General features: G+C 45.4%; 47 protein-coding genes, 1 other RNA gene and 3 pseudogenes (1 of these 51 running past the window's edge). 37 read left to right on the top strand and 14 right to left on the bottom strand.

The features are described from left to right. The 15 genes from NC994_RS17010 to NC994_RS16940 all read left to right on the top strand — a co-directional run. A protein-coding gene (locus tag NC994_RS17010) for a hypothetical protein (protein ID WP_199299608.1) crosses the window boundary here: on the top strand, window positions 1-549 show its end. The gene continues 921 nt to the left of window position 1, outside the view; 549 of the gene's 1,470 nt are visible here — the last part of the coding sequence; its start codon lies off the left edge, out of view; the stop codon is at window positions 547-549. A gap of 87 nt (window positions 550-636) precedes the next feature. Continuing rightward, complete coding sequence (locus NC994_RS17005; RefSeq protein WP_190435470.1) at window positions 637-1,944, top strand: O-antigen ligase family protein; 1,308 nt, start codon at window positions 637-639, stop codon at window positions 1,942-1,944. A 70-nt stretch (window positions 1,945-2,014) separates the two neighbouring features. Next, entirely contained in the window at window positions 2,015-3,016 is a 1,002-nt protein-coding gene (locus tag NC994_RS17000) for a glycosyltransferase family A protein (RefSeq protein WP_190435467.1), read from the top strand. Between the two features lie 126 nt (window positions 3,017-3,142). Continuing rightward, window positions 3,143-4,666 (top strand): MOP flippase family protein, encoded by a 1,524-nt coding sequence (locus NC994_RS16995; RefSeq protein ID WP_199299607.1) that lies wholly within the window; start codon window positions 3,143-3,145, stop codon window positions 4,664-4,666. A 56-nt stretch (window positions 4,667-4,722) separates the two neighbouring features. Then, window positions 4,723-5,967: a glycosyltransferase gene (locus NC994_RS16990; protein ID WP_190435464.1), complete on the top strand. Its 1,245-nt coding sequence runs from the start codon at window positions 4,723-4,725 to the stop codon at window positions 5,965-5,967. A gap of 48 nt (window positions 5,968-6,015) precedes the next feature. After that, window positions 6,016-7,230, top strand: a complete 1,215-nt coding sequence (locus NC994_RS16985) for a glycosyltransferase (RefSeq protein WP_190435461.1) — start codon at window positions 6,016-6,018, stop codon at window positions 7,228-7,230. A gap of 400 nt (window positions 7,231-7,630) precedes the next feature. Then, on the top strand, window positions 7,631-9,505 hold the full coding sequence (locus NC994_RS16980; protein WP_190411171.1) for an ABC transporter ATP-binding protein: 1,875 nt from the start codon (window positions 7,631-7,633) through the stop codon (window positions 9,503-9,505). 140 nt (window positions 9,506-9,645) lie between these two features. Beyond that, window positions 9,646-10,698 carry a glycosyltransferase gene (locus NC994_RS16975; protein ID WP_190435458.1) on the top strand — a complete coding sequence of 351 codons (1,053 nt, stop codon included), beginning with the start codon at window positions 9,646-9,648 and terminating at the stop codon, window positions 10,696-10,698. Window positions 10,699-11,097: 399 nt separating this feature from the next. Then, window positions 11,098-11,922, top strand: a complete 825-nt coding sequence (locus tag NC994_RS16970) for a DUF6817 domain-containing protein (protein ID WP_190430091.1) — start codon at window positions 11,098-11,100, stop codon at window positions 11,920-11,922. A 70-nt stretch (window positions 11,923-11,992) separates the two neighbouring features. Beyond that, complete coding sequence (locus NC994_RS16965; RefSeq protein ID WP_190430090.1) at window positions 11,993-13,024, top strand: glycosyltransferase family 2 protein; 1,032 nt, start codon at window positions 11,993-11,995, stop codon at window positions 13,022-13,024. A 53-nt stretch (window positions 13,025-13,077) separates the two neighbouring features. Then, a complete protein-coding gene (locus NC994_RS16960; protein ID WP_190430089.1) occupies window positions 13,078-14,016 on the top strand; it encodes a beta-1,6-N-acetylglucosaminyltransferase in 939 nt (312 codons plus the stop codon). A gap of 17 nt (window positions 14,017-14,033) precedes the next feature. Next, window positions 14,034-15,056 carry a glycosyltransferase family 2 protein gene (locus tag NC994_RS16955; RefSeq protein WP_190411176.1) on the top strand — a complete coding sequence of 341 codons (1,023 nt, stop codon included), beginning with the start codon at window positions 14,034-14,036 and terminating at the stop codon, window positions 15,054-15,056. A 120-nt stretch (window positions 15,057-15,176) separates the two neighbouring features. Beyond that, complete coding sequence (locus NC994_RS16950) at window positions 15,177-15,974, top strand: FkbM family methyltransferase (protein ID WP_190435455.1); 798 nt, start codon at window positions 15,177-15,179, stop codon at window positions 15,972-15,974. Window positions 15,975-16,804: 830 nt separating this feature from the next. After that, complete coding sequence (locus NC994_RS16945) at window positions 16,805-17,857, top strand: beta-1,6-N-acetylglucosaminyltransferase (RefSeq protein WP_199299606.1); 1,053 nt, start codon at window positions 16,805-16,807, stop codon at window positions 17,855-17,857. Window positions 17,858-17,936: 79 nt separating this feature from the next. Next, window positions 17,937-20,255: a hypothetical protein gene (locus NC994_RS16940; protein WP_190435452.1), complete on the top strand. Its 2,319-nt coding sequence runs from the start codon at window positions 17,937-17,939 to the stop codon at window positions 20,253-20,255. 363 nt (window positions 20,256-20,618) lie between these two features. Here the strand turns inward: NC994_RS16940 and NC994_RS16935 are convergent, their stop codons facing one another. Further along, window positions 20,619-21,416, bottom strand: a complete 798-nt coding sequence (locus NC994_RS16935) for a WecB/TagA/CpsF family glycosyltransferase (protein ID WP_190435450.1) — start codon at window positions 21,414-21,416, stop codon at window positions 20,619-20,621. A 251-nt stretch (window positions 21,417-21,667) separates the two neighbouring features. After that, a complete protein-coding gene (locus tag NC994_RS16930; RefSeq protein WP_190430084.1) occupies window positions 21,668-22,231 on the bottom strand; it encodes a 2'-5' RNA ligase family protein in 564 nt (187 codons plus the stop codon). Window positions 22,232-22,290: 59 nt separating this feature from the next. Between NC994_RS16930 and NC994_RS16925 the strand changes: the two genes are divergently transcribed. The 3 genes from NC994_RS16925 (at window position 22,291) to NC994_RS16915 (ending at window position 23,216) form a co-directional block, all read left to right on the top strand. Next, window positions 22,291-22,557 (top strand): YciI family protein, encoded by a 267-nt coding sequence (locus tag NC994_RS16925; protein WP_190435445.1) that lies wholly within the window; start codon window positions 22,291-22,293, stop codon window positions 22,555-22,557. A gap of 62 nt (window positions 22,558-22,619) precedes the next feature. Then, an RNA gene (ffs, locus tag NC994_RS16920) (signal recognition particle sRNA small type) lies at window positions 22,620-22,716 on the top strand. Between the two features lie 110 nt (window positions 22,717-22,826). Further along, the gene (locus NC994_RS16915) at window positions 22,827-23,216 is read left to right on the top strand and encodes a phasin family protein (protein WP_190435443.1); all 390 of its coding nucleotides are present in this window, start codon (window positions 22,827-22,829) and stop codon (window positions 23,214-23,216) included. Here NC994_RS16915 and NC994_RS16910 read toward each other — a convergent pair. Further along, window positions 23,213-23,356 (bottom strand): hypothetical protein, encoded by a 144-nt coding sequence (locus NC994_RS16910; RefSeq protein WP_190435440.1) that lies wholly within the window; start codon window positions 23,354-23,356, stop codon window positions 23,213-23,215. The genes NC994_RS16915 and NC994_RS16910 overlap by 4 nt on opposite strands. An 89-nt stretch (window positions 23,357-23,445) precedes the next feature. On the opposite strand from NC994_RS16910, the gene NC994_RS16905 reads away from it, so the two are divergent. The 3 genes from NC994_RS16905 (at window position 23,446) to NC994_RS16895 (ending at window position 26,297) form a co-directional block, all read left to right on the top strand. Then, window positions 23,446-23,859 carry a hypothetical protein gene (locus tag NC994_RS16905; protein ID WP_190430081.1) on the top strand — a complete coding sequence of 138 codons (414 nt, stop codon included), beginning with the start codon at window positions 23,446-23,448 and terminating at the stop codon, window positions 23,857-23,859. A 117-nt stretch (window positions 23,860-23,976) separates the two neighbouring features. Then, window positions 23,977-24,408 carry a preQ(1) synthase gene (queF, locus tag NC994_RS16900; protein WP_190435437.1) on the top strand — a complete coding sequence of 144 codons (432 nt, stop codon included), beginning with the start codon at window positions 23,977-23,979 and terminating at the stop codon, window positions 24,406-24,408. A gap of 227 nt (window positions 24,409-24,635) precedes the next feature. After that, entirely contained in the window at window positions 24,636-26,297 is a 1,662-nt protein-coding gene (locus NC994_RS16895) for a glycosyltransferase family 39 protein (RefSeq protein WP_190435434.1), read from the top strand. A gap of 68 nt (window positions 26,298-26,365) precedes the next feature. On the opposite strand, the gene NC994_RS16890 is transcribed toward NC994_RS16895, so the two are convergent. Both NC994_RS16890 and NC994_RS16885 read right to left on the bottom strand, forming a co-directional pair. After that, complete coding sequence (locus tag NC994_RS16890; protein ID WP_190435430.1) at window positions 26,366-27,790, bottom strand: cytochrome c biogenesis protein; 1,425 nt, start codon at window positions 27,788-27,790, stop codon at window positions 26,366-26,368. 52 nt (window positions 27,791-27,842) lie between these two features. Then, window positions 27,843-28,577, bottom strand: a complete 735-nt coding sequence (locus tag NC994_RS16885; protein ID WP_190411189.1) for a cytochrome c biogenesis protein CcdA — start codon at window positions 28,575-28,577, stop codon at window positions 27,843-27,845. 657 nt (window positions 28,578-29,234) lie between these two features. Here NC994_RS16885 and NC994_RS16880 point away from each other — a divergent pair. From NC994_RS16880 to NC994_RS16870, 3 pseudogenes are all read left to right on the top strand, one after another. Further along, window positions 29,235-29,705 (top strand): annotated as a pseudogene (locus NC994_RS16880) (PAS domain-containing protein); the annotation flags it as partial. 699 nt (window positions 29,706-30,404) lie between these two features. Further along, window positions 30,405-31,877 (top strand): annotated as a pseudogene (locus NC994_RS16875) (ATP-binding protein); the annotation flags it as partial. Next, a pseudogene (locus NC994_RS16870) lies at window positions 31,874-33,396 on the top strand (response regulator). The pseudogenes NC994_RS16875 and NC994_RS16870, both read left to right, overlap by 4 nt. Before the next feature lie 122 nt (window positions 33,397-33,518). On the opposite strand, the gene NC994_RS16865 reads toward NC994_RS16870, so the two are convergent. Beyond that, the gene (locus tag NC994_RS16865; RefSeq protein WP_190411238.1) at window positions 33,519-34,706 is read right to left on the bottom strand and encodes an FtsW/RodA/SpoVE family cell cycle protein; all 1,188 of its coding nucleotides are present in this window, start codon (window positions 34,704-34,706) and stop codon (window positions 33,519-33,521) included. A gap of 502 nt (window positions 34,707-35,208) precedes the next feature. Here NC994_RS16865 and NC994_RS16860 point away from each other — a divergent pair. Next, on the top strand, window positions 35,209-35,448 hold the full coding sequence (locus tag NC994_RS16860) for a hypothetical protein (RefSeq protein WP_190411192.1): 240 nt from the start codon (window positions 35,209-35,211) through the stop codon (window positions 35,446-35,448). 301 nt (window positions 35,449-35,749) lie between these two features. Here the strand turns inward: NC994_RS16860 and NC994_RS16855 are convergent, their stop codons facing one another. The 5 genes from NC994_RS16855 to NC994_RS16835 all read right to left on the bottom strand — a co-directional run bounded on the left by NC994_RS16855 (window position 35,750) and on the right by NC994_RS16835 (window position 41,381). After that, window positions 35,750-35,953, bottom strand: coding sequence for a phycobilisome linker polypeptide (locus NC994_RS16855; RefSeq protein WP_190411193.1), 204 nt, complete (start codon window positions 35,951-35,953; stop codon window positions 35,750-35,752). Window positions 35,954-36,187: 234 nt separating this feature from the next. Next, window positions 36,188-36,673 carry an allophycocyanin subunit beta gene (gene apcB / locus NC994_RS16850; protein ID WP_190411194.1) on the bottom strand — a complete coding sequence of 162 codons (486 nt, stop codon included), beginning with the start codon at window positions 36,671-36,673 and terminating at the stop codon, window positions 36,188-36,190. 62 nt (window positions 36,674-36,735) lie between these two features. Continuing rightward, entirely contained in the window at window positions 36,736-37,221 is a 486-nt protein-coding gene (gene apcA / locus NC994_RS16845) for an allophycocyanin subunit alpha (protein ID WP_190411195.1), read from the bottom strand. 231 nt (window positions 37,222-37,452) lie between these two features. Then, window positions 37,453-37,650 carry a hypothetical protein gene (locus tag NC994_RS16840; protein WP_190435419.1) on the bottom strand — a complete coding sequence of 66 codons (198 nt, stop codon included), beginning with the start codon at window positions 37,648-37,650 and terminating at the stop codon, window positions 37,453-37,455. Window positions 37,651-37,979: 329 nt separating this feature from the next. Continuing rightward, entirely contained in the window at window positions 37,980-41,381 is a 3,402-nt protein-coding gene (locus NC994_RS16835; protein WP_190435416.1) for a phycobilisome rod-core linker polypeptide, read from the bottom strand. A gap of 441 nt (window positions 41,382-41,822) precedes the next feature. Between NC994_RS16835 and NC994_RS16830 the strand changes: the two genes are divergently transcribed. Then, complete coding sequence (locus NC994_RS16830; RefSeq protein WP_190435413.1) at window positions 41,823-43,019, top strand: class I SAM-dependent methyltransferase; 1,197 nt, start codon at window positions 41,823-41,825, stop codon at window positions 43,017-43,019. Window positions 43,020-43,112: 93 nt separating this feature from the next. Here NC994_RS16830 and NC994_RS16825 read toward each other — a convergent pair. The 3 genes from NC994_RS16825 to NC994_RS16815 form a co-directional block, all read right to left on the bottom strand. Beyond that, window positions 43,113-43,834, bottom strand: a protein-coding gene (locus tag NC994_RS16825) for an IS1 family transposase (RefSeq protein WP_190435410.1) whose coding sequence is annotated in 2 segments (ribosomal slippage) — window positions 43,113-43,528 and window positions 43,528-43,834 — 723 coding nt in all. Because the reading frame shifts where the segments join, the coding sequence is not laid out codon by codon here. Window positions 43,835-43,912: 78 nt separating this feature from the next. Continuing rightward, window positions 43,913-44,467 carry a hypothetical protein gene (locus NC994_RS16820; protein WP_190435405.1) on the bottom strand — a complete coding sequence of 185 codons (555 nt, stop codon included), beginning with the start codon at window positions 44,465-44,467 and terminating at the stop codon, window positions 43,913-43,915. A gap of 472 nt (window positions 44,468-44,939) precedes the next feature. Beyond that, window positions 44,940-45,272: a hypothetical protein gene (locus NC994_RS16815; RefSeq protein WP_190435401.1), complete on the bottom strand. Its 333-nt coding sequence runs from the start codon at window positions 45,270-45,272 to the stop codon at window positions 44,940-44,942. 342 nt (window positions 45,273-45,614) lie between these two features. Between NC994_RS16815 and NC994_RS16810 the strand changes: the two genes are divergently transcribed. The 11 genes from NC994_RS16810 (at window position 45,615) to NC994_RS16760 (ending at window position 57,473) form a co-directional block, all read left to right on the top strand. Then, complete coding sequence (locus tag NC994_RS16810) at window positions 45,615-47,087, top strand: tetratricopeptide repeat protein (RefSeq protein WP_347276552.1); 1,473 nt, start codon at window positions 45,615-45,617, stop codon at window positions 47,085-47,087. Then, complete coding sequence (locus tag NC994_RS16805; protein WP_347276553.1) at window positions 47,084-48,109, top strand: CHAT domain-containing protein; 1,026 nt, start codon at window positions 47,084-47,086, stop codon at window positions 48,107-48,109. The genes NC994_RS16810 and NC994_RS16805 overlap by 4 nt, the downstream gene beginning before the upstream one ends. A 149-nt stretch (window positions 48,110-48,258) precedes the next feature. Then, the gene (locus NC994_RS16800) at window positions 48,259-50,829 is read left to right on the top strand and encodes a tetratricopeptide repeat protein (protein ID WP_190435398.1); all 2,571 of its coding nucleotides are present in this window, start codon (window positions 48,259-48,261) and stop codon (window positions 50,827-50,829) included. Between the two features lie 288 nt (window positions 50,830-51,117). Beyond that, window positions 51,118-51,561 carry an ATP synthase subunit I gene (locus NC994_RS16795; protein WP_190411201.1) on the top strand — a complete coding sequence of 148 codons (444 nt, stop codon included), beginning with the start codon at window positions 51,118-51,120 and terminating at the stop codon, window positions 51,559-51,561. 53 nt (window positions 51,562-51,614) lie between these two features. Beyond that, the gene (gene atpB, locus NC994_RS16790; RefSeq protein ID WP_190411202.1) at window positions 51,615-52,376 is read left to right on the top strand and encodes a F0F1 ATP synthase subunit A; all 762 of its coding nucleotides are present in this window, start codon (window positions 51,615-51,617) and stop codon (window positions 52,374-52,376) included. Window positions 52,377-52,593: 217 nt separating this feature from the next. Beyond that, window positions 52,594-52,839 carry an ATP synthase F0 subunit C gene (gene atpE, locus NC994_RS16785; RefSeq protein WP_015112744.1) on the top strand — a complete coding sequence of 82 codons (246 nt, stop codon included), beginning with the start codon at window positions 52,594-52,596 and terminating at the stop codon, window positions 52,837-52,839. Window positions 52,840-53,014: 175 nt separating this feature from the next. Further along, window positions 53,015-53,449 carry a F0F1 ATP synthase subunit B' gene (locus tag NC994_RS16780; RefSeq protein ID WP_190411203.1) on the top strand — a complete coding sequence of 145 codons (435 nt, stop codon included), beginning with the start codon at window positions 53,015-53,017 and terminating at the stop codon, window positions 53,447-53,449. A gap of 97 nt (window positions 53,450-53,546) precedes the next feature. Further along, window positions 53,547-54,116, top strand: coding sequence for a F0F1 ATP synthase subunit B (locus NC994_RS16775; protein WP_190411204.1), 570 nt, complete (start codon window positions 53,547-53,549; stop codon window positions 54,114-54,116). After that, entirely contained in the window at window positions 54,116-54,673 is a 558-nt protein-coding gene (atpH, locus tag NC994_RS16770) for an ATP synthase F1 subunit delta (protein ID WP_190411205.1), read from the top strand. The genes NC994_RS16775 and atpH overlap by 1 nt, the downstream gene beginning before the upstream one ends. 219 nt (window positions 54,674-54,892) lie before the next feature. Next, window positions 54,893-56,410, top strand: a complete 1,518-nt coding sequence (atpA, locus tag NC994_RS16765) for a F0F1 ATP synthase subunit alpha (RefSeq protein WP_190426132.1) — start codon at window positions 54,893-54,895, stop codon at window positions 56,408-56,410. A 112-nt stretch (window positions 56,411-56,522) separates the two neighbouring features. Further along, complete coding sequence (locus NC994_RS16760) at window positions 56,523-57,473, top strand: F0F1 ATP synthase subunit gamma (protein WP_190411207.1); 951 nt, start codon at window positions 56,523-56,525, stop codon at window positions 57,471-57,473. Window positions 57,474-57,671: the final 198 nt, after the last annotated feature.

The raw sequence follows: 57,671 nt of genomic DNA, 5'->3' as shown, positions 1-57,671 counted from the left end.
AAGCTAAATGCCGCTCAAACGGCTTTACTGAGGCAGGGGCGATCTCTTTTAAAGCGACCCGTTACGATAGCAAGTCTAGAAGAACTTAACCTGAGCAAAAGTGGTGGATCGGGAACCTCGCGGGATGCTCTTTTCCTAGAGTTAGTGACAGTGCAGACAGAGGCACAAGGACTCCAAGCAGAAGCGCGATCGCTCAACCAACAGCTTGCTCTACTTGAGAATCGGCTCAAGTCACTTGCACAGCAAGAGGTTTCATTAGCCGACCTGATGCGAGATGTGCAAATTGCCGAAGCAGTTTTTTCTTCTACTTTAGCGAGATTGGATTTGAGCAAGTCAAATATATCTTCCTCTTATCCTCAACTTCAAATCTTTACCGAGCCTACAATTCCGACTTCTGCGAGTGCCCCCAATAAGAAATTAGTTCTGCTAGGTGCAGCTTTAGGTTCCTTGTTTTGTACTAATGGACTACTGTTACTGTGGCTGCGCGATCGCAAAATTTCTCGGTCTTCTGGGCTAGTTAAACATACCTACTTGGATACCAGTCCGTAATTACTAGAAATCGATTCAGGTTTCAGGAGATAAACCGCAGCAACAATATTGTTTTGATTAGACCCAAGATACATGAACCAGATATCAATGAAACCTCAAAATCTTGAAGAAAAGTTGATTTGGTATTACATTACCTGGATTTATGTAATTCACATTCTTGGGCTACAAATGACCTTAGTGCCTATACTAGCTTGGTTTTTCTTGTGGCGTGTAGGAAAGAAACTGTGGAACCAAACAGAGAATACTCCAACTGAGGAGAAAATAACCATTCCCACAACAATCTGGGTGTGGATTATTTGTATCTTAGTCATGGAGGTGGCTTTAATTGCTGCTCACATGAACTTCAATTTAGGATTAGGCAAAATTCTTAACTCATCAATCAATTGGGTTGTAAGATATGCTCCCTTAGCGTTATTTCCTCTTGCAGGCTGTTTAAAAATTCGACCTCAGATAATTTATAGAGCAGCTTGCATACTTTGTCTGCAAAGCTTAATTGCTGTGATCGTTTGCTATACAGCGTCTAGATTACACCTACCTTCTCATATCTACACTTCCCCTTTGCGGCTCATAGAACGTAGCGGTCTTGCCTACTACAGTGTTAACCTCTACGGTCTCGATCCGGAAGGAGGTGGAGTTCGTCTTGAATTGTTTACGCCCTGGGCACCTGCCTTGGGAATGGTAGGAAATATCTATTTCTTTCTAGCAGCGCAAGAATCGAACAAAAAATGGCGATTCATTGGCATGATTGGCGCGGTTGCAATGATTGTGGGTTCGGTTTCGCGTTTAGGTATTGTATCTCTTCCTTTTGTCATATTTTCTACTTGGGCTTTATCAAATTTTACGAAACCTTATATACAGCTCATAGCCGGAATCGCCAGTTTTATTATGGGAGTGTTTTCTTCCTGGCTAATCAATTCATTTAGAGCTTTCTCAGATATGTTCTACCAGGCTAGAGCCGGCTCTTCTAGAGTGAGAGATATATTGGCTCGCCTAGCAGTAGAACGTTGGAAAGAAGCTCCTATTTGGGGACATGGAATTGGTGAATTTAAAGGGCCTGCTGTTGCAACATTCAAGCCAATCGGTTCTCACAATACTTGGTTTGGTCTTCTGGTAACAAAAGGAATCGTAGGGTTTACGGCACTTGTCATTCCCTTGGCTTGGAGCTTCATAGATTTAGTAATTAAGTCGCAAAGTAGTCGAGTTTCACGAGTAGGATTAAGTATAATCTTGGTGATATTTATGTTTACTTTTGGGGAAAATATAGAGGCTCTTGCCTATGTTTATTGGCCTGGGTTAGTTATGTTAGGAATTAGCATCAAAGAAAAGTTTCCTAGCTTTTTATTCACTGAGACCAATATTCCTGAAAACGGTTATAGAGTCAAAACAGAACTTTAAACTGTTTACTGATGATTGAGGGGAATTAAGATAACATTTTTTTATTAGACTTACACAAAGGTTAAACTAAATGCCAGTAATATCAGTGATAATTCCGGTCTACAATGCTGAACAAACAATCTTGGAAACGGTTAAATCTGTTCAGCAACAAACATATTCTGATTTAGAAATAATTTTAGTTGATGACGGATCGAGTGACAAAAGTGTAGAACTGATTAAAGGAATTGTCGATGAACGGGTAAAAGTATTTGTCTATGAAAATGGCGGAGCCGCAGTCGCTCGCAATCGCGGTTTAGCTCATGCTAAAGGTGAATTTATTGCCTTTATCGATGCAGATGATTTATGGACACCAGACAAGCTAGAACTACAACTTGCAGAATTACAAAAGCACCCAGAAGCAGGAGTGGCTTATAGCTGGACTTCTTTTATAGATGAAAAAGGAAAACTTTTATATGTGCAGCAACCCGTATATTTTGAAGGGAATGTTTATCCACAATTATTAGTTAGCAATTTCTTGGTTTGTGGTTCAATTCCACTGATTCGTAAGCAAGCAATTGAGTCCGTTGGGGAACTCGACCCAGAACTGAAATCTACTCATGATTGGGATTACTGGCTCAGGTTAGCAGCTAAGTGGTCTTACGTTCTAGTTCCTCAACATCAAATTTTTTATCGTCAAGTACCTGGCTCAATTTCTTCCAAGATAGAGGTTAGGGAAAAATATAATCTGATGGCGCTTGAAAAAGCTTTTCAGGAAGCACCAGCAGAGTTGCAATCTCTTAAGAACCAGAGTTTAGCAAATGTTTATCAGCACCTCGCCGATCTGTATTTAACTCGTAAAGCAGATCCTGATGCAGTTAAGCAAGCGGGTTACAAACTAAAAACGGCAGTTCGTTTGTATCCAAAAATGTTGCTAAATAGCAGCGCTCAGCGCTTACTGCTGAAATGGCTGGTGATGCGATCGCTTTCCCCTAAATTCGCTAACTATTTTAGGCAGATATCTACTAAATTTCGTGATTTTCGATATCAGCGCTGGAGTAAAAATTTAGAAAATCTCGGTAAGGAGACGCCCTAAATTTAGTTTGAAGACCTACCAAATTGAGGTGAGTTATACGAAGGGTTTAAATTCTTCTATAAATACCCAAAATGATTAGTAACTTTTCAAGTAGTCGCTTCAAAGAGTTTTATAAGAGGTATCAATTTGTCGAGATTAGAGAAAAAGATTCTATCTGAGCCTGACCAAACTCAGCACTTTCAGACTGACCATCTGAAGGCTGATTTAAAAGGTCGCTCGGTTCGTGGCGGTGCAGTCACGATGGTGAGTCAGGGGTGCAAATTTGTACTTCAAATGGGATCGACGGTTGTGCTAGCTCGTCTACTCTCACCTCAAGACTACGGTCTAATTGGGATGGTGACTAGCGTGACGGGTATTGTGTTTCTCTTCAATGACATGGGTCTGTCAACGGCGACGATCCAAAGAGCCGAAATCAACCACAAGCAAGTCAGCACCCTGTTTTGGGTGAATGTGGGGATGAGCCTCTTGCTGATGCTATTGACTGCGGTTATGGCACCGGCGATCGCTTGGTTTTATGGTGAGCCGCGCCTGACCTGGATTGCGATCGTTTCTGCCAGTGCATTTATATTTGGTGGGTTGAGCGTCCAGCACCAAGCCTTGCTTCGGCGACAGATGCGCTTTACCGCTCTCGCTGCAATTGAGATCGTCTCCATCGTGCTGGGGGTAGCGATCGCGATTATTTCGGCTTTGTATGGGGCTGGATACTGGTCGCTGGTATTTATGTCACTGACTACGGCAATCGTCACGGCTGCTGGGGTTTGGGTAATGTGTGGTTGGCGTCCTGGCTTACCTGCTCAACGCTCAGGCGTCCGTTCTATGCTGGCTTTTGGTGGCAACCTCACTGGTTTCAGCGTCCTTAACTACTGCGCCCGAAACCTGGACAACATTCTAATCGGACGGGTGTGGGGTGCTGAGGCTCTAGGTGTGTACGCGAAAGCATACAGCCTAATGATGCTTCCTTTGCAACAAATCAACTCCCCAATTACCGCTGTTGCCGTTCCCGGTCTGAGCCGATTGCATTCTGAGCCACAGCAATTTCGCAATCACTATTTAAAAGGACTATCGCTGATCGGATTTTTGACGACGCCTATCGTCCTATTTATGATGATTGTCTCCGAAGAATTGGTCGAGCTGATACTTGGCTCCCAATGGGGAGAGGCTGGTACAATCTTCAAGCTTCTTGGTATATCTGCACTCGTTCAACCACTTACGAATACCTCTGGCTGGCTCTATATTTCTTCAGGAAGGACAGCTCAGATGTTCAAGTGGGGAGTATTTTCTTCCAGCTTCTTAGTGATTTCTTTTTTCTTTGGATTACCTTATGGCGCACGCGGTGTTGCTTTAAGTTATTCAATTGCCAAGCTATTGCAGACATTGCCTTGTATGTACTATGCAACGCGCGGCACGTCTATCACCATGCTCAATTTATTAGAAGCCATGAAGCATCCTTTGCTGGCATCTCTAATCGCAGGAGCGATCGCGTTTGGGGTTAAGTTAGCGATCGCGCCAACTTTAACCGTTTGGGCTACAGTGATTGTCAGTTTGGCGGTAATGGCTTTGACCTATTTAATCTTGATGTTCTATGTATTCAATACCAAGGAGCTTTACCTGTCTGTACTAAAACAATTTAAACGACCTAAAGGCTCTTGATGCTTAACCGTCCAGGATGATGACAGCAAAGTATCGGATATTAGGTGAAATTTACGATGAGAATCGCCTTTATTGTTGGTAAATTTCCTACTGTATCAGAGACGTTCATCTTAAATCAGATTGTGGGACTGATTGAGCGAGGACACGAGATTGACATTTACGCCCAGAAACCGGGCGATACTGCCAAAATCCACCCAGATGTGGAAAGATATCAACTTCTTGATCGCACCTACTATGTTCCGGAGCAAAGACCAGCCAATCCTTTAATTTATGTAATTAAGGCGATTTGGCTGCTGTTAGCAAATTTCCCCAAAAATCCTGTTGCATTTCTGCGATCGCTTAATGTTTTTAAGTATGGCAAAGAAGCTGCTTCATTGAGGATGCTGTATACAACATTCTCGTTACTCCCATTTCTATCAAATAAGCCATACGATATAATCCATTGCCAGTTTGGACCCTTAGGATTCTTAGGGATGTACTTTAGGACAATTGCTGCCTCTAGAGCTAAAGTAATTATCTCATTTCGAGGTTCTGACCTCACTATGTATCTCAGTCAATATGGTGACGATATCTATAAAAAGCTTTTTGAAAAAGGAGACTGTTTTCTGCCCATTTGTAAACATTTTAAAAATAAATTGATTAGTCTGGGCTGCAATGAAAAAAAAATTATTGTACTCCGCTCAGGAATCGATTGTAATCGGTTTTCCTTTAAGACACGCTATCCGCATCCCGATGGTAAAGTGCGGATTGTTTCAACAGGCCGCCTAATTGAAAAAAAAGGGATTGAATATGGTATTCGCGCTATTGCTAACTTGACAAAAATGAACCTCAATGTTGAGTACAATATTATTGGTGATGGCTCTTTAAAGCCAGACTTGCAGCAACTGATTCAAGAGTTAGATGTTGGAAATATAGTAAATCTCTTGGGCTGGAAACAACAGCAGGAAGTCGTGCAAATTCTCAACAATTCCCATATTTTTGTAGCCCCCTGCGTAACCAGTAAGGATAATAATCAAGAAGGGATTCCTAATGTTTTAAAAGAAGCAATGGCAATGGGTTTACCAGTTGCCAGTACTTACCATAGTGGCATCCCTGAGCTAGTCGAAGATGGGGTTTCAGGGTTCCTAGTTGCAGAACGGGATGTCAATGCTTTGACTGAAAAATTAGGCTACCTAATCGCCCACCCAGAGGTCTGGCCCGAAATGGGTGCAGCTGGTCGTGCATACGTGGAAAAACACTATGAAATTGGGCAGCTAAACGACCATTTAGTTGAAATATACGAGAAACTGCTAATTACCTGATAGGGTATTTATTAAATAGAAAAGTCAAGTTGTAGGGGTAAAATTGTTGTGAAAGTCGCGATGATTGTTGGTCGATTTCCGGTTTTGTCAGAAACCTTTATCTTAAATCAAATCGCTGGTTTAATCGATCGGGGTCACGAAGTTGATATCTATTCTGACCAACTCGGAGATACTTCCAAGGTGCATCCAGCAGTAGAAAAGTACCAACTCCTGAATCGCACCTACTATATCAAAATGCCATCTAATATTGCGATTCGCGGGCTAAAAGGCTTGGGGTTGCTATTCGCGAACAGCTACAAAGATCCAGCCCTATTACTGCGATCGCTTAATGTTTTTAAGTATGGCAAAGAAGCTGCTTCATTGAGGTTGCTATATGCAGCAGTCTCATTATTGGGCAAAAAAGAATACGACGTCATCCATTGTCAATTTGGCCCTTTAGGATTCATCGGGATGTCATTTCGGCTGATTGGTGCGCCCCACGGAAAATTAATTACCTCATTTCGCGGTTTCGATATTAGCCAGCATATTCAGGAATTCGGTGAAAACGTTTATAATCCCTTATTCGCCACAGGAGACCTTTTTCTTTCTAACTGCGATTATTTCAAACGTCGCCTGATTAAGCTAGGTTGCGATGAGAAGAAAATCATCGTCCTTCGTTCGGGCATCGATTGTAGCAAGTTTGTGTTTACCACACGTCATCTACCCGCTGATGGTCGCATTGGAATTGTCACCACAGGTCGCCTTGTCGAAAAAAAAGGGATTGAGTATGGAATTCGTGCCATTGCCAAGTTGGCTAAGGCATACCCCAACATCGAGTACAACATCGTTGGGGATGGGCCATTAAAGGAAAGTTTGCAGCAACTCATTGATGAGCTGGACGTTAGTGACAAAGTAAAATTGCTGGGTCACAAGCAGCAGCAGGAACTCATTGAAATTCTCGACAACTCCCATATATTTATCGCCCCCTGCGTGACAGCGAAGAACGGCGATCAAGATGCCCCCGTAAACGTATTAAAAGAAGCAATGGCAATGGGTTTACCCGTGATAGGGACGCAACACGGTGGCATTCCAGAACTGATTGAAGATGGGATTTCAGGTTTTTTGGTTCCCGAACGAGATGCCGATACTCTGGCTGAAAAGTTGGGCTATTTATTTGAACATCCGGAAGTTTGGCCTGAAATGGGTCGCTCCGGTCGCGCCTACGTAGAAGCGCATTACGACTTTAACAAGTTGAACGAGCGGTTAGTAGAAATCTACCATTAGATAGAGTTCAACCGTTAAAATTGCAGTTGGCAGGTTAAAATCTGCCATTAGAAGTATATTTTTCTAGAAAAAACATGATATAAACCGGAATATTTTTCTGATTGAATGAGTTAAAAAATAAAAACTTCAAGCAAGGATTTTATATTAATTGCAACTTCACTAAAACTTCACATTAAAAATAGGGAAAATCGTGTTTTTTCGATGCTTTTATAGCAAAAAGTCTGGTAACATTTACTAGAGAAAGTGAACAAAGCTAACACTGTGTTTCCTACGAGCAAAATAATTTAAGAGCAAGCGTCGGCACAGTGAAATATCAGGAAAAAGCGCTCCGGCAAGAAAATTTAGCCTGGAATTAGCAATCAACGATTGGCTGTTCAAAGGTTCAGTAGCGGTAGACACTATGAGTCGAAGTCAGACACTCGGACGAGAAACAAGGTTGCGTGAGGCTAAAGCAAAATTAAAATTGGGCTTAATGAAGCGAATTGGAAAATTCGATAAACTGACCTCTCTGATTTTGGAGGTGCAGAAGAAAACTCTCTATCTAGGTTTAGTGACAATGATTTTGTCTTCTATTCTAGATAGTGTAGGAATCGGATTGATGATTCCTTTCCTAAAAGTAATTTTGAATGAAGGAGGTGGAACGCTTCTTCCTCAAATGGCTTTAACGGAAGGGTTGAACAGTTGGCTAGCGCAGCAAGGTAAAGGAACGCTCATTAGCTTGTTCGCCTTGGTCCTCATGGGTTCTTTAATTTTAAAAGGGTATTTCTACTACATTTCCCAAGTCTTGACTTCCATTTATCGGGAAGCCGTCATCAAACGCTTGAGGAAACGGCTGTATCAAACCTATTTATATTCGCCCATTGAATTTTTTGATAATGTGCAGATGGGTAAAGTAACCAGCACCTTACATACAGAGGTGATGGAAACAAACAAGCTGTTGACTAACTTCTTTTATGGCTTGACCAACCTGCTGATTTTAATCGCGTATTTGGGAACGTTGGTGATCGTGTCGTGGAAAATGACGGTTCTAACGACATTTTTGATTACAGGCGTTGCTTTATGGCTCAGTTATTTCTTGAAAAAGATTAAGACATCGGGGGGTTTAGTTGTCACTGCTAAACGCACTCTGAACGCGATGGCTTTAGATACGTTAGGCGGTGTTCGCATCGTTAAATCTTATGGTGCGGAAGATTTTGAACTGAACCGCTTCAATAAGATCAGTAGCAATTATATGGAGGCGAACATCGGGCTAGCTAAGAAGCTAAACATCATCGACCCGCTGACAGAGTTAGCGACTTTGGCGGCGGCGATGGTAGTTCTAGTCGGTAGCTACACTTTGTTTATCTCCAAGGGTCTGCTCACGACCGCAGAGCTGCTGATATTCATGCTGGTTCTGATTAGAATTGTTCCGGTACTGAAAAAGGTGAATGCAGCGAGGGGTTCTGTCCAAGAGTCTCTGCCAGCGTTAACGAAAGTCACGGAGGCGCTCTCGTTACCAGAGAAATATCCGCTTCCTAATGGAAACCAGAAATTTACAGGGTTGCGCGATCGCATTCTTTTCCAAAATGTAAAATTTGCCTACAGCGGCAGATCTTACGTCCTCAACGGTTTGGATCTAGAAATTCCTCGTGGCAAAACTGTGGCGCTGGTTGGCGCTTCTGGAGCCGGGAAATCCACTGTGGCATCTCTCGTTACCCGTTTCTACGAAGTGACCGACGGTGTAATCGAGATCGACGGTCAAGATATCCGAAACTACGATGTTGTCTCGCTACGCCAGCACATCGGAGTCGTTAGCCAAGACACCTACATCTTTAATGCCTCACTTCTGGATAACATTGCCTACGGTTTAGAGGGAATGGACAGAGAAAAGGTGATTGAGGCAGCCCGCCTTGCCAATGCCCACGAATTTATCTGTCAGTTGCCCAACCAATACGACACAGTGGTAGGAGATAGAGGCGTTAGGCTTTCCGGAGGACAACGACAACGCATTTCAATTGCTAGGGCAATGCTGCGCGACCCGGAAATCATGATTCTCGATGAAGCCACCAGCGCCTTAGATTCGCAGTCAGAACAGTTAGTGCAAGAAGCACTGGAACGTTTGCGAACAAACCGGACTGTAATTGTGATTGCCCACCGTTTGGCTACTGTCCGGAATGCCGACAAAATTGTGGTAATGGAGAAAGGTCGAATTATCGAACAGGGAGGGCATGACGAGTTGCTTGCCCAGCAGGGAGCTTACTGGTCTTACCACAATCTCCAGTCTTTGCCTGTGTAAAACAGACCTGCCCAAGCGACACCGGGCAACTACACAGTACAGACTTTAAACACAAACAAGTTTTTTCCCTATCTAGCTGAGTTGATGCATAGCAAACAAAACAGCCGATAAATTGTTTAGTCTTTAGCGAGGAGTTCCTGATGTTAGATCCCCAAGTTACGATTGTTGTTTCACCCCGCGAACGTTTCAGCTGCGCCCGCGAGTCGCTGGAAAGCATTTACGAACATACATCAGTCCCATTCAAGTTAGTTTACGTAGATGGGGGTTCACCCGCTCACATTCAGCGTTATTTGCAACAGCAAGCGACTGAAAAAGGATTTCAAATCATTCGCACCGATCACTACCTCACTCCAAACCGCGCCAGAAACCTCGGTCTGAGTCAGGTTACAACCAAGTATCTCGTCTTTATCGATAACGATGTGATCGTCAGCCCAGGCTGGTTGGAAAGCTTAGTTCAGTGCGCTGAAGAGACAAACGCTACCGTAGTGGGTCCCCTGACCTGCCAAGGCACTCCGGTACACGAAATTGTCCATTTTGCCGGTGGAGAAGCCCACATTTGGCTGGAAAAAGTCGGCGAAAACCCCAGACGGCGTCTCCGCGAGAAAATGTACAAGCAAGGTCAGAAAGTAGCAGAGGTGCGACCCAAGCTCAAACGTCAACAAACCGAACTAGCAGAATTCCATTGCGTACTGGTTCGCACTGAAATCTTTGAGAAAGTCGGCTTGCTCGATGAACAAATGTTCAATACTAAAGAACACCTCGATTTCTGCATGACAGTCGTTGAGGCGGGTGGTAGCGTTTACTTTGAGCCTGCATGTCTTGTCACTTATGTTCCAGGCCCGCCCCTGAAGCCGTCAGATATGCTCTTCTATATGCTGCGTTGGAGCGACGCTTGGGAACTCAATAGCTTGCATCGCTTGCGCGATAAATGGAATTTGGACGAGGACGGGTACTTCAAATATCGCTACAAGCGCTTGGGATGGCGGCGATACGTGACAATCCTGAACCCAATTGGTAGCCGCCTGACTTTAGGTCTTGCTGGGGGCGGGGTGGCAAAAGTGTTGCGTCCTCTAGATAAGGTGTTTAACCGTTATCTCACGAATCGTCAGGCTCGCCTGCAAGCGAAAGGGCTACAACCTCAGATGCCTGCAATACCGGAGAAGAAGCCTACAGTGACGGCATCGTCCCGTTAGGTTGGCGTGTAAGGGTGTAGAACGACGAAACGAAGGTGCCAAAAGAAGGTGCGATCGCTTCGACGATAAATACCCTTACACAGCCAAAACCTAAGTCTTCATCCAGAAAACAAGTGGGGAAAGCGATCGCAATCCACAGACTTTTTTAGTCGTACTCCTACCTTGGAAAAGTGGATGCTATTACTAAACTTGTTCTGTGTTAAGCGATTCCCCGCTTTTTCAGGAACGCTCCTGTTGAAATTGAAATGTTGTTTGGGTTTTCCTTCTTCAGAGAGACGTTTTGCCTAAGCCGTTCAATGATTGTTAATTTTTTTAAATGCACTTGACTTAGACAAAATCAATGGACTTCGCCTAAGCCAAGTGCAACAAAAATGAAGCATTCCAATCAAAAGCAAAATTATGCACTCTTTTGCTCAAACAAACATTCAACTCTTCAACCAGCTACGTGCAGAAGGCTACTCAAGCAACGATATTAACCGCATCCGTGATGCTTATCAGCTGACAATGCAGCTGTTCACAGGTGCTTTTCGAGCCTCAGGTAAGACGTTTATTGCCCATCTAGTCAGCACTGCTAGTATCCTGGTTTCTCTTCATGTACCTGCAAAGATAGTAGCAACAGGTCTGCTTCATGCTACCTATACTCATGGTGACTTTGGAAACGGGAAAAAAGGCATTTCTAATGCCAAACGCGAACAGGTAAAACGTGTTGTTGGCAAAGAGATTGAGGAGTATCTTGCTAGATATGCAACGCTGTCCTGGAATAAAAAGACGATTCCCGCTATTTTTCACCGCATTGATACGCTCGATCCGCTTGATCGCGATATTCTTTTGGTGCGCTTAGCCAATGAGCTAGAGGAATACTTGGATTTTGGCATTGTTTATTGTGGAGATTTCAAACATCAACAATACATTAATTATGACGGTCATCTGATCGTAGAAATGGCAGAAAAGTTAGGTTTTCCTAATTTAGCTACTCAACTAACAGAAGCATTTAAAGAAACTGCCTCCGCTGAAATACCTAGGGAACTTTGTAACACAAACGCTCAAGATGTTTCGTTTCGTCTTGCACCAAAGTCCTACCAGAAGCGGCTGTCACTCACCTTTTATAATTTGTTGATTCATAAACCGCGTCGTTTAGTTTCTGCCATAGCCCGTAAATTTGGTAATTTGCGTCCCAGTACTTCCATGACAAAGGATGTTCCTACTATAAGTCAGTCAGAGTAAGGGGGCAGTTAATCACAAGGAAGTGCTGGCTGTAGCAAATATTAATTTTTCACAATTTTTCAAAATTAAAATGAAAAAAATTTCTGTCATAATTCCGGTTTATGGAGTCGAAAAATATATAGCTGCTACAGTGCAATCAGTTTTAGACCAAACCTATAAACATTTTGAACTTCTAATTATTGATGATGGTTCTCCCGATCGAAGTGTAGAAATTTGTCAGCAATTCCAAGATCCTCGAATTCAAATTATTCGCCAGCAGAATAGCGGAGTTTGCGCCGCTCGAAATACAGGAATTCGCCATGCTCAAGGAGAATATCTGGCTTTTTTAGATGGAGACGATTTGTGGCTGCCAGAAAAGCTGGAAAAACATATTGAGCATCTAGAAAATTCACCAACTGTCGGGCTTAGCTTTAGCCGCTCTGCTTTTATTGACGAAGCGGGGCAGCCATTAGGTATCTATCAAATGCCTAAACTCAAGGATATTGCTCCACCCTTGATCCTCTGCCGTAACCCGATTGGAAATGGCTCAGTTCCGGTGATTCGGCGAGAGGTTTTTGAAGCTATTAAGTTTCAAGATGCTCCTCAGGGTACTGCAAAAGATTGTTATTTCGATGAAAGATTGCGACATTTTGAAGATGTCGAATGCTGGCTTCGCATTTCCTTGAAGACTGATTGGCAAATCGAAGGCATTCCTGAAGCTTTGACGCTGTACCGGGTAAATGCTGGGGGCGCTTCAGCAAATCTGCTTAAGCAGTTAGAAGACTTGGAAAAGGTGCTGGAAAAAACCCGCTCCTATGCTCCAGATTTGATTGCTCAGTATGGAAACCCAGCTAAAGCCTACGAGTTGCGGAAATTAGCCCGGTGGGCAGTCCGGCTGAAAGCTGCCCCAACCGCTGTAGACATGGCTCACCGCGCCTTATCTACCCACTGGCGCATGATTCTTGACGAACCCCGGCGGACACTTTTGACGTTGGGAGCTGCCTATTCGCTGTGGCTACTGCCACGTCCTCTCTACCGCCAGATGGAAAGTTTTGCCTTAAAAATGACAGGAGCCGCCCAAAAACGACGCATTCTTCAAGATCGTTCCCGTCAATTGGCATAATGATAGAACCTTTTTTATAAACACCCGCTCGCCATCAAAATAGGTTGCAGAATATGAGGGTTGTCTACCTAATCCAAACCCATACCAATCCGGAGCAAATTTATCGGCTGGTTAAAGTTATTAAAAAGTCCAGTAATGACTCTTATATAGTGATGAGTCATAACTTTAATGCTAGTCAAATAGATGTAGAACTCTTCGAGAGTTTACCGAATGTTAAAGTACTAAGAGCTAAGAAAGTTGGAAGAGGCGATTTCTCGATAACCCAAGCTTATTTGGATGTTATTGACTGGATTTTAACCCAGAATATTCAATTTGATTGGCTAGCTAATCTTACAGGTCAAGACTATCCGACTCAATCGCTCTCAAAATTTGAGAATTTTCTGGCTGCAACCGAGTACGATGGATTTTTTGATTATTTTAATGTGCTTTCTGATAAGTGTACTTGGGGAGCTAAAGATGGGCGCGATCGCTACTTCTATCAATACTGGTGGTCAGGTATAGAATTAGCCAAGTGGCAAAGAGCCTTATTCAAACCTTTTCGAGTTCTTATTAATAATGTTCAGCCTTTTGTGCGGATTGATTCTTCCTATGGACTCATCATCGGGCAACGGGCCGCTTCAGCTCCATTTAATGACAAATTTGTATGCTATGGAGGCTCTTACTTTAAAACAATTTCTAGACAATGCATTCAATACATTCATGATTTTTGCTCTGCCAATCCTGATTTGGTGAACTACTACAAGAAAGTTCGCCTTCCCGATGAATCTTTTATGCAAACCATCTTATTAAATAGTGGGTTGTTTAATTTTTATCCCCGCAATATGCGCTATATTGATTGGGAGAACAGCCGACACGGTCATCCCCGCATCCTCACATCTGAAGATTTTCCAAATTTAATTAAAGATAAATATTACTTTGCTAGAAAATTTGACATGAACCGGGACAGCAAAGTATTAGATATGCTTGACGAAAGAATTTTTCAAGCAACTTAAAGAAAATGGTACTTTTCATGAAAAAATTTTCGGTTATTATTCCAGCCTACGGAGTAGAAAATTATATAGCTGCTGCAATTGAATCGGTTCTAGCTCAAACATACAAAAATTTTGAAATTATTGTAGTTGATGACGGCTCTCCCGATAGAACTGTAGAAATTTGCCAGCAGTTTATAGACCCTAGAATTAAAATCGTTAGCCAGAAAAATAGAGGACTCGCTGGAGCAAGAAACACCGGAATCCGCCATGCTCATGGCGACTATTTAGCTTTTTTAGATGGCGATGACCTTTGGCTACCGGAAAAATTAGAGAAACATCTTGAACATTTAGATAATTCCTCGATGGTAGGGATTAGTTTTAGCCGTTCTGCTTTTATCGATGCAACAGGAAATCCCTTGGGTACGTATCTGATGCCCAAGTTCAAGGACATTACACCACCCGATTTACTTCGCGACAATCCAGTTGGAAATGGTTCTGCTCCCGTAGTTCGGCGAGAGGTATTTGAAGAGATTAAATTTCAAGATAATCTTTACGGGACTGTTGAAGATTTTTATTTTGATGATAATTTTCGTCAGGCAGAGGATATAGAATGCTGGCTTCGCATCCTCCTCCAAACCAACTGGCAAATTGAGGGGATTCCTGAAGCGCTGACACTGTATCGGGTAAACGCGGGAGGTCTTTCAGCTAGTTTGCTGAAGCAATTAGAAGCTCTCGAAAGGGTAATTGAAAAAACACGCTCCTACGCTCCAGAATTAATCGCTGAATGGGAAAACCCTACTAAAGCATATCAACTGCGATATTTAGCGAGAAGTGCAGTCCGTTTAAAAGCAGGCTCAATGGCTGTGCAGCTAATGCACCGAGCCTTGGCTGCTCACTGGCGCATCCTTTTGGAGCAACCCCGCCGCACGCTGATGACCTTAGCAGCTGCCTACTTGCTCTGCTTCTTACCCCATCCTGTTTATTACCAAATAGAGGCTCTTGCTGCCAAAATGACTGGGCTTATTCAAAGACGCCGTATTCTTCAAGATCAGTCTAGCTAATCTTTATAATCAACATTTTTATACTTCTAATAAAATTAATCTAACTGCTTCAATAAAACCTTGACGTTGCATTAATTGATGTTAGTATAGTGGCGTTTTAGTGACTGGAGCAGCTAGACCATGAAAATTTTCTTAGAAATAAAAAACTTTTTCAAAGAAACAATTAAGGGTTCATTTCTCGATCCGGTCGTTAGACCTTTTTTAGATATAGTAAATCCTCCTAAACGCAGTGACATTCTTAATAGACAAGACAATGCTTTCACGATTGAAATGATGTCTTGTGTTTTAGCAAAAGACTCAAACTGTATTGATGTTGGTTGTAACACGGGCGATTTACTTGACAAAATTTTACAGTTTTCACCTCTAGGATTTCATTATGCATTTGAGCTAATACCACGGTTAGCCAGTAGGCTTAGAAAAAAATTTCCAACTGTTGAGGTAAGAGAAACAGCTTTGAGTGATTCGGAGGCAGAAACTACTTTTTGGTATGTAGTGAATGCTCCTGCTGTAAGTAGCCTGGATAAAGAATGCTGTAAAAGCCATATTCCTGATGCACTTATGGAACCAATCACTGTTAAAACTCAGAGACTTGATGATGTATTAGCCCCAGACCTTAAGATTCATTTCATCAAGGTAGATGTAGAAGGGGTAGAATTGCAGGTTTTTAGAGGTGCTATCAGAACATTAAAAACTTATAAACCTTACTTAGTCTTTGAAAGTGGCTTAATTAATTCTCAAGAATGGGTTGATGGCACATTGAAAGACGGGAAATGGCACGATAGCAGAATTTACGATCTGCTTGTCAATGAGTGTGGTCTAAAAATTTTTAAGCTAAAAAATTGGGTAGATGGTTTAGCTCCGCTGAGTCGGGATGAATTTCTAAAATCTTCTGCTTGGAATTTTTTGGCAATGCCTTAGTAACAGAAAAATTTGCCTGAATACTTTTTGGGCTATCTGCAAAGTGGCAATTAGCTAATTTTCTAGTACTTTTTATTATGCTAGTTTTGTGCAGGCAAGATTGGTATTGCTTGTTACTGTTATTTTAATTTTAAAGGAAATATATTAATGTTTTACTTTAGGCGGACAAATCGCATAAGTAAAGTCTATCTTAAGGGGGACGCTTGCAAGATAGGCACTGTAACAAGATGTAAAGCGTAAAGCGACTAGGATTGCAAGCGTGGCTTGAGTCCCTTAAAGAGTTCCTTAGACTGGGATTTTAATTATGACCATAGCTGTAAATGTAAAAAAATTGGGTGCAACGAAAAGGTCATAGCCTGTCGTGAAGAATCTAATTTTGTACACCATTACTGAATTTGGACATGGTTAAAAGACAGAGATTTTTTTCCTAGGGTACAGAGTTTAGTATCTATGTCTATGTGGGTGAAACAATAAAATAAGGTTCGGTTGAAAACCGGGAACAAAATAAACCCACACTTCGTCTATATACCAGGTTTACTATTTACCATTCTGAACTTAACTATTCTAGAGTGCCGGGTTTCCAGTGAAAGCACCTATGTACTGCTGTTTCAACTTTGTCGATGCTATTGCAGTTAAACAGTTTTAGTTAAGTTTTTGAACACAGATTTCTCTGTCAATTTATGACTTTGCTTGCACAAAATCACCAGTATTTATTATGCAGGCATTTCTAGTTTGACAATTGTTGCAAATTTTGTTGTTACCGCATAGAGAGCAGATAATCAGGTTTTTTTTTAATACCTTGACCTGGTTGAATCTAGCTATCTCTACTTATGGTACATCCGAAGTGTTATGCACAACACTTTGGCAGATTGCTGCGTTCACTTTTTCGTGCAGTTGTTTTCTGGAGGTTAAAGATCGTGAAAGTTTTATATCTGATTCAAAGTCATAAAAATCCCGAACAGATTTTTAGACTGGTGCAAACTCTAAAAAAATCAAGTCCCCAATCTCAGATATTGATTAGCCATGACTTTAGGGGTTGTCATTTAGACGTAACGGCCTTTCACGAATTCCCAGGAGTTAATGTAATTAGGGGTACGGGAGGACGAGGAGATTTTTCGATTGTTCAAGGTTATCTGAATGCCATTGACTGGCTTTTTAGCCATAATGTTGAATTTGATTGGCTTGCCAATATTACAGGCCAAGACTATCCGATTCAACCGCTACCAAAAATTGAGAAGTTTCTTGCGGAATCACCGTTTGATGGCTTTTTAGAGTATTTTGATGTACTTTCAGATTTAGAGGGAAATCTTTGGGGAAGCCGGGAAGGTAGCGATCGCTATCTTTATCAGTACTGGCGTTCGGGTCAATATTTACCACTGTGGAAACGCGCTATCGTCAAAATTCCTCGCATGGTCATTAATAATGTCCAGCCTTTGGTGAGAATAAATTCTTCCTATGGGCTGATGCTAGGAGTTCGTACGACTTCATCTCCATTCAATGAAAACTTTAAATGCTATGCAGGGTCTTACTTCAAGACTCTATCGAGGAATTGTGTCGAATATTTACATCATTTTTGCCAGCATAACCCCGAGCTAATTAATTACTATAAAAAGACTTGTATTCCTGATGAATCTTTTGTCCAAACGGTTTTAGTCAATAGCGGGCAATTTCATTTGTGTAACGACTATAAACGCTATATTGATTGGACTGGGACTCGCCACGGTCATCCTCGTACTCTAAATGCTGAAGATTACTCAGCAATTATAAGAAGGGACGTTCACTTTGCCCGAAAATTCGATATGACGCAGGACAGCAGAATTTTAGATATGCTTGATGCAAGAGTTTTAAAAGAAAGTAGCCCAGTCACCTTAGGCATTAGTTAAGACTTAACCCGTCAAATCTGTATAGTCAGCTATAATTCCTTAGTTGGAAGTAGCTGATTATGGGATTTGAGGCTCAACGATGCTTAATGCAGCTATTAATCATTGGTCAACCATTGAAGCGATCGCTAATGTTACATTTGCAGGGCTGGCAAGCGTCCAACCAGTTCTGACTAGTTTATTAGTCTTCGCCATCGGGATTTGCCTCGCCCATATCGCCTTCAAGCTGATTACTAAATTTAGCGCCCAACCAAGCCTTTCGTTAGCTCGAACGGTTCGCCTTGCTGTCATTGCTCTGTTTGCCACAGTCGCACTTCAGCACATCTGGCTTGCTAGCAACATCCTTAACGGTGCATCAGGACAGGCAGAAGTCGTCACTTCCCGCAATTACCGAACCAATGTGTCTTTGGGGGAGACGAATGTTGCAATAGGCGGAGGGGGCTATGTTACGGGTATTTTTCTGCATCCGCTACAGAAGGATCTTGTTTACATCAAAACTGATGTGGGTGGCTTCTATCGTTGGAATTCAGTAAATAAAAGCTGGGTACCGCTAACTGACCACTTTCCACTAGAGAAGAGCAATTACTACGGCGGAGAAGCCCTAGCCCTCGATCCAAAAGATCCAAATATTGTTTATATTGCCGCAGGCAAATACGTCTGGGATGAGCCTGGAACTATCTTTAAGTCTAACGATCGAGGTGCAACCTGGAAAAAGCTGGATTTGGACTTGCCAATGGGCGGCAACCAAGATAGGCGAGAGGTAGGCGAGAGACTCGTCATCAATCCATTTAATTCCAAGATGATTTTATTTGGTTCGCGGCGCGATGGGCTTTGGAAATCTTTAGATGCTGGCGCGAACTGGACTAAAGTGACTTCTTTTCCCGGAAAGCCGGAAAAAGATATCGGCATCACAGCAATTGTCTTTGACAAAGATAAGCCTGGCTTAGTCTATGCCAATGCCTATGGTGATGGAATTTATAAATCTACTAACACAGGCATTACCTGGAGCAAGATTGATGGAAGCCCAAAAAAAGCGATGCGGCTAGTGACAAGTCGCAATAACACTCTCTACACAACAATTAATGGAAGTCCTGGAGTTAAAAAGTATACAGATGGAGATTGGAAAAACATTACTCCACAAGGCTCCAAAGAGGATTTTAATGGGTTGAGCATTAACCCTGCTAATTCTAAAGATATTCTTGTTTCTACAAAAGAGAGAAAAAATACTAAAATTTATCGCTCATTCGATGGCGGAACTACATGGAAAGAGCAGAAGCGATCGCTTAACAATACCGTTCCTTGGTGGTCTAGCTATATGCTCTCCAATCCTTCTGTCTCTGCGATTGAGTTTGACCCCCACGTTTCTGGAAGAGTTTGGTTTACCGATTGGTACGGAATATGGCGGACAGACAATATTAACAAACAACCCTCTGCCTGGACGAACTATCAAAAAGGACACGAAGAGCTTGTCACCTTCACCTTAACTGCGCCTCCGAGTGGCGCGTTGTTGTTGAGTGGGGTGGCAGATGTAGACGGATTTTACCACAACAAGGGATTAGACAATTATCCATCTAAAACCTTTAGTGCTAGTGGCCCTTCGTTCCAGGATACCTACAGCATTGCCTACTATGAAAAAGCTCCCCTGCAAATGGTGCGCGTTGGCGGTAATCGCTGGAACAATACTTATTCGGGAGCAACTTCGACAGACGGCGGCTTAACTTGGAAAGAATTTGCTTCATTTCCAAAAGACACGATGCCGATGCGTATAGCGATGTCAGCAACTAATCCAAAGTTATTTGTTGTCACTGTTAGTGGAGATAAAGCTCTCCGCACAGATGATGGAGGCGCTTCGTGGAAAGAAGTTACTGGCTTACCCAAGGGTTCCAAGGGACCTTGGAATTGGTCTTTGCCGCTGGCAGCAGACAAAGTGGATGGTAACACGTTTTATTACTATAAGAATGGCAAATTCTATCAAAGTACCGATGGAGGTTTGTCTTTTAAAGTCGTGAATTCATCACTTCCCGATGAAAGTTGGCACTCGCTAAGAACCGTATCTGGAGTTAAAGGTGAAATTTGGCTGAGTCTCGATAAGAAACAACTTTACCATTCGACAGACGGTGGCAAGACCTTCTCTAAGATGAATGCAGTTAAGAGATCCTATTTGTTTTCTTTAGGAAAACCACAGCAGGGAAGCACGATTCCAGCACTGTATGTGTACGGAGAAATTAATAATATGGGCAAAGGAATCTTCCGTTCTCTCGACAGAGGGAAGACATGGCAAAGGATTGGTAATCCGAAAAATCCGATTGGCAATAGCCCAAATGTGATGGAAGCAAGCTTGCAGCAGTTTGGTTTAGTTTTTATTGGTACAAATGGCAGAGGAATTTACTATGGCAATTAGTAATCCAGCAGGAACATCCTCCTAAGGCGGCAAGCAAATACATCTCGTGACGCAGTTGTAGCGAAGGGGTTCGGAATGCGATCGACCCTTACAATCTATTTAGAACCCCAGCCTTGCTCGTTTATCGGAAAGAAAGAGCTTGAGAAAAGGTGGGAGAAATTTCTCAAGTAGTCTAATTCAAATAGTCTAATCGCCTGCCAAGATATGTCATCACAAAAATAGACGTTCCGTGGAACATCCATCATGCAACCATAAATTTTAACAGAAAGCCTATAGCTGCTAAGGCTACTTACCCTACGACAAGCAAGCTACAGCATTACAACATTAGGTACTTTACAAACGTCCCTTCAAATAAGAATTTTTTTATTCCCACTTAACTCGTTCTAATTTCACAGATTTTTTCTCTGCCTGAAAAGGCTTTTTATAAAGGTTAAGCTTTTGTTTCAAAATTAACCAGAAGAAAGGCATATCGTCTATTAAATATCTTTTCCATAACCTTTGTGGCTCGGATAAGAGTCTATGTAACCACTCTATTCCTGCGTCGCTCATCCACTGTGGAGACCTTGGTTTATGACCTGCTTCAAAGTCAAGAGATGCGCCAACAGACAAGAAAACTTTGATATTGGGTAATTTATTTTTATACTTCAATATCCACTTTTCTTGTTTAGGGGCACCGACGCCAATGGCTAAGACTGTAGCGCCTGACTTATTAATCCTGTCAATAATTTCTAGGCATTCTTTTTCGCTCTTTTCAAATCCGAAAGACGGCGAATGAGAAGCAACTATAATATTTCTGCCTACTTGGTTATTGATTCGCTCTTGAGCTTTACGAGCCACCCCTTCAGCAGCACCCAGCAAGAAAATCTTAACGCTTTCATTGTTCTTGTGGTGCATATAGAAAGCGGGAAATAAATCTGAACCCGACAGTTTTTCTTTAATCGGCGTTCCCAAAAATTTAGAAGCGTACAATACTATTTGACTGTCACACACTTTATAAGTAGCGATATTGTAAGCTTTGTAAAAATCTCCATCGGTTTGCAGCTTCATCAGGTGGTCTACGTTTGGCGTAAATACGATACCACCTTCCCGATCGAGTTTGGTTAATAGCTCTGCTCTTGACAAGTTGTCAATGGATACATTAAGTACATTAACTTTTTTCATTGACTCCTCTCACTTTAGCAATCTACTCGTGTGGGGACAGCACACTAATAACAACACAATAGTGAGAGTCAAGCTTGCACTACCTCTACCATGAGAGAGGACAAATCTTTATCAACGTTTATTCCCTAGGATAGATTGGAAAATTGAGTGAACAAGATTCGCTATTATAGTGAGGGTTTGTCTGAGCGAAAGAAAAAAGGTTGCGATCGCGCCACAACCAGCCGCAACCTTGGCTGAAAGGCTTGCCCTGTTTACCTCCGGCGCGCTAAACAAGGGAATTCAGCGCTCACTTCCCATCGTTCCCCTGTATGAATCAGTAGGGTTAGCTGAGCAGCAGTGAACTCAAACTCTAACGATCGGCCCTGAAATTCAGCCCATGCTGCATGAAAGTTTTGCCGTGTCAAGTCTCTAAAGGCAACAGTCATGTGAGGAGCAAAGGGACGCTGCTTGGAAACCGCATCGACAATTCCCAAGTTTGTCTCCATATCGGTCATTAAATCGGCTTGTAACGCTAGCAGTTCCGGCGTCTTAAGAACATTGATGTAAATAACACGGGGTGGAAAAGCTCCAAACCCTTTCAGGGTAATGAAGACAGGTGAACGATGGGAAGCAAACGTTCTCAAGCATTCTTCCAGCACTGGCACTGCCTCTACCTGCCATTCAAACGGCGGTTGCAGCGTGATATGCGGGGGAGATTTCTGGGCACCTTTGCTAGCATAGGTTTGGGCGAAGTGCTGCTGAATCTCTTTGGCGTAGTCTTGAATCTCTTGCGGCGGCAAGAGAGCAATAAAGAAGCGGCGTTTTGTATTGTCCAAGAACTTCCAGCGGTAGTTTACTTGTTAAATAGATATAGCCAGATAAGGGAAGAAAGTGAATGCCCTGGTTTGTAAAGATTGAAGAAGGCATCGTTGATAAACCGATCTTTGATAAATCTGTACCGGCGCACAAAGCTTATGTCCAGGATTTGATTACCAAAGGATATCAGGCGCGTAGCGGCTACTGGCTGGAACGGCGAGGCGGCATGATGCTATTTGAGGCGTCTTCACTGGAGGAGGCGCGCGTAATTGTCTCACTCGATCCGCTGGTGCAAAACGGCTGCGTCAAGTATGAACTTTATGAGTGGCGAGTGGTTGCCGAATAAAAGCGAATCCTTGATTGCCGCCAGAGGTTTCAATTTTCAGTGAATGATGTTATGCTTTAGATGATCTGGACCCATGCGATCGCAACGCCTAAACCTTGTCAGAACCGGAAGGTAGCAGCAACACGGGATGCTTGTGATAGGCGTGGTATCCGGATCACCCGAATCGCCGCCTCGCCCTCGTTTGCCTTGTAATTGGTGGGCAGTTTCTCGATTTCACGCTTATGCTGGAATCAGCAGATACTTGCAGATTAAAGGAGCGACTTATTGCGATGGCTGGTTTTGGAGATATTGTTCAAAAAGCGTTTTACTTAGGGGTTGGCTTAGCTGCCTCTGCGGGTGAGAGAGCTGGGGGAAAGTTAACTGAGTTGCGATCGCAAGCTCAAAAGCTAGCCGATGAAATGGTAGCAAAAGGCGAGATGACAACAGACGAAGCCCGCCGGTTTGTCGATGATATGATGAAACAAGCCCAGCAGGCACCCGTTGAGCCATCCACTAGCAGCACCCAACCCGGTGAGCCGCGGCGGATTGAAATTCTCTCAGAAGATGAAGAGCCAAAGTCGGCAGCAGCTCCAAATGCGGCTCCAAATAATGATGTGGACGCGATGCGCCAACAGGTGCAAGCACTACAGGACGAACTGCGTCGGCTAAAGCGCGATTAGCTTTGCAGTAATGAACGATAAACTGCGAACAGCCGAATCGTTAGCTGCATAGGCAAGAGCGAGTCGCTGCGAGGAGCATCACACGCCTTGCGATCGCGCAAGGCAACGGGTGCTAATCTATAACATTGCGATCGCATCATGGATTCGCACTATTTAGAATAGAATTGCAGATTAATTGGCGTCATCGCGTCGCCGGTAAAAACTAAGCCTTTTGTGCTGAGTATCCAAAATGGAAGAGTGGCAAAAAGATTTTTTCGAGATGATGGAAGCAGTCGCTGATGAAGTAGAGCAATTCTTCGTTGGCATCACAGAAGTAGTAGACGCTGTTGCCGAAAGCGTGCAAACTACAATTGCAACCGATCTCAATCAGTGTTTGCAGGAATTATTTGAACCGATCGCTGAAATTTATTTAGAATTTGAAGAAATTGTGGGTGAAGGTGAGCAGCCTTTTTCCTATATGGTGGATACTGTTGAACCCACCCCACAAAAAAATCCTGCATGTATGGGTTGTCACCATTACCACGGACAAGCTTATGGTGGAAACCTGTTAGTCTGCGCCATGCATCCCTATGGCTGGGATGATAAAAATTGTCCGGATTGGGAGGGTAGTACAGATCCGTTCAATTCTAGAGATATTTTCTGAACAAAGCAGGTGAAGAAGGCTGAAAAAGCTTGACCTGCATTCATATTCAAGGGTTATTAGTCCTTTATTTGTTATAAATGACTAATAACTAACGACCCACGTTTGCTACCACTACTGATGAGTCAGTCGCCAACACAACAACAATTATCATCTGAAACGCCGCTCTCGGAAATGAAATACGGTGAGCGAAATATTTCTGAAGGACAATTAATTACCTTCCCCAATCCGCGAGTCGGACGCCACTACGACATTCACATTACTCTACCAGAGTTTACCTGTAAGTGTCCGTTTTCTGGCTATCCTGACTTTGCGACCATCCATATTACCTATGTTCCCGACCAAAGGGTGGTGGAACTGAAGGCGATCAAGCTTTATATCAATAGTTACCGCGATCGCTACATCTCCCACGAAGAATCCATCAATCAAATTTTGGATGACTTTGTGGCAGCTTGCGATCCTTTAGAAGCCACTATCAAAGGGGATTTCGCGCCCCGCGGTAATGTCCACACAGTCATTGAAGTGCGTCATCAGAAGTCCTCTGACGCCTAGATAGCAGCAAAAAAATTCACTTGCATCTGGCTACTTCCACCTGGTTTAAAAATTATCTTTTTCAGAAAGCCCGTCCAACGGGCTTTCTGCTTTGTGTCATCAAAAGTCTATCTTATCGGCTCAAAAAATAGACACAATATCAGTCTCAGGGTGAATGATAACTTCCATTGGCACGCCTAACATTTCGCAAAGCTTCCCGGCTTTTTAGATTACGAAATGGAGGTTTCATGGCAGTTGCACAAAGCCTTAACCATGTTAAGAATAGGTTAACTCAGACAAAACTACTTCCTCCAACTTGGTTACAATTTTTTATCATTGTCGTGCTGGTACTGGGAGTATTTTTTCGATTCGTCAACCTGGATCGCAAAGTTTACTGGGGCGATGAGACTTTCACTTCATTACGGATTGCCGGTTACAGCAAGGCAGAATTCGCCCAAGAAGTCTTTGATGGACAGGTGATGGGGGTCGAAGAATTACAGAAGTTTCAACAACCCAATTCGGAAAAAGGTGCAAGCGGAACCATCAACTCGATAGTGGTCGATACTCCCCAGCATCCGCCCCTCTATTTTTTAATGGCAAGATATTGGGTGCAACGATTTGGTTATTCGCCAGGGATAATCAGAAGCTTGTCTGCATTAATTAGCTTGCTAGCTTTTCCTTGCATCTATTGGCTATGCCAAGAATTATTTGGATCTTCCTTAGCAGGATGGATAGCGATCGCACTCATCGCCGTCTCCCCGTTTCAAGTTCTCTACGCCCAGGAAGCACGACCTTATAGTTTGTGGATTGTGGCGATCTTACTATCGAGTGCGGCACTGCTGCGAGCGATGCGGCTGGGAAATAGAGACACCAAAACCCTTATTTCTACTTGGGGAGTGTATGCAGCAACGCTAACGCTGGGGATGTATACGCAGTTATTTTTTGCGCTGGTTGCGATTGGACATGGAATTTATCTATTGACAATCGAGAAATTCCGATTCACTAAAACAGTCTTTGCCTATTTGCTGGCATCTTTGGCTGGTTTGCTCACATTTGTGCCTTGGCTTCTAATTCTAATTGCTAATTCATCTACCGTTGAAAAGACAACAGATTGGTCTCGCCAGAAAGAAAGCCTATTTTCTTGGGTGAAAGCTTGGACTCGCAACATCACTCGGACATTTCTTGATACAGATCCAGCAGGAGGAGTGATTGAGTTTGGATTTAACAATCAATGGACAGAATTTATCCGACTGACACTGGTAGGAATGATTTTATTCCTGTCAGGATATGCAATTTATTTTCTGTGTCGTAACACTAGCAAGCAAGTTTGGTTATTTGTTTTAACTTTGCTTGGGGTAACTGCCCTTCCCTTTATTTCCAGAGATCTAATCTCCGGAGGAGGATTGTCAGGTTCAACTCGACATCTAGTTGCTGTTTATTTGGGGATTCAGCTAGCAATTGCTTACTTACTGGCTACTAAAATTAGTTTGCCTTCGAGAAGTGCAAAGGTACAAAAACTATGGCAATTTGTGCTTGTTGCAGTAGTTTCGAGTGGTGTTATATCCTGTGCCATCAGTTCTCAACAAGAAATCTGGTGGAATAAAGCTCTCTCTCAAACTGAATACAATCCAAAAGTAGCCCAAATCATCAACAAAACAGCTCATCCGCTTTTGCTCAGCAATGAGAAACTAAACTTTTTTCTTCCTTTAACCTATGCACTGGAACCGAAAGTGCGGCTTCAATTAGTCGTTAAACCAAATGTGCCTCAGATTCCAGATGGGTTCAGTGATGTGTTTTTATACAGGAGTTCCAAGGAATTAAGAAAGGCACTACAAAAGCAGAACTACAAAATAGAGCCTGCATACCAAACGGGTCAAGTTTGGCTTTGGAAACTAGAAAAAAAGGTGTGAGTGGAAGACGTTATTTGTTGGTAGAGGCGCGATGAATCGCCCCTCTACCAACCCACATCAAAAATGGTTTAGGACTGGGTCGCGATCGCTTCTATCTCAACAACTGGCACTTCCTCCTGAGACGGATGACTGACTCGATCCAAAATTTCTAACAGTTCCCGTTCAAAAGCAACCTGTGCGCGGTTAGTTCTGCCGCCGACATAGAAGCGAATCTCCTTGTGAGAAGCGGCGCTAACTCCTTCTTGCAGCGCCCAAATTTGGGAATGAGAAAAATAACTCATGACTACACCCAGCATCAGCAAACCAAAGCCAGCATAAACAAACGGGATACCCGGATCGGCTTTTATTTGCAAGCCAGTGCTGCCGATTACTTCATCAATGCTCAGCCTGACTCCATTCACAGGTACCGACATCCCGGCGCGAATAGTATTGATTAGCTGACCCTTTGGGTTATAAAGCATCAGCGTTCCCTGCAAATCCTTGGCAATTAAGGCAACGCCCTCACTCAAATCCGGTTTAGTGGGAATCCAAGTTCCCCAGATTCGGCCCTTGCTGACAGTATTTAATGACGCCATCGGCAACTGTAAAACTGGGCTATTATTCAGCCGCACCTGGATACCTGCAATTCCCCAATCTGTTTGATAAAGCGTCACACCTCGGTAACGCAGCGGCTGGTTGACGTGAATCGTTTGACGATCAACTTCTTGTCCTTGTTTATCCAAAACCGACAAATCGGAATAAAACTGGTCGATTCTGCCTTCAGGTGTATAGTCGATCCAAAAGCGATTTACCCGCACCGACCAATCTTTGGGAATTTGTGGCAGCGCCCAAGAACCCGCTTCGATGATGTTTTTTATCTGGAATGTATCGCCGCTGGCAACCATTTCCTGGGCGACAAAACCCGTGATACTCCCCCAAATTGCGCCCCCCAGAATAATTAACATACTGGCATGAACAACAATCGGGCCAATCCGCCCCACCAGACCTTTTCGGGCGTAAAGTTTATCTCCTTCTTGAAAAACTTTATAGCGCCGCTGCTGCAACAACTCGGTCAGTTTGTTTAGCGAACCTGTTTCGAGTTCCGCACTCAAGGCGAGTTTCTGAAATTGGCGGGGTTGGTCGTAAAACTTCCAGTGCTGTGCTGCTTTTAAAGCTGGAAACTGGCGGGTGAAGGTACAGGCAGTTAAGCTGCTGCCAAACAAAATTAGGAGTGATAAAAACCACCAGGTGCGATAAACACGATCCAATCCGACTACCTGGATTACCTTCCAAGTCAGGAAACCAAACAAAGCGGGATGCTCTGGATAGTTCGCTTGGTAGAAAGCGGGTGACTGACCCTGCTCAATGACCGTGCCAGAGATGCTGAAAAGCGCGATCGCTAATAGCAACGCGATCGCTAACCGCAAATCTGCCAGTAATGGCAACAACTCCTGTCGCCAAAACCGATAGGAAGTTGACCCCAAATTTGAGAAAAAAGAATTTTTTGCAGTCATTTTTTGATAATTGATAATTGGTAATTGGTAATAGCGAATTCTTTGATTACCATTAGCCAATCGGAATCCGAGACAGCAGCGAAAATACCCCAAAGCCAACTAAAAGCACACCGCTAACGGGTGTAATCCAACTCGACCACTGGCGCAACTCTAGCAACTTCTTAATAGAGGCTGTAAAAGTTCCTGCCAAAATCAACGGTGCTACGTAACCTGCTGTGTAGGATAGCAGTAAGACTGCACCTAATACCATGTCTTGCGTCGTGGCAACCCAACCCAGTAACGTTCCCAATACGGGAGTACTGCACGGAGAAGCAACCACCCCAAAAGTTAGACCAATCAGATAGGAACGCACTCCCGCTGGTAATTCTTTGGAAATCCATTCCATCCCACCCCAAGCAGGCAACGGAAGGGGCAAAGCTTCTAGTAAATTTAGCCCCATTGCGATCGCAAGAATGCTCACAAGGATCGGCAAACCAAATCCCACTTGACCGTAGACGTTCCCCAGCAACGCCGCTAAGATACCAAGCCCTGCCAGCGTTGTTGCCAATCCCAAGGAAAACCAGGTAGCCTGGGCAGCTGCTTGGAGGCGGCTTTTGGTTTCATAGCCCCCAATGTAGCCAAGGGTGATGGGCAACATAGAAAGCATACAGGGGGTCAGACTGGTGAGCAACCCGGCGGCAAAGATAATGCCAATACTGATAACGCTGAGATGTTGCAGCTGGATAAAAACGAGACGGTTGGCAAATTCACTGAGTTCGTAAAGCTGGGTTTGCAGACTTTCAATCATGAGGAGGCTAGTTCGCGGAATGCTGATTCTGCTTGAATTTTAGCTTACTTGGAAGGGTAGAACCGGCGCGAAGGAAAGCGTCCGCATTGTTTGCTTGACAATAACACTCATCAATGTCTTTCATCAACGCAGGTTTCTCAAGAAATTTTTAACGCCGTTTCTATCAATTGCCCCATTAAGCTTGCAGCGAGTCTTTTATTCAAATGTTCTTAATTCAGTCGGCGGATGCATTAAATTGAATATTTCTTTAGTTGGATTGACCCAGGAAACCCAACACCTGTGAGGGTTACGCTATCGACAACCATCCTACAAATTATTAATCCAGCCTACTGATTGTCAAGCCTAAAAAAGAAAACTTTTACTTTTTTCATAAAGGAATAATATTTTTTTTGTATTTATTAACATTAAAGAACATTCAAGATTAGAGTTTTTTTCCAAATTTAGGGAATCCTAAATACGGACACTAGGAGCCTATATTATTCCTCCTTTCCTTAGCAGAGGGATGACTTCGCCAACGAACTGCGAGCATCATTGACTATTTAATTGGAAACTCCAAGAAGGTCGAGGAGAGTGCTATGTCCGTGTTGAATGTTGAATTTGAGCCGCTTAACTTAATTTCGATATATCTAAAACCAAAAGGTATAGAAGGAGGAATAGATGGTTACAAGTTATAGACGCAGTAAAACCAGTACCGGCAAATTGCAGAATCAAGAATCCTTGAAACTGCGTCAGCAAATTGCCGAGCTAGAGCAGACACTAGCCGATTGCAAGGAGGTCGAGAAAGAACTGCGTCAACGGGCGGAGATGTATGCACAAGTCTTAGATGCCATCCCAAATTTAGTAAAGTGCCAAAACTCCCAATCGCGCCTAGTTTATGCCAACAAAGCATTTTGCGACTTTTACGGCATGACACTGGAACAGCTTTGCGATCGCGATCCGACAGATATTCCTCTAAATAACCGGGATGCTACCCAACAGTCTGTCGTGGATGACGCCTATGTCGTGAATACCGGGCAGACGCTCCACATCTCTCAAGAACCTGTAACTCGTTACGATGGGCAAGTCTATTTATTTGACATCGTTAAAGTCCCTATTTTTAATGCTGAAGGCGAAGCTGTAAAAGTTGTGGAGTCCAGTCACGTAGCTTTAGGTGGCAACCTCTCCGACTCAGCCTTAATAGAAGTCAATTCAGCAGATATCCGGGGAGAACAGCGAGATAAATTAACCAACTCTCTCACTTATTTAAATAGCCAAATTATCGAGCGCAGGCAAGCAGAACAAGCCTTACAGGATCTGATCGCCGGAACCGCCTCAGTTACGGGCAAAGATTTCTACCCGGTGTTTGCACAGCATCTAGCCGCAGCGCTTGGAGTTCGCTACGTTATCGTGGCAGAAGCATCCGCCTGGGAGGACGATACACCTGTCCGAGCCAAAGTGCTTTCCTTTTGGAATTCAGACAAATTGGGTGACAACTTTGAGTACGACTTAGTCCATACTCCTTGCAAAAGCATCTTTACACAAGAGACTCTGGTTGAAAACAACGGCATCAGTTGCTATCCCCAAAACGTCCAGTCATTCTTCCCCAAAGGCGAAGCTTTAGCGGCTTTGGGAGGAGAGTGTTTCCTGGGAGTTGCCCTTTTAGATTCAACATCCAGTAAGCCAATTGGTCATATTTGCTTTATCGATGATAAGCCCCTCGTGCAGGAGCAACGGGCAAAATCAATTATGAGCCTCTTTGGAGCACGAGTTAGCGCCGAACTGGAGCGCCAGCGGGCTGAGGAAGCGCTAGAGCGATCGCAAATACAACTGAAACTTTCCCACGAGCAATTAGAAAACTACAACCGGATGCTGGAAGCGAAAGTTCAAAAGCGAACGCTAAAGCTGCAACAAGAAATACGCGATCGCCGAAAAGCCGAACAATCCGCTCAATCCGCCAATCGCGCCAAAAGCGAATTTCTCGCTAACATGAGCCACGAACTGAGAACCCCTCTCAACGGTATCCTCGGCTATGCCCAAATCCTCAAACGAGACAAAACCTTAAATGAGCCGCAAAAAGATGGTTTAGGCGTCATTCACCAGTGCGGCGAACATCTATTAACCCTGATCAACGACATCTTAGACCTCTCCAAAATTGAAGCCCGGAAAATGGAACTCCACTTGAGTCACTTTCATTTTCCCCAATTCCTTGAAGGCATCGTCGAACTGTGCCGCATTCGTGCCCAACAAAAAGACATCTACTTAACTTACCAACTCACCGCCCCACTTCCTTTAGCAGTCCAGGGCGATGAAAAACGCTTGCGGCAAGTCTTAATCAACTTACTTAGCAACGCGATCAAATTTACAACCACCGGCGGCGTCACCTTCCAAGTCAGCTATCAAGACGGAACATTTCGGTTTCAAGTAGAAGATACCGGCGTCGGTATGGCACCAGAGCAATTAGAAGAAATCTTCTTACCCTTCCACCAAGTCGGAGAGCGCGATCGCAAAAGCGAAGGCACCGGCTTAGGCTTGGCAATCAGCCGTCAATTAGTGCAAATGATGGGCAGCGAAATCAAAGTTAACAGCATCTTAGGTAAAGGTAGCGTTTTCTACTTTGATTTAGATTTACCCTTAGTTGACCAGTGGGCAGATGTCACCCAAATAGATGAACGCCCCATTATTGGTTACTTGGGCGACAAGCGCAAAATCCTCATCGCCGACGATCAATGGGAAAATCGCTCAATTCTAGTAAAAATGTTAGAGCCATTAGGGTTTGAAATTATGGAAGCCACTGATGGTTTTGACTGTATAACCAAAGCACAGGAGTGGCAACCCCATGTAATTTTGATGGACTTAATGATGCCCGCCCTCAATGGCTTAGAAGCCACTCGTCGAATCAGAAAGTCACCCAACTTAAAGGTCGTTGTGATTGCGACTTCAGCCAGCGTTTTTGATTGCGATCAACAACAGAGCTTTCAAGCCGGTTGTAACGATTTCCTGCCCAAACCCATCCAAAACCAGGAACTTTTAGAAAAGTTACGCGGTTATTTGGGGCTGTCATGGATTTATGAAGAAATTAAAAATGAAGAATTCCGCGAGCCTTCCGCAAAAGCGATGGTGCCTCCGCCTGTAGAGGAAATCGCGGCACTCTTCGATTTCGCAATGATGGGCGACCTCAGAGGGATTGCCAAGCGAGCCGCTCAACTGGAACAGATGAATCAGGACTGGATACCCTTTACCAACCATTTACGTCAATTAGCCAAGGGCTTTGAAGAAAAACAAATCTTGGATTTTATCAAACAATATAGAGAAAATAAATGAGCGAAGAAATTCCCCACAAAGGCATAATCTTAATCGTTGATGATACTCCCATAAACTTAGGGGTTTTGTTCGACTTTTTGGCGGATTCCGGCTTCAAGATTTTGGTAGCTCGGGATGGCGAAAGTGCGATTCAAAAGGGGGAATATGCCCTGCCGGATCTTATCTTATTAGATGTACTGATGCCGGGGATGGATGGGTTTGAAACTTGCCGTCAACTGAAAGCCAATCAAGTAACGAAAGATATCCCTGTAATTTTTATGACGGCGCTTTCTGAGACGGTAGATAAGGTTAGAGGTTTAAGCCTGGGAGCCGTCGATTATATTACTAAACCACTTCAGCATGAAGAAGTTTTAGCTCGCATTACTGTCCAACTGAGTATGCAGAGTTTAACAAAGAAACTGAAAGAACAAAATGTGCTTTTGGAACAAGAAATTCAAGAACGTACAAGGGTAGAAAAAGCACTCTTACAGCTCAAAGAAGAACTAGAAGAACGGGTAGAGGAAAGACCCTTGAACTTTCCCACTCTAATGCTCTGCTGAAACAAGAGATTCAAGAGCGGATTTCTACAGAAGCAATATTACAACAATCAGAGGCACGCTATCGAGAACAAGCGCATCAGCTAGAACTCGCCTTTCGCCAACTCCAACAGACTCAAGGTCAACTGATCCAAAGCGAACAACTGGCTAGTTTAGGACAGTTAGTCGCCGGTGTTGCTCATGAAATGAATAACCCGGTCAACTTTATCTACGGCAATATTACTCACGCAGAGCGCTATACCCAAGACCTGCTGTACCTGCTGAATCTTTATACCAAGGAATTAACCAATCCGGGGCCAACTATCCTGGAGGAGGCTCAGGCAATTGACCTGGAGTTTCTGGTTGAAGACCTGCCAAAACTACTGGGTTCGATGAAGATTGGGGCTGAGCGCATCCGCGAGATTGTCCAGTCATTGCGGAATTTCTCTCGCGTGGATGAGGCTCAGATGAAGCCAGTGAACATTCACGATGGGCTAGACAGCACTCTGCTAATTTTGAACAACCGGCTGAAATCCAAGGCTGACTATCCGGGCATTCAGATTGTTAAAGAGTATGGCAAGCTGCCTCCTGTAGAGTGTTATGCAGGTCAAATGAACCAGGCATTCATCAATGTGCTGTCGAGTGTGATTGATGCTTTGGAGGAGTATGACCATAAGCGATCGCCTGAAGAAATACACTTCTCCCGCAGTACCATTCGGATTTATACCGAAGTAACTGACCGTGGCTTTGTGACGATTCAGATTATAGATAATGGCCCCGGTATAGCGGAGGAAGTCCGCCCTCACCTGTTTGACCCCTTCTTTACGCCGAAAACGAAGGGCAAAGGCACGAAGGTTGGGTTGTCCCTTACCTATCAAATCGTCGTGGACAAACATGGTGGACAGATGCAGTGTAATTCAGCGCCCGGAGAGGGTACGGAATTCATCATAGCGATTCCGATTCGACAGAATCTTCAGAAAACGCCTTCGTTCGAGTCAATGTAATGTCAACGTCATCAGGGAAAAGCATTTAACTGGCACAGTCAATTCTGGTAGTGGGTAATGGAAATTATCCTCACCTAAAACCTCTCTTTCAATTTGTGCAATTTAGATATATGACAGACAACTTATTGCTCTCGGCGTCGCCGCCTAGCCGCAGACCGACGTCCTTGCAGCGACACAATTTCTGCTTCGCTACTTTCCCTCGCCACACGAATCAGCAGCCCAGCGGCAATCAAACTCGCAATCATTGAATTGCCACCATAACTAAACAGCGGCAAGGGCAAACCCGTAGTAGGTAGGACACCAGTCGCAACGCCAATATTTAGTAGTGACTGCCCCACCATCAAAATCATGGCTCCAATCGCCACCAGCCGGTGAATGGGATTTTGCGCCTTTATCGCCACAATTAGCGCCAGCGCTGCATAAGCCATCAGCAGCAACAGCAGCAGCAAACTGCCTGCAAAGCCAAATTCTTCTGCGTACACCGCAAAGATAAAATCGGTGTATTGAATCGGCAAATAAAACAGCTTCTGTTGCGATAGCCCAAAACCAGACCCCCAAGTGCCGCCAGAACCAACTGCCAGCAAACTTTGAATCAGCTGGTATCCGTCTTGCATGGGGTCAGCCCAAGGATTCAAAAAAGACATTATCCGACGACGCTGATATTCTTTCACGCTGATACTGATTGTCGCCAAGAGCACCCCGCCCAGCGCTGTTCCTCCCAAGTAGGAATAAGGCAACCCAGCAGCAAGTGCAATTAGCCACAAAGTCATCCCGCAAAGTGCGGTTGTACTTAAGTTGGGCTGTAGCAAAATTCCCAAAAGCACGCAGCAAAAAATAAACAGCCAGGTCAAGCGGACTTTCCACGTTAGTCTGTCCCAATGCCCAAAAATCCGAGCGCCTTGCAACACCAGGAACGGCTTGATCAACTCAGAGGGTTGAAGTGGAAATGGCCCCAAGGCTATCCAACGGGTTGCGCCATTGGTGGTGGTTCCCACTCCTGGAATCAGGGTGATGAAAATCACTCCCAACAGGAGTATGACAAACCAATCAGCGATTTCTAGAACAGAACGTAGGGGGAAGTTCACCACCAGGTTAAATGCTACTAGCCCCAGGATGACTGAGATGATTTGGCGCTTAAAGTAGTACATCCCATCTCCAAACTCAGCATCTGCGCTGGGATAGGACGCCGAAAATAGCACGACTAACCCGATAAATAGCCAGAGGAAGGTGAGCCACCGCAACAATCTGGCATCTATTGCCCAATCCTGGGCAGAGGAATTAAAAACAGGAATTAGCTGGCGTAAATTCACAGCGACTTGGCGTATAGGTAACATTCAGCGGCAGGGAATCACAAAGCGATCGCTCTGGCGGATGCACGGAGTGCTGCTCGCTCCCCAACATTAGCAGCGGTACCGACCAAAATGATAAGGCGCTTTGCCCTATATCGGTTCATCCGCTCCCGATTTTCTTTGCTTTTCTATAAATCTTTCTGACATCTAACGGCATCAGGAGATCGCTTTCTAAATCAAAAATTTATTAATCTACCCTCTAAATTAAAGCTTTCAAGAAGATTGCTTCACTGACGATCTTTGTATTGAACTTAACCGTATGATTACCGAATCAAAATTCTAAATTTCAGTGGTTTAAGTAAAAACGCGACCTTATTACTTCGTAATATCTATCGCCCCTATTACGTATAATCACGCAGACCACTTAGAGTTTGGATTGAGCAAGCTGAAAAAGCTCAATTAGCCCCCAAGACTACAGAGACGATTCCCTATTTCCTATAAAGTTGAGCGAGATTACTTAGAAATGCAGGTCAAAACTCATCCTCTCAATGTAACGGTGCTGACTGTCCTGGTGTTGGCAGGATTTATCGGCATCGCCTCCATCCTATTAGCTCTCGTCAGCTCATCTTCACTCTACTCATCTACACATCCAGTGGTGATACCTTGGATAGGCGAGCAGCATCGATGTGAGACAAGCGGTAGAACTTGGAGAGAAGAGAGCGAGGAAGAATGCCTGGATTACGAACACAGCGCTGAGTTCTAAAAGAATTTGGCTTAACAGAAATTCCGGAAAAATCCTTGACAAGAAGTCAATAAATGCTTACCTAGCAAACTTTAGTCGTTCTTTTTAATCTAGTTCTTATATGATTCACAAATTACTAGCAACAGAATCGCTCTAGGCGTCTGCTGAAAAAGGGAGCTTCGGGAATCGAAGTGTAGCCTAATAAAACGAATTGCTATCGAAAGCGGCTATTGAGCCACAAAAAAAGAGGTCCTTAAGACCTCTTTGCATTTGAATCTTATCTAAATGTTGAAAATTCCGTAAACAAGCCTATTTCCGCAAATTAAAGTAGACCAGTATTTACTCCTGGCTTACCAGTAGCCAGCTCAACCTTAACGATTTTTCCACCCATTTTCATAATCCGCTGCTGTTCGCGAAACCAATTTTCGTAGGGAACGAGTTTCGTGAAATAAGTGTTTTGCAATTCCCGCTGAGTCCGGATACGGGTCTGGCTGGGAACACAGGCAGTAATTTTAAACATCCGCATGGTTAATTTCTCCTAGTCAGGTGGTGAGGAAATTTTTGATCTCAATCAATCTTTGGATTGGCGTATCTAATTAAGACACCGAAGGCTGGGAGTCAAGAGTCAATACTAGACCGCTAAAACTTATCAACTTAATTCGACAAGCCTTTGACGAGCTAGCATTCACTCCAGACTTCCCAGACTTCACCAGACAAAACGCAGTCGCTTAAAACTTAAGCGATGAACGAGCGCTTACGCTTAGCTCAAGCCAGAGCAGATGTAGTCTAAATAAACGCCCATTTCCTTACCAGCATCAGCACCCACCAAGCTGGCGGTAACTTCTTTCATGGCTTGGATAGATTGCACAGTAGCGGAGATGGGAACACCCAAGGAGTTGTAGGTTTCCTTCAGACCGTTCAGCACGCGCTCATCCAAGATGGATGGGTCGCCAGCTAGCATGGCATAGGTGGAATAGCGGAGGTAGTAGTCCAAGTCGCGGATGCAAGCAGCATAGCGACGGGTGGTGTACATGTTGCCACCGGGACGGGTGATGTCAGAGTACAACAGGGACTTAGCAACCGCTTCCTTAACGATGGTGGCGGCATTAGCGCTAATGGTGGTTGCTGCACGAACGCGTAGTTCGCCAGTGTTGAAATAGCCCTTGAGCTTTTCCAAAGCACCAGTGTCAAGGTATTTACCTTGAACGTCAGAGGAATTGATAACAGCAGTAATTGCGTCTTGCATTTTTCTTGTTTCCTTATCTTACGTAGTCAGGTTCTAATCCTTAGCAGGGGAAGGGAAACACCCTACTGCATGGCACCAATCACGTAGTCGAAGTAAGCGCCTGCTTCAGAAGCATCTTCGCCAGACATCATGGAGGAAGCAGCATTCTTCATAGCGCGAACGCCTTCAGCAACTGCGTCAACCGGGGTACCCAGAGACTTGTACATTTCACGAACGCCAACCAAACCGATTTCTTCAATCGGGGTGACATCACCAGCAACGACTCCGTAGGTGATCAGGCGTAGGTAGTAGTCCATATCCCGCAGGCAGGTAGCGGTCATTTCTTCACCGTAAGCGTTGCCACCGGGAGAAACAATATCAGGACGCTTTTGGAACAACTGGTCGCCAGCTTGCTTGACGATGCGCTCGCGAGAGTCGGTCAACGTTTGGGCAATCCGGAGGCGACGCTCACCGGAGGTCACAAAGTTCTTGATCCGGTCTAGTTCGCCTGGGCTAAGATAACGAGCCTCGGCATCAGCATTCACGATGGATTTCGTGACGATACTCATTTGTGGATTCCTCCAATCAAAAGAAAAGTTTTACCAGATGGTTTGAAACTGGCATTCGCCAAGGAATGTGGAAGCCTGTCACTGCTACAAGAATACTTGTTCGGTATCTTTAGCATTTTTCAGTGTAACCATCCGTACACACTGCCTGGGACTCAGCTACCTTCCGCAAATAATTTTGCGGCATTCTGTTCACATTCCAGGTCTCTTCTTAACACTTTTTAATATTGTTCCTCATTTTGGGGCTTTGAGGGCGATCGCAGCGGGTTTCGCTGGGGTCAGTTGGTCATCAAAGAGCGATCGCTTGCTTGGGAGGGGAGCGATCGCTGTCAGGATTTTTGAATTTTTGCACCCCTGAGCATCAATCACCTTCTCTTCCCCCTTGTCCTCCACATCTTCGCGGCTCCATAAAAATGCGATCGCCCATTCCATGCCCTAATCTGTTCTGCTGATTTAGCTTTAGCAGAAACTTTAAGGGATTCAAGTTGTGGACACTAGATGAGCCACTTTACCACAATGCAGTTGGACAAGGTTTTGCAGTGCGGTTATTGGGGGAATTTGACCCGAAGAATCTATCTCATTGGAGGATGATCGACAAGATAGCGCTCGCCTCTTCTATTTCTATTTCTGTGGTTTCTGGAGCATTTCTGCGGTTCGATCAACTTCCCGTGTCATCCAGCGCACAGAGCAAAACTTCCGATTCATTAGGAATGGGGAACGGGTCATCAAAATGACCCATTCCCCATTCCCGACTCTCGGATTTATCGGCTCAAGCGATTACCGATGTAGGAAGGCGACATATCTGACCAGGATTGTTTCACCAAGTCAGCTGCTGCTTTCACACTGCCCAGATAATTACCCGCTGGCAGGGACGGGAAGCGGTTGTAAGGCACCACATCCTCGCCGAAGTAACGGGCATACTCAGGACTATCCACCATTGCCTCTACAGCCGCCTTCAAGCCGCCATCCGCCAGCAGTTTGTTGTACTGCCGGATTTCACCTTGGGTCGCGGGTGCGCGTCCCAGCAGGTGCCGGAACAGGAACTCAATCACCTTGGTGTTGGGATAGGGGGCATAGAAGCGACGGCGATAGATCTCGGAACTCGCCAGACTCTTCACAAACTCGCGCACCGAGATTTCACCGTTGCGGAGTCTGCTATCGAGATCCGAACGGCGCAGTTCCCCAGGAACTTGACCGCTGAAGATATCCATCACCTGACAGTAGATGGCATTAATCACCTGTGCAGATTCACCCTGGTTCATTCCTGGGTTCATCCGGTAAATTCGAGCAGGCTTACGCCGCGATGTCCCAACTCCAACTTCAACGGATTGCCCGTCACCGTTGGTAAAGGAACGACCCAACTCGATAAACAGCGGCTTACTCATGTCGCGCTGACGAGCTTTTGCAGCGATATCTGCGATCGCTTTACCCATCAGCGGCATCTTCGCCACATCCATGCGCGACTGCACCGGCTTGAAGCTGGGAACCACCAAGTCATCATTCTGCTTGGTCAGTTGGTTATACAGCTTCTCGGTATTCGGGAAGTTTGCCGCTGGCAGGGTCGGGAAGCGGTTGTAAGGCACCGTATCTTCTCCAAACGCCTGGGCATACTCTGGGCTATTCACCATTGCGCCCACAAAGCCCCGAAGCCCTTCAGATGCAAGGATCTGGTTATACTTGCGAATTTCTACTTGGTCTAGGGGTGCCCGTCCCAAGAAGTGCTTCGTACCCAACTCGATCACCTTAGTGTTCGGGTAGGGAGTATAGAACTCTTTGATGTAGAGGTCTGAACCTCCCAACGCCTCAATAAATTCCTTGAGGTTGATTTCACCATTCCGCAGCTTGCTTTCAAAGTCGCTGAATTGGTTCTTCACGATATAGGGTTCAATATCGCGCTCGAAAATTTGCCGGTATGCTGCCCGGATTGTGTTTTGCACCAACGCTTTGTCGTTGGTTTCTGTCAGCTTAAAGACCTTGGTTTGCTCGCGCTTCTTGCTGACACCCTGGTTGATGCGGAATTGAATGTCGGGTTCTGTCCGCAGCTGCGTGACTTGACCGAGTTCCACAAAACGAGGGGTTTCTTGCTTCTCAATTTTCAGAGCTGTGTCGGCAATGCTGCCAATCCGAAGGCTACGCAAGCTGACTCCAGCTGGTGTCAAATAGCGCTCGTAAGGAATCGTATCTTCCCCAAATGACTCGCTGTATTCGGGGCTATCGATAATCGCGTCAACCAGGGCGTAGAAGCCTTTTTTGGCGCAAATATCAAAATACTTGTTAGTTTCCTGACGTCCATAGGTGGGACGACCCAACAGACGGCGGTGGATGTATTCAATCGACTTGGTAACGTACAGCGAAGTCCAGTACAACTTGCGGAACAAGTCAGACTTAGCCAGAGCGCGGATGAACTCCCGCACTGTGGTTTCGCCGTTCTCCAGCTTGATTTCCGCCACTTTGAGGCGCTGACCTTCATAGACATCCCGCCCGAATACTTGCAGGTAGGCTGCCTTAATCACCGCTTGGGTGGAACTTTCGGAGTATTTAACGCTGGAATTCTTCACATACCGTTTGAAGGATGTGCCGCCGTTCCCACCTGGGCCGGGGAGTTGATCCAGTTTAAACACCTTCGGACCCAAGGAACCCGGAGCTTTGGGACGAGCTGCTGGGTTGCTCAGTTGGTTGTCAATTCCTGGGCCTTGGCGGATCAGGATGCGACGAGTATCTTTACCAAACGGAGCAGGACGGGTGTTGGGATTTTTGGTTTCTTTAGGGAAGATTGCCCCAAACTGAATTTCTAAGGGGTCGTTGCCGGAACCATACGGATGTTGGTCGGGCAGCGGTCGCTCATAAGCAGCAAATGTGGTGAGGAACTGCGGTACCTTGCGGAAAGGCGCGCTGTAGTTCAACAAATCTTGCTGCGGTCCCCAGTTGCGACACTCCTGCGCTTCTTGACCCAAACCCCGGATGTAGGGCACGGTTTCTTCGCCGAAGTAGTCGGAATATTCCTTAGAATCCACCAGGGCATCAACGAGACCGGGTAGACCTTTGCTGGAAACAATGGAGAAGTATTCTTGGACTTCTTCACGGCTGGATGGGCCACGACCCAGGAAGTGACGGAATGCCAGTTCCAGAGCGCGACTGTTGATATATGGCTCGTAGAAGTTTTTGCGGTAAAGAGTAGATTTACCCAAGCGGCGGATAAATTCTTTCATTGAGATGTCGCCATTTCTGACCTTGGATTCTAAGTCAGAGATGCCAAGGCTGTAAGCGCGAGTAATGTCGCGCTCAAAGACTTGCCGATAGGCGGCTTTGATGATTTCTTGCTTTTCCGAAGATGACAAACCGGGCTTCATGGCGTACTTGGGACGCCGCTCGGCTGAATTGAAGTAAATTTGGGGCAGTTGCAGACCTTGCTGATCGCCAGAAGGACGCTGCCGCACTTTGTCGGAGGGGGTGGGGGCGCGGAATTCGCTAATCAGCACTTCAAAGTACTGGTTGACAATCGTTGTCCCTTCCTCGTCGCGCCGGAAATAACCCAAGGCGGCTGCCCGCATTTCCTGCAACGCCACAATTGTCGCTTCGCCGGAGCAAGCATTTTCAATGATTTCCCGCAAACCCCGCGTGTTAACCGCGATGATATTGGGGTCTCCGGCAACAATTGCGTAGGTCAGGTAGCGCAAGAACCAGGATAAGTCCCGCAACGACTTTTGCATATTGCCCGGACCGTAGCGGGCAACGTTGATCGGTCGGAAACCCGCTGGCGTAGGACCGCCGCCGCCTGCGCTGAAGAGCGATCGCAACCCCTGCAAAAAGCCACCGCTGCTTTCCACATAGGTGACATTTCCCAGTGCCATCCCTTGCTTGACATCCGGAACGTTAGCCATCACCAATTCGGGTTCGCGAGGCTTTTCTAAGAAAGCCATCGGGGAACCCCCGACGAAAATCCGGTTGGCTGCGCGGGACACAATCAAGTCTGCATTTTGGGTGAGCGTTTGAGAAATCTCAAGACGCTTGCTGCCAGAACTGAAATAGCTCTTCAGTTCATCTAGCTCACCCCTCCCTAAGAAGCGGTCTTGTTGTTCCGCTTGCGAAATAGTTGCAACTGGTACTGTTTGATATAGTTGCGGACGCGCAACTGAGCTTCCACCACTTGCCTTAACACTCATTGGATCTCAAAAGCTCCCTATCTAAATCGTCACTGCGTTAAACATGACCAGAGTGCCACTGATGAATGATGAATTGTGAAGGGTGAAGGATTAAAGTTAGCCAACCGCCACGGGGGCGACTTACCCTGCGAAAGTGGCTTTTTCCCTACGGCTTATGGCTTATAAGCTTCATTCTTGCGCCTTCAACATCTCAGCGTTCATCTTTGAGCCTTTATCCTTTAACTGCCTGGGGTTAATCAGCTCAGTTTTTAGATTAAAACTTTTCGGGCTTCTCAGACTGGTTTGTTAAAAAGTGTGTAGAACCCTATCTAGGTGTTCACAAGGTCATAATACTAAATGGCGGCAGATTCCCTGAGAAGAGCGATAAGTTTTGTTACTTAAGCAGCCGTCTACCTACAGATGACCTGCTCGGACATCTCTAACTTTACCCTTTAATGTGATATGGAAACTAGGCAGGATATTAGTTCCGCCGTCCAACGACTCTACGATACTTACCCTTTTCCACCAGAACCTCTGCTGGATAGTCCGCCTCCCGGCTATAACTGGCGCTGGAATTGGCTAGCCGCCTATCACTTTTGCACCAGTCAAACGCCCCAAAAGCAAGATGTCCGCATTTTAGATGCTGGATGTGGCACGGGTGTAGGGACAGAGTACCTGGTTCACCTCAATCCGGCGGCTCAAGTGGTGGGAATTGATTTGAGTTCGGGCGCTTTGGAGGTGGCACGAGAGCGTTGTCGCCGTTCCGGGGCAAATCGCGTCGAGTTTCATCACAAGAGCTTGTATGACGCGCAGGAACTACCGGGTGAGTTTGATTTAATCAACTGTGTTGGGGTTTTGCATCATTTGCCCGATCCGATTCGGGGAATTCAATCCCTGGCGGCAAAGTTAGCTCCGGGAGGCTTGATGCATATTTTCGTTTATGCTGAGCTGGGGCGCTGGGAAATCCAGTTGATGCAAAAAGCGATCGCGCTCCTTCAAGGTGAACGGCGAGGCGACTACCGCGATGGCGTTCAGGTGGGACGTCAGATATTTGCGGCTTTGCCAGAAAATAATCGACTTGTCAAGCGAGAAAAAGAGCGCTGGTCTTTAGAAAATCAGCGGGATGAGTGCTTTGCCGATATGTACGTTCATCCCCAGGAAATCGACTACAACATCGAAACCCTTTTTGAACTAATTGATGCTTCGGGTTTGGATTTCGTTGGTTTTTCTAATCCCAAAAACTGGGAATTAGAGCGACTTTTGGGGAAAAATCCAGACTTGCTTGAACGGGCAAAAAACTTGAGCGATCGCGAACGTTATCGTTTAATCGAATTATTATACCCAGAAGCGGTCACTCACTACGAATTTTTCCTAGCACGTCCTCCCCTATCTAAAGTAGACTGGTCATCGGATGAGGCACTGCTGGCAGCCATTCCAGCCCGAAACCCGTGCATGGATGGATGGCCTAGCCGCTGTCTGTTTAACTACGATTATCAGATTGTCAATTTGTCAGAGGGAGAGTTTGAATTTTTGCAAGCGTGTGATGTTAACTCAGAAAAACGTCGAAGCATAAAAGAAATTTTGGCGAGTGTTTCGTTGGAGTTGGATCTTGTGCGATCGCTCTTGAAACAACAGCTAATTATGCTGGCATCGAGTTAACAAATCGGTAATTGTTAATGGGTAATAGGAAATTCGTGACGATTTATTCCCTATCACCTATTCCCATTACCAATATTTCATATATCGGTAGTCCTAAAGATGTAAGGATGCATTGTAATGGTGGACAAAGTACCAAATTGCCCCAATATGGTTCTCCAATTTCTTGGAAAACGATAACGTCTTCCTCACCAAACGTGACACTCGCTGACGCAAGGTACAGTTAAACCGTTCAATTAAGCTAGTTTTGCCACTTTCCTTACCCACACTTTGATGCCGTTTACTGGGGAAGATATCCTCATAAGCAGACCAAAAATCGGTATAAGCAACAGCGCACTGGCGATAAACTGCTGGCAGGGCATCCCACAATCCCTGTGCGCTATTTTGACTCCGGTCTCCCACGCACACCCCAACAATTTCCCTGGTTTCGACATCTAATGCCAACCAAATCCACTGCTTGTTGCCTTTGTTACCCACAAACGACCACATCTCATCACATTGGATGGTTAAGCCCCCCTTTTTTTAGCCTGTACCTTCACTTGACGGGGCACGTTCCGATATTTCTCATTGACATAGCTTTGGAGCCAAGGTTCTGAAACACCTGCTACTCTGGCAATGCCAGCTAACGGAATCTTCTCCAACAGCAGTTTGTCGATCAGAGTTTTGGTGATTTGATCAATGACTTTGTTTTGTGGGTCTTGGACAAATTGTCTACCACAATCGCGGCACTTGTAGTTTTGTTTGCCATTATGGATTTTGCCATTTTTGACAGTATGCGTTGAGTCACAAGCAGGACAGGCAAGTAGAGAAACCGGCATAAATCAATTGGGGTCACTTCGTCTTCTCTATCCTTACATCTTTAGGACTACCCATATATCAATTCAGCTTGCCTTACATTAGTTACCCTGGTTTGGCTGCGGGTTCCTTGGTTCTGCTTCCCAAATGATCTCTCGTTTTGGCTCTTCGTTGTTGTCGTCTGGACTCTCAGCAGGCGTTGGTTCTGGGATTTCCGCAGGAGTCTCAGCAGGGATTTGATTTTGTGGTTCTTCCGGAGTCTCAGCAGGCGTTGGTTCTGGGACTTCCGCAGGAGTCTCAGCAGGGATTTGATTTTGGGGCTCTTCTGGAATCTCAGCAGGCGTTGGTTCTGGGACTTCCGCAGGAGTCTCATCAGCAGGGATTTGATTTTGTGGTTCTTCTGGAGTCTCAGCAGGTGTTTCAGAAGGCGCTTCATCTCCTGCTTCAAACTCAATCGTAATAATCGGTTTAGCCTCCTGATAGATAAAGGCTTCCATATCTCCTATAGGATTTCGGGCACTGTTAAGGCTGTCACCATCGTAGGGGGGAGTGCCATTGAAGAATTTTTCAAGCCGATAGGTTTGAGCCACGGCTGGTGAACTGATAAAGGCACTTAATCCAATGATGCAGATTAACCCTTGAGTTTGAGGTTTCATTTAACCAATACCTCCTCAACTACAGTTACCTGTAGTCTATATAACCACCAAAATTAATCGAAGTTTCCAGTTTATATCCTTTAGTGACTTCTGTAAAACTTGAACAAAAAAATTAGTTCAGATAGAACCGGCAACGGGAAAGACGTGATTGTACTCCTTTAAGTATTTTTTCAGCATCAAAGAATATTTTGATATCGTCAAGAACAAGTTTTGCTGGCATTGCTAATGGAGATGATTACCTCTAAAACAATAGGAAACATAGAAGTTGTAAATAATTTGGAAAGACGAAATTCGCGGCTGCTTAGAAAAGTCGTGAATCTAAACCTCTGTGCAACAAACAATTCCCCTAACTTCCTTGATTAAGAGAAAGTTAGGGGAATCAGTTGTGTAAAAAATGCAATTATAAAAATATAAGCCCTCAACCCTTACCTAGAGTAAATAAAAGATGAGGGCGTTATTATAACTTGCATGACTACCTTAGTGAACCTGGTTGGTAGGGCTGGTTCGTGGGTCTTGCATCTCTTTGTAACTGGCTTTCCGACTGATTAGGATTGTTGTTTTCTGGTTCTGTTAAGTTGCGATTGGTTGCCGGTGTCGCATTCTGAGTTGATTCCCGAACCTCGCTATCATCGTTAGAGGTTTCCCGATTTCCAGTCGGGTTGCGGGGTTCAATAACGTCGTCCCCTGTATATGGGGGGAGACCATTGAAAAAGTCTTGTAACGGTGTGTTTTGAGCTACGGCTGGCGAACTGATGAGGGCAGTTAATCCCAGGATGCCAATCAGCCACTGGGTTTTAAATTTCATTTGACCAATACTTCCTTAACTACGTGTCGTCTCCTAGTATTCAAGTTAAGCAAGTTTGCTTTTTGTAACCTCTAGCTGCCGACGTATCACCTGAGATTAAAACTCAGCCAGATAAAACTAGCAAACGAAGTGATCGCTACTATACCCAGATCGCCACTGTACCCATTTAATGATTCTTCTGGCGTCACAAACCGATGGCGAGGTGATCGCTCCTTGACACTTCTGTTTCTGGAGTGTTCTGTGCGGTTCGTTTTTTAGGAGTCCAAGAGAAGTGCTATAGACGCGCCTTTTCCGTGTGGGCTAAGACAGTAGATGCCGCTGCACACTTCTCGAAAAACCGCTATGCGCTCTCAAATCGGACTCCGCGCCTTCATCACCTTCCTGGCTACTATTCTGAGTGTCGATTTGGGATTTCCAACGGTAGATTGGCAATTCATCCAAAATCTAAAATCTTCTAGCGCTATCCAAAATTCTCAGGCGTTGGCTCAAACCCCCGCTGAGCGAGAAGCCGAAGCCGATCGGTTGCTAGAGCAAGGGATTGAGCAGCAAAAGAAGGGTCAATTTAGAGCTTCCTTACAGTCTGGACAAGAAGCATTGAAGATTTACCGAGAAATCGCCGATAAGAAGGGAGAGGGGGCGGTTCTTAACAATTTGGGAGAAGCTTATCGATCGTTGGGTGACTATACACGAGCGATTGAGTTCTATCAACAAAGTTTAGCTGTGGATCGTTCCCTCGGCAATCGCAAGGGAGAGTCATACGTTCTAAATAATTTGGGCATTGTTCATCATCATTTGGGCGATTATGCCAAAGCAATTGATTACTTTGAGCAACGTTTAACGATCGCGCGAGAAATTCGCGATCGCTCTGGAGAACAAGGCGCTCTGGGAAATATAGGGATTGTCTTCTATTCTTTAGGAAATTATGTCAAAGCGATTGATTTCCATCAACAGAGTTTAGCGATCGCGCGAGAACTTGGCGATCGCTCTGGGGAAGGTGCATCTCTGAATAATTTGGGCATCGCTTACGATTCTCTAGGCGACTATTCACGAGCTATTAATTACTATCAACAGCGTTTACCGCTGGCGCGAGAGTTAGGTGAGCGTCACGCAGAGGGGCAAGTTCTGGGGAATCTAGGCGTTGCTTACATGGATTTGAGGGATTATCCCAAAGCAATTGAGTATCTGCAACAGCGAATCGCGATCGCGCGGGAAATTGGCGATCGCTTAGGGGAAGCAACAGCACTAGGAAATTTAGGCAATGCTTACACTTCCTTGGGCGACTATGCCAAGGCAATTGATTATCAGCAGCAGCGGATCGCGATCGCGCAGCAAATTGGCGACATCGAAGGCGAAGGAACGGCGCTAAACAATTTGGGAGTGGCGCTTCGCCGATCGGGCAAGCTTGCAGAAGCCGAAAAAACCCTAGGCGCAGGAATTCAAATTTGGGAATCGCTTCGGCAAAAATTGGGGAATAACGATACTTACAAAGTGTCAGTTTTTGAACAGCAAGCCAAAACTTACCGTCTGCTGCAACAAGTCCTCATCGCCCAAAATAAGATAAATGAAGCGTTGGAAATTGCCGAACGGGGTCGAGCGCGGGCATTTGTGGAGTTATTGATGACGCGCGTTGCTTCACCCAATGCTCTAACAACCATTACTCCACCCAACATTCAGAAAATTCAACAAATCGCCAAAGAACAAAATGCCACACTGGTTGAGTATTCAATTATCGTCGATAGTTTAGAAAAAAAAATCGAGAACAAATCGAAGAATCAGAACTCTATATTTGGGTCGTCAAGCCCACAGGTGAAGTGAGTTTTCGCTCCTCTAACCTTAAACCTCTGTGGCAGCAACAGAATACAGACCTGGCAAAGCTTGTTGTCAATAGTCGAGAATCAATTGGTGTCAGAGGTCGCGGGTTGAGTGTTGTTAGCAAAGTAGATGAAACAAGCCAAGCCAAACAATTACAACAACTTCATCAGCTACTAATTCAACCAATTACCGATCTGTTGCCAAAAGAGGCAAATGCCCGTGTCGTTTTTATTCCTCAAACATCTTTATTTTTGGTTCCCTTTGCCGCTCTGCAAGACAGTTTTGGCAAATACTTAATTGAACAACACACCATCCTGACTGCACCCTCGATTCAGGTACTGGATTTAACTCGGCAGCAAAAACAACGTGTAGAGACGCGAAATTTAGCCTCTCGACAAAACCCGAATGTGCTAGTCGTTGGCAATCCCAATATGCCCAGTGTTTCTCTTAAGCGGGGAGAATCACCTCAAAAATTGTCAAGCCTCCCAGGTGCGGAACGCGAAGCTTTAGCTATCGCTACTCTACTTAATACCAAAGCTCTCATTGGCAACTCTGCCAATGAATCTGCGGTTGTCCAGCAAATGTCTAAAGCAAAAATGATTCATCTAGCAACTCACGGGTTGTTGGATGATTTTCAAGGGTTGGGTGTACCGGGTGCGATCGCCCTGGCTCCTTCGGGTAAAGATGATGGGTTACTTACTGCCAGCGAAATCCTGAATCTCAAGCTCAATGCCGAGTTAGTTGTCTTGAGTGCTTGCGACACTGGGCAAGGTATACTCACCGGTCATGGTGTGATTGGACTGTCTCACTCTTTAATTACTGCCGGTGTTCCCAGTGTTATCGTCACTTTGTGGGCAATCCCGGATAATTCTTCTGCCTTGTTGATGAGTGAATTTTATCGAAATTTGCAACAAAACCCGAATAAAGCGCAAGCTTTGCGAAGCGCGATGCTGACGACGATGAAACAATATCCCGCCCAACCCAGCGCTTGGGCTGCATACACGTTGATTGGGGAAGCTGAATAACCCGAAAACAATCAGATAGCGTCTGTTGCTGCTGCGATCGCATTCTTGATTCTGATGACGATACTCTCGCATCAACCGATAACTAGACGCGCCTAATTGCCGTAGGTTAAAACAGCGATCGCATCCTTGCACCTTCCTCCAGAATAACTGTGCGTCTCCAAATCAGACTCCTCAGCGCGATCGCTCTTTTGACATCTGCTGCAACGCCGTTCCCGCCTAATTTTCCAGCGCTATTTCCCACAACACAGGCGTTAGCGCAAACCCCAGATGCTCGGAAAGCCGAAGCAGACCAACTACTTGTGCAAGGTATTCAGCAGGCTCAGACCAGTCAATTTGAGGCGGCATTACAGTCTTGGCAACAAGCACTCAGTCTCTATCGGGAAATTAAAAACCGTTTGGGGGAGGGACAATCCCTAGGCAATTTGGGAAATGCTTACCGTTACCTAGGAGATTACGCCAAAGCGATTGATTACCACCAGCAGAGTTTAGCGATCATGCGGGAAATCAAAGACCGTTTGGGGGAGGGGAAATCCCTAGGCAATTTGGGAAATGCTTACGATTCTTTGGGAGATTACGCTAAGGCGATTGAGTACCACCAGCAGTATTTAGCCATCACGCGAGAAATTAAAGACCGTTTGGGGGAGGGAGGTGCGCTGGGCAATCTGGGAGTTACCTACAAAAATCTAGGAGATTACGCCAAGGCGATTGATTACTACCAGCAGAGTTTGGCAATTAAGCGGGAAATCAAAGACCGTTTGGGGGAGGGGGCATCCTTAGCCAATTTGGGAAATGCTTACTTTTATCTGGGAGATTACGCCAAAGCGATTGATTACCAGCAGCAGCATTTAGCCATCGCACGGGAAATTAAAAACCGTTTGGGGGAGGGGGCATCTCTAGGCAGTCTAGGAAATGCTTACTCTTCCCTAGGAGATTACGCCAAAGCGATTGACTATTACCAGCAGCATTTAGCTATTGCGCGGGAAATTAAACACCGTTTGGGGGAGGGAAGTGCGCTGGGTAATTTGGGACTGGCTTACAATTCTTTAGGAGAATACGCCAAGGCAATTGATTACCACCAGCAGCATTTAGCCATCGCACGAGAAATCAAAGACCGCCAAGGCGAGGGGCAATCCCTAGACAATCTGGGAATTGCCTACCAAAACCTAGGAGAATACGCCAAGGCGATTGATTACCACCAGCAGCGTTTAGCCATTGCACGGGAAATTAAAGATCGTTTGGGTGAGGGGCAATCTCTAGCCAATCTGGGACTGGCTTTTCAGGAATCTGGCAATCTCTCTCAAGCCGAAAAAACCCTCCGCGCTGGAATTGAGGTATACAAATCTCTACGGGAACGATTGGGTGGCAATGATGCCTACAAAGTGTCAATTTTTGAGCAGCAAGCTCGCACCTATCGTCTGCTGCAACAAGTCCTGATTGCCCAAAATCAACCCACAGAGGCTCTAGAAGTTGCGGAAAGCGGTCGTGCCAGGGCATTTGTGGAACTACTGGCGACACGCTTCTCATCCCCTTCCTCTACTCAGGCGAATATCTCTACCAATCCACCCAACACCCAGCAAATTCAACAAATCGCCAAACAACAAAATGCCACCCTGGTTGAATATTCGATTATTTATGACGACTTCAAGATTCAAGGTAAAAAAGAAGCTCGCGAATCAGAACTCTATATTTGGGTAATCCCACCCTCAGGCAAAGTAGCTTTTCGTCGTGTTGACCTTAAACCCCTGTGGCAGCAGCAAAATACAAGCCTTGAAAAACTTGTTATCAACAGCCGCGAATCGATGGGTGTCAGAGGTCGCGGCTTGAGCATCATCACTAGATTGGATGAAACTAGCCAAACTAATCGATTACAGCAACTCCATCAACTACTAATTAAACCCATTGCCGACTTCCTGCCTGCTGACCTCAATGCCCGCGTTATCTTTATTCCTCAAGAATCCCTGTTCTTGGTTCCCTTTGCTGCCCTCCAAGATACCAGCAATAAATACCTCATCGAACAACACACTATCCTCACGGCTCCCTCAATTCAGGTACTGGCATTAACCCGTCAGCAACGACAACGGCTTCCAGTATCAGTTAAGGATGTCCTAGTGGTTGGCAATCCCACGATGCCCAGCCTTGCCCCCAAAATTGGGGAAAAGCCTCAACCGCTTTCGCCCCTACCAGGTGCCGAGAAAGAAGCGATGGAGATTGCTCGTCTCCTAAACACAGAAGCCCTCACTGGGAAACAAGCCACTGAAGCCGCAGTTGTTCAGAAGCTACCCATAGCCAAGATGATTCATCTGGCGACTCACGGCTTGCTGGATGATTTTCAGCGTAGCGGAGTACCGGGAGCGATAGCGCTGGCTCCTTCTGGTCAAGAGGACGGGTTGCTCACCGCCAGCGAAATCCTCAATCTCAAGCTCAATGCCGAGTTAGTTGTCTTGAGTGCTTGCGACACTGGGCGAGGTAAACTAACCGGCGATGGCGTGATTGGATTGTCTCGCTCTTTAATTACTGCGGGTGTCCCCAGTGTCATCGTCACTTTGTGGGCGATACCCGATAATCCTTCTGCCTTGTTGATGACCGAATTTTATCAAAATCTGCAACAAAACTCCGATAAAGCGCAAGCTTTGCGAAATGCCATGCTGACGACGATGAAACAATATCCCAACCAACCTAACGCTTGGGCTGCATACACGTTGATTGGGGAAGCTGAGTAAAAAGCTAGGGAAAATCGCCGCAAGCTGCTACAACAAGGGGCGGGGCGATACTCACGCTGATGCCTAAAATGCTTTTTAAATAAGAACCCATGAGCATGAATGCGAAAAATGCTTCTTGGATGAGAACTCATGAGCATGAATGCGATCGCTACCAGAGAGAACCTTTTAATTTGCTGACATCGACTTAATTCTTTTTTAAGTAATGTTACCTCTGCATGGTATATTCAAAATGTTTGGTTCTGACCTGTAGTAGTCAGACCAAATAGCACAAGCTGAAACACATCAGTTGTGAACTTGTCAAACGAATCTCAAACAACCACGCCGACCACCGAGGAGTTACCACAAACTGGTTCGCCTGTATCAGAACCAGATGGCTCCATGCAAGAGTACTACCAACTTCAACAAGAGTTGTTGCTGACTACACTTGCTTTGAGCGGGATTATTTTTATCTCCGTCTGGATTTTTTACTCTCTCAACATTGCCCTGAATTACTTGATAGGGGCGTGCACATGTGTGGTTTACTTGAGGATGTTGGCTAAAGACGTTGAGCGACTTGGCGCAGAGAAACAGCGTCTGAGTAAGACTCGGTTTGCTCTGTTTATTGGGTTGATTATAATCGCAACCCAAGTGAATAAGCTACAGATTCTGCCCGTTTTTTTGGGATTTCTGACTTATAAAGCCTCCCTCATCGTCTATATGCTTCGGACTTTGTTTCCCCCGGACGCTCGATAGGTTGGACAGTGTTAGAATTCTCCACTCTTTAATCCCTGGAGAACCCTCATTGAATGGAAATGCTAAGTATTCTTTCCGCCTTTAATTCATTCCCTCTCGCCAAACTAGAAGTTGGTCATCACCTTTATTGGCAAGTGGGAAATCTTAAGATTCACGGGCAAGTTTTTCTAACTTCCTGGGTTGTTATTGGTATTCTTCTGCTTGCCTCGTTAGCTGCAACTCGGAATATTCAGAGAATTCCTAAAGGTATCCAAAACTTCATGGAATATGCTCTAGAATTCATTCGAGATCTGGCTAGAAACCAGCTTGGCGAGAAAGAATACCGTCCGTGGGTGCCATTTATTGGCACGCTGTTTCTGTTTATCTTTGTCTCAAACTGGTCTGGCGCATTAGTTCCCTGGAAGCTAATTCACCTTCCAGAAGGAGAACTAGCAGCTCCCACTAATGACATCAATACCACAGTGGCACTGGCATTGCTAACTTCTTTAGCGTATTTTTACGCAGGTTTTAGCAAGCGGGGTTTAGGGTACTTTAAAAAGTATATTGAGCCGACACCGATCCTATTACCCATTGCCATTTTAGAAGATTTCACAAAGCCCCTTTCCCTCAGCTTCCGTTTATTTGGCAACATTCTGGCGGATGAACTGGTAGTAGCAGTATTAGTGCTACTGGTTCCCCTGTTTATTCCTCTGCCAGTTATGGCGTTGGGGCTATTTACCAGTGCCATTCAAGCTTTAGTGTTTGCCACCTTAGCAGCTGCATACATTCATGAAGCGATGGAGGGGCATGGTGATGAAGGGCATGAGGAGCATTAACCTTTTTTAGGGTAGGAAGAAGGATATAAGATGAATAAAATCATCCCTCCTTTTCCATATCGCATTCGGGATGCCCTCAGTTGATAGAATTTGAGATTTGAGATTTAAGATTAAAAATCTTGACTCAAAACTCAACACTTGTAAGGGCACGGCAGTGCCGTGTCTCTACTCGAAACTCTCTGTTGTTTGTTCTGTACTTCAAGGTAAGGAAATAATCATGGATCCATTGGTTTCTGCTGCTTCAGTTCTGGCTGCTGCTCTCGCAATTGGTTTAGCTGCAATTGGCCCTGGTATCGGTCAAGGAAATGCTGCTGGTCAAGCAGTCGAAGGTATTGCTCGTCAGCCAGAAGCAGAAGGTAAAATTCGCGGCACATTGCTGTTAACCCTGGCTTTCATGGAATCCCTTACCATTTATGGTCTGGTGATTGCCCTAGTGCTGTTGTTTGCTAACCCCTTCGCTTAACATTTTTTGTTCTTAGTAGAGACGTGGTAAAGCACGTCTCTACTAAAACAAAGTTTTTAGTTTCCAGTCCTGTTGATGTAAGTTGAACCCCTTGCCTAGAGGGTATAGAGAATATGACAAGTGAGATAATTTTGCTTGCCATTAAAACTGCTGTTCAAGCATAAAGAGGGAAGAAATGTTTGATTTCGACGCTACCTTGCCCTTGATGGCAGTGCAGTTTCTGCTATTGGCAGCGGTATTAAATGTGGTTTTCTATAAGCCACTGACTAAAGTGCTAGACGAGCGCGACGATTACATCAGATCGAATGAGATGGGTGCGCGGGAACGCTTGGCAAAAGCTGAGCAGTTAGCAAAGCAATATGAGCAACAGCTAGCGGATACCCGCAGGCAGTCTCAAGCGCTGATTGCAAATGCTCAAGCCGATGCCCAGAAAATAGGCGCTCAACAAGTAGCTGAGGCACAGCAAGAAGCTGTTGCAAAACGAGAACAGGCGTCTATAGAGATTGGGCAGCAAAAGCAAGAAGCTTTGCAATCTCTAGAAACCCAGGTGGACGAACTGAGTCGCCAAATTCTGGAAAAAATATTGGGACAGCAGCTGGTCAATAGATAGAGAGCTTGAAGGAAAAGCTGTCATTAGTCATTAGTCATTAGTCATTAGACCAAAGCCAATGACTGATGACGAATGACCAACTTCATACTTCAATGGGATGGGTATCATGGGGACTTTTTTCTTATTAGCCGAGGTGGCTCACTCAGCTGGCGCTGAATTAGCAGAGGCAGAGGGGCATCATGGTTTCGGTTTAAATCCGGACATTTTTGAAGCCAATCTAATTAACCTGGCAATTCTTATTGGTGTACTGTTTTACTTTGGACGTAACTTATTAGGAAATATCCTAAGCGAGCGTCGTGCAAGGATTGAAACGGCGATTAGAGAAGCAGAGCAACGCCAGAAAGAGGCAGCAGCTGCACTCTCTGATGCCCAGCAGAAATTAACTCAGGCTCAAGCGGAGGCAGAACGAATCCGCAAAGATGCTGAAGAAAGTGCGAAGGCAGCGAGAGAAGCCATTTTGGCGAAAGCAGCAATGGATGTCGAGCGCTTGCACAGAACAGCTGTTGCCGATTTGAACACTGAAAGGGAGCGAGCGATCGCTGAACTCAGAGCGCAAGTTTCTGCAATGGCGTTGCAGCGCGTTGAATCGCAACTCAAAAGCCAATTGGATGATGCTGCTCAACAACAATTAATTGACAGCAGCATCGCTAGTGTAGGAGGTCGCTGATGAAAGGTAGTATGGTTAGCGGTGAAATCGTAGAGCCGTATGCAGAGGCATTAATGTCCTTGGCTCAGTCGCAGAACCAGACAGAGCGGTTTGGCGAAGATGTACGATCTTTGTTGGGAGTCCTAGAAAGTTCTGAGGATCTACAGCATTTTCTGGGCAATCCAGTTGTAAGCGCTGAAAATAAAAAAGCGGTATTGCAGCAAATTGCTGGCGATGGACTTCACCCCTACATCCTCAACTTTTTGATGTTGCTGGTAGAGAGGCGACGTATCCTCTTTCTAGAGGGAATTTGCAAACAGTTCCAGGCACTTCTGCGGAAGCTGAATCAGACTGTTCTAGCAGAAGTTATCTCAGCGGTAGAACTGTCGGAGTCTCAGCAGCAAGCCATCGGTGAAAAAGTAAAAGCGATTAGCGGTGCCCAGCAAGTAGAACTCGATACCAAACTCGATCCAGATTTAATCGGTGGTGTCATCATCAAAGTGGGGTCTCAGGTATTGGATGCCAGTTTGCGAGGACAACTGCGCCGTATTGGCATACGCCTGAACAGTGCCGCCTAAAGTTGAAAGTTGAGAGTTGGAAAGGTAAGCAGTTTGTCGGTGGAAACTTTTCAGATGTTTGCAAGTTAAGCAAGTGAAATTTGCAAATCTTAACTTCTAATGTTCAACCTACCACCGCCAAAATAGAGAGCTTCAACCTTTAAGCTACCCTTCGAGAAGGGATTCTTCTTAAAACCTTCAACCTTTAACACAAACCCTTTCCTCCTTTAACAAGTAACCATGATCAGCATCAGACCTGACGAAATTAGCAGCATTATTCGGCAGCAAATTGAACAATACGACCGAGACGTTAGTGTTTCTAACGTGGGTACCGTATTGCAAGTAGGTGACGGGATTGCCCGGATTTATGGCCTAGACAAGGTTATGTCCGGGGAACTGGTGGAATTTGAAGACGGTAGCGTTGGCATCGCCCTGAACTTAGAAGAAGACAACGTGGGCGTGGTGCTAATGAGCGATGGTCGCAACATCCAGGAAGGTAGCTCTGTGAGCGCCACCGGCAAGATTGCTCAGGTGCCAGTGGGCGAAGCCTTGATTGGTCGTGTTGTGGATGCTCTCGCTCGTCCGATTGATGGAAAGGGAGACCTTAACACCACAGAAACCCGCCTCATTGAATCAGGCGCACCGGGAATTATTGCTCGGCGCTCGGTTTACGAACCGATGCAAACCGGCATTACCGCTATTGACGCGATGATTCCGATTGGTCGGGGTCAGCGGGAGCTAATCATTGGTGACAGACAAACCGGAAAAACTTCGATCGCGGTTGACACCATCCTCAACCAGAAAGAAGAAGACGTGATTTGCGTCTACGTCGCTATCGGTCAAAAAGCTTCTACCGTCGCCCAAGTGGTGAACGTGCTTCAGGAACGAGGCGCAATGGACTACACCATTGTGGTAGCAGCAAACGCTAACGACCCAGCAACCCTGCAATATCTGGCTCCCTACACGGGCGCTAGCTTGGCAGAATACTTCATGTACAAGGGCAAGGCGACGCTGATCATCTATGATGACCTCTCCAAGCAAGCCCAAGCTTATCGCCAGATGTCCCTGCTGCTGCGTCGTCCGCCCGGACGGGAAGCTTATCCTGGGGATGTGTTCTATCTCCACTCCCGTTTGCTGGAGCGTGCGGCAAAGCTGAGTACAGAACTGGGTGAAGGCAGCATGACCGCGCTGCCAATTATCGAAACCCAAGCTGGGGACGTTTCCGCTTACATTCCCACCAACGTGATTTCGATTACCGATGGTCAGATTTTCTTGACCTCCGACCTATTCAACTCTGGCTTGCGTCCCGCAGTGAACCCTGGTATTTCCGTGTCACGGGTGGGTTCAGCGGCTCAAACCAAGGCGATGAAAAAAGTGGCTGGTAAGCTAAAGCTGGAGTTGGCTCAGTTTGACGACCTGCAAGCTTTTGCTCAGTTTGCCTCGGATTTGGATAAGGCAACCCAAGACCAGTTGGCGCGGGGTCAGCGCTTGCGGGAACTTCTGAAGCAGCCGCAATACTCGCCGCTATCAGTGGCTGAGCAAGTGGCAGTTGTGTATGCAGGTTTGAATGGCTATTTGGATGATATTCCTGTAGAGAAGGTGGCTCCTTTTGCGCGATCGCTGCGGGAGTACCTGAAAACCAGCAAGCCGAAGTACATGGAAATCCTCCGCAAAGAGAAGCAGCTGACGGAAGATGCAGAAGGCATCCTCAAGGAAGCGATCGGTGAAGCGAAGAAGACCTTCATGGCGATGGCGTAACTTGTCCAAAGCGAATAGCTAAGCGCGAATAGCTAATTGTAAAAAGTAGCGCTTCGCAATTAGCTATTCGTAATTAGCCACTCGCAAAGGACAACTGACACCGGACAAAACTATGGCAAATCTAAAATTTATTCGCGATCGCATTCAGTCGGTCAAAAACACCAAAAAAATCACCGAGGCAATGCGCCTAGTTGCCGCCGCCAAAGTGCGCCGCGCCCAACAACAGGTGACTGCCACTCGCCCCTTTGCCGACCGCCTCGCTCAGGTTCTCTACGGTCTGCAAAACCGTCTGCGGTTTGAAGAAGCAAATCTGCCTCTGTTGAGAAACCGGGAGGTTCGGTCTGTAGGAATTTTGGTGATTACAGGCGATCGCGGTCTCTGCGGTGCCTACAACACCAACGTCATCCGTCGCGCTGAAAACCGCGCCAAGGAACTACAAGCCGAAGGTCGGGACTATAAATTTGTGCTGGTAGGGCGCAAAGCTATCCAATACTTCCAGCGTCGCGACCAGCCGATTGACGCTACTTATACTGGCTTAGAGCAAATTCCTACAGCAGCAGAAGCATCCAGAATCGCTGACGAACTGCTTTCCTTGTTCTTGTCAGAGAATGTAGACCGGATTGAATTGGTCTACACCAAGTTTGTCTCCTTGATCAGCTCTCGCCCAGTGGTGCAAACCTTGCTGCCGCTGACAACCCAAGGACTAGAAGCAAGAGATGATGAAATCTTCCGCCTCACAACTCGCGGTGGTGGTTTTGAGGTAACACGGGAGAAAGTCTCTACCCAAGTTCGAGAGTTCCCACGGGACATGATCTTCGAGCAAGATCCAGTACAGATTCTCGATGCCCTCCTGCCGCTGTATCTGAATAACCAGTTACTGCGGGCTTTGCAAGAATCGGCAGCGAGCGAACTAGCAGCACGGATGACGGCGATGAACAACGCCAGCGACAACGCTAAGGAGCTGATTGGTTCTCTTACTCTGAAGTACAACAAAGCGCGTCAGGCGGCAATCACCCAGGAAATTCTGGAAGTTGTCGGCGGTGCCGAAGCGTTACAAGGCTAGATTTAGCTTTTCAATTTAATTTACACAGAGCGTCTGAGATTACTCAGACGCTTTTTTGTTGTATGCACTCGCATCATCGAACGGATATAGCGGTTCTCAGTTGGATGGCATACAGTAAGGGAGTAGCCCAGCCTGCCAGACAATCGCCGATCATGAAAGCCTACTCGCTTGACCTACGCCAAAAAGTGATTGATGCCT

Origin of the sequence: Trichocoleus sp. AS-A1 (assembly GCF_039962015.1) — a bacterium.
Lineage (GTDB): Bacteria > Cyanobacteriota > Cyanobacteriia > Cyanobacteriales > FACHB-T130 > FACHB-T130.
This window is presented reverse-complemented; position numbering and strand designations above follow the sequence as displayed.

What these genes read in the sequence shown, in the direction of transcription:
- NC994_RS17005 (WP_190435470.1), top strand. Translation starts at nt 637, where the DNA reads ATGAAACCTCAAAATCTTGAAGAAAAGTTGATTTGGTATTACATTACC.
- NC994_RS17000 (WP_190435467.1), top strand. Translation starts at nt 2,015, where the DNA reads ATGCCAGTAATATCAGTGATAATTCCGGTCTACAATGCTGAACAAACA.
- NC994_RS16990 (WP_190435464.1), top strand. Translation starts at nt 4,723, where the DNA reads ATGAGAATCGCCTTTATTGTTGGTAAATTTCCTACTGTATCAGAGACG.
- NC994_RS16980 (WP_190411171.1), top strand. Translation starts at nt 7,631, where the DNA reads ATGAGTCGAAGTCAGACACTCGGACGAGAAACAAGGTTGCGTGAGGCT.
- NC994_RS16975 (WP_190435458.1), top strand. Translation starts at nt 9,646, where the DNA reads ATGTTAGATCCCCAAGTTACGATTGTTGTTTCACCCCGCGAACGTTTC.
- NC994_RS16970 (WP_190430091.1), top strand. Translation starts at nt 11,098, where the DNA reads ATGCACTCTTTTGCTCAAACAAACATTCAACTCTTCAACCAGCTACGT.
- NC994_RS16965 (WP_190430090.1), top strand. Translation starts at nt 11,993, where the DNA reads ATGAAAAAAATTTCTGTCATAATTCCGGTTTATGGAGTCGAAAAATAT.
- NC994_RS16960 (WP_190430089.1), top strand. Translation starts at nt 13,078, where the DNA reads ATGAGGGTTGTCTACCTAATCCAAACCCATACCAATCCGGAGCAAATT.
- NC994_RS16955 (WP_190411176.1), top strand. Translation starts at nt 14,034, where the DNA reads ATGAAAAAATTTTCGGTTATTATTCCAGCCTACGGAGTAGAAAATTAT.
- NC994_RS16950 (WP_190435455.1), top strand. Translation starts at nt 15,177, where the DNA reads ATGAAAATTTTCTTAGAAATAAAAAACTTTTTCAAAGAAACAATTAAG.
- NC994_RS16945 (WP_199299606.1), top strand. Translation starts at nt 16,805, where the DNA reads ATGGTACATCCGAAGTGTTATGCACAACACTTTGGCAGATTGCTGCGT.
- NC994_RS16940 (WP_190435452.1), top strand. Translation starts at nt 17,937, where the DNA reads ATGCTTAATGCAGCTATTAATCATTGGTCAACCATTGAAGCGATCGCT.
- NC994_RS16935 (WP_190435450.1), bottom strand. Translation starts at nt 21,416, where the DNA reads ATGAAAAAAGTTAATGTACTTAATGTATCCATTGACAACTTGTCAAGA.
- NC994_RS16925 (WP_190435445.1), top strand. Translation starts at nt 22,291, where the DNA reads ATGCCCTGGTTTGTAAAGATTGAAGAAGGCATCGTTGATAAACCGATC.
- NC994_RS16915 (WP_190435443.1), top strand. Translation starts at nt 22,827, where the DNA reads ATGGCTGGTTTTGGAGATATTGTTCAAAAAGCGTTTTACTTAGGGGTT.
- NC994_RS16910 (WP_190435440.1), bottom strand. Translation starts at nt 23,356, where the DNA reads ATGATGCGATCGCAATGTTATAGATTAGCACCCGTTGCCTTGCGCGAT.
- NC994_RS16905 (WP_190430081.1), top strand. Translation starts at nt 23,446, where the DNA reads ATGGAAGAGTGGCAAAAAGATTTTTTCGAGATGATGGAAGCAGTCGCT.
- queF (WP_190435437.1), top strand. Translation starts at nt 23,977, where the DNA reads ATGAGTCAGTCGCCAACACAACAACAATTATCATCTGAAACGCCGCTC.
- NC994_RS16895 (WP_190435434.1), top strand. Translation starts at nt 24,636, where the DNA reads ATGGCAGTTGCACAAAGCCTTAACCATGTTAAGAATAGGTTAACTCAG.
- NC994_RS16890 (WP_190435430.1), bottom strand. Translation starts at nt 27,790, where the DNA reads ATGACTGCAAAAAATTCTTTTTTCTCAAATTTGGGGTCAACTTCCTAT.
- NC994_RS16885 (WP_190411189.1), bottom strand. Translation starts at nt 28,577, where the DNA reads ATGATTGAAAGTCTGCAAACCCAGCTTTACGAACTCAGTGAATTTGCC.
- NC994_RS16860 (WP_190411192.1), top strand. Translation starts at nt 35,209, where the DNA reads ATGCAGGTCAAAACTCATCCTCTCAATGTAACGGTGCTGACTGTCCTG.
- NC994_RS16855 (WP_190411193.1), bottom strand. Translation starts at nt 35,953, where the DNA reads ATGCGGATGTTTAAAATTACTGCCTGTGTTCCCAGCCAGACCCGTATC.
- apcB (WP_190411194.1), bottom strand. Translation starts at nt 36,673, where the DNA reads ATGCAAGACGCAATTACTGCTGTTATCAATTCCTCTGACGTTCAAGGT.
- apcA (WP_190411195.1), bottom strand. Translation starts at nt 37,221, where the DNA reads ATGAGTATCGTCACGAAATCCATCGTGAATGCTGATGCCGAGGCTCGT.
- NC994_RS16840 (WP_190435419.1), bottom strand. Translation starts at nt 37,650, where the DNA reads ATGGAATGGGCGATCGCATTTTTATGGAGCCGCGAAGATGTGGAGGAC.
- NC994_RS16835 (WP_190435416.1), bottom strand. Translation starts at nt 41,381, where the DNA reads ATGAGTGTTAAGGCAAGTGGTGGAAGCTCAGTTGCGCGTCCGCAACTA.
- NC994_RS16830 (WP_190435413.1), top strand. Translation starts at nt 41,823, where the DNA reads ATGGAAACTAGGCAGGATATTAGTTCCGCCGTCCAACGACTCTACGAT.
- NC994_RS16820 (WP_190435405.1), bottom strand. Translation starts at nt 44,467, where the DNA reads ATGAAACCTCAAACTCAAGGGTTAATCTGCATCATTGGATTAAGTGCC.
- NC994_RS16815 (WP_190435401.1), bottom strand. Translation starts at nt 45,272, where the DNA reads ATGAAATTTAAAACCCAGTGGCTGATTGGCATCCTGGGATTAACTGCC.
- NC994_RS16810 (WP_347276552.1), top strand. Translation starts at nt 45,615, where the DNA reads ATGCGCTCTCAAATCGGACTCCGCGCCTTCATCACCTTCCTGGCTACT.
- atpB (WP_190411202.1), top strand. Translation starts at nt 51,615, where the DNA reads ATGGAAATGCTAAGTATTCTTTCCGCCTTTAATTCATTCCCTCTCGCC.
- atpE (WP_015112744.1), top strand. Translation starts at nt 52,594, where the DNA reads ATGGATCCATTGGTTTCTGCTGCTTCAGTTCTGGCTGCTGCTCTCGCA.
- NC994_RS16780 (WP_190411203.1), top strand. Translation starts at nt 53,015, where the DNA reads ATGTTTGATTTCGACGCTACCTTGCCCTTGATGGCAGTGCAGTTTCTG.
- NC994_RS16775 (WP_190411204.1), top strand. Translation starts at nt 53,547, where the DNA reads ATGGGTATCATGGGGACTTTTTTCTTATTAGCCGAGGTGGCTCACTCA.
- atpH (WP_190411205.1), top strand. Translation starts at nt 54,116, where the DNA reads ATGAAAGGTAGTATGGTTAGCGGTGAAATCGTAGAGCCGTATGCAGAG.
- atpA (WP_190426132.1), top strand. Translation starts at nt 54,893, where the DNA reads ATGATCAGCATCAGACCTGACGAAATTAGCAGCATTATTCGGCAGCAA.
- NC994_RS16760 (WP_190411207.1), top strand. Translation starts at nt 56,523, where the DNA reads ATGGCAAATCTAAAATTTATTCGCGATCGCATTCAGTCGGTCAAAAAC.